This is a genomic window from Aminobacter sp. MET-1 (assembly GCF_026521175.1).
Classification (GTDB): Bacteria; Pseudomonadota; Alphaproteobacteria; order Rhizobiales; family Rhizobiaceae; genus Aminobacter.
The window spans coordinates 1-57,428 of the sequence record NZ_JAMSHL010000029.1 but is presented as its reverse complement, the minus strand read 5'-3'; the positions used below and the strand labels follow the sequence as shown (position 1 = coordinate 57,428).

General features: G+C 63.6%; 49 protein-coding genes (1 of these 49 running past the window's edge). 19 read left to right on the top strand and 30 right to left on the bottom strand.

Annotated features, from left to right (window positions below):
* From NDO48_RS26550 to thrC, 4 genes are all read right to left on the bottom strand, one after another.
* Positions 1–2,430, bottom strand: the 5' portion of a protein-coding gene (locus NDO48_RS26550) for an EAL domain-containing protein (RefSeq protein ID WP_051091945.1). It extends 399 nt beyond the left edge of the window; only the first 2,430 of its 2,829 coding nucleotides appear in the window; its start codon is at positions 2,428–2,430; its stop codon lies beyond the left edge, outside the window.
* Positions 2,431–2,492: 62 nt separating this feature from the next.
* Positions 2,493–3,089, bottom strand: coding sequence for a GNAT family N-acetyltransferase (locus NDO48_RS26545; RefSeq protein ID WP_267322710.1), 597 nt, complete (start codon positions 3,087–3,089; stop codon positions 2,493–2,495).
* 15 nt (positions 3,090–3,104) lie between these two features.
* A complete protein-coding gene (locus NDO48_RS26540) occupies positions 3,105–4,397 on the bottom strand; it encodes a M16 family metallopeptidase (RefSeq protein WP_026226958.1) in 1,293 nt (430 codons plus the stop codon).
* A gap of 15 nt (positions 4,398–4,412) precedes the next feature.
* Complete coding sequence (gene thrC / locus NDO48_RS26535) at positions 4,413–5,810, bottom strand: threonine synthase (protein WP_018426824.1); 1,398 nt, start codon at positions 5,808–5,810, stop codon at positions 4,413–4,415.
* Between the two features lie 128 nt (positions 5,811–5,938).
* Between thrC and NDO48_RS26530 the strand changes: the two genes are divergently transcribed.
* The gene (locus NDO48_RS26530) at positions 5,939–6,535 is read left to right on the top strand and encodes a hypothetical protein (protein ID WP_026226959.1); all 597 of its coding nucleotides are present in this window, start codon (positions 5,939–5,941) and stop codon (positions 6,533–6,535) included.
* Between the two features lie 17 nt (positions 6,536–6,552).
* Here NDO48_RS26530 and NDO48_RS26525 read toward each other — a convergent pair whose 3' ends face one another.
* Complete coding sequence (locus NDO48_RS26525; RefSeq protein ID WP_018426826.1) at positions 6,553–7,134, bottom strand: CGNR zinc finger domain-containing protein; 582 nt, start codon at positions 7,132–7,134, stop codon at positions 6,553–6,555.
* A gap of 83 nt (positions 7,135–7,217) precedes the next feature.
* On the opposite strand from NDO48_RS26525, the gene NDO48_RS26520 reads away from it, so the two are divergent.
* A complete protein-coding gene (locus NDO48_RS26520; RefSeq protein WP_026226960.1) occupies positions 7,218–8,123 on the top strand; it encodes an alpha/beta fold hydrolase in 906 nt (301 codons plus the stop codon).
* Positions 8,124–8,164: 41 nt separating this feature from the next.
* Here the strand turns inward: NDO48_RS26520 and NDO48_RS26515 are convergent, their stop codons facing one another.
* On the bottom strand, positions 8,165–8,854 hold the full coding sequence (locus tag NDO48_RS26515; protein ID WP_018426828.1) for an HAD family hydrolase: 690 nt from the start codon (positions 8,852–8,854) through the stop codon (positions 8,165–8,167).
* A 170-nt stretch (positions 8,855–9,024) separates the two neighbouring features.
* On the opposite strand from NDO48_RS26515, the gene NDO48_RS26510 reads away from it, so the two are divergent.
* Positions 9,025–10,158: a site-specific DNA-methyltransferase gene (locus tag NDO48_RS26510; RefSeq protein WP_018426829.1), complete on the top strand. Its 1,134-nt coding sequence runs from the start codon at positions 9,025–9,027 to the stop codon at positions 10,156–10,158.
* 159 nt (positions 10,159–10,317) lie between these two features.
* Here NDO48_RS26510 and NDO48_RS26505 read toward each other — a convergent pair whose 3' ends face one another.
* Together NDO48_RS26505 and mutY are read right to left on the bottom strand one after the other, a co-directional pair.
* Complete coding sequence (locus NDO48_RS26505) at positions 10,318–10,929, bottom strand: HAD family hydrolase (protein WP_018426830.1); 612 nt, start codon at positions 10,927–10,929, stop codon at positions 10,318–10,320.
* 3 nt (positions 10,930–10,932) lie between these two features.
* A complete protein-coding gene (mutY, locus tag NDO48_RS26500) occupies positions 10,933–12,045 on the bottom strand; it encodes an A/G-specific adenine glycosylase (RefSeq protein WP_018426831.1) in 1,113 nt (370 codons plus the stop codon).
* Positions 12,046–12,103: 58 nt separating this feature from the next.
* Here mutY and NDO48_RS26495 point away from each other — a divergent pair, with 58 nt between their 5' ends.
* The 3 genes from NDO48_RS26495 (at position 12,104) to smc (ending at position 17,003) form a co-directional block, all read left to right on the top strand.
* Positions 12,104–12,601, top strand: a complete 498-nt coding sequence (locus NDO48_RS26495) for a DUF721 domain-containing protein (protein WP_018426832.1) — start codon at positions 12,104–12,106, stop codon at positions 12,599–12,601.
* Between the two features lie 142 nt (positions 12,602–12,743).
* Positions 12,744–13,484 (top strand): DsbA family protein, encoded by a 741-nt coding sequence (locus NDO48_RS26490; RefSeq protein ID WP_018426833.1) that lies wholly within the window; start codon positions 12,744–12,746, stop codon positions 13,482–13,484.
* Between the two features lie 60 nt (positions 13,485–13,544).
* Positions 13,545–17,003, top strand: coding sequence for a chromosome segregation protein SMC (smc, locus tag NDO48_RS26485; RefSeq protein WP_267322709.1), 3,459 nt, complete (start codon positions 13,545–13,547; stop codon positions 17,001–17,003).
* A gap of 39 nt (positions 17,004–17,042) precedes the next feature.
* Here smc and NDO48_RS26480 read toward each other — a convergent pair whose 3' ends face one another.
* Together NDO48_RS26480 and NDO48_RS26475 are read right to left on the bottom strand one after the other, a co-directional pair.
* Positions 17,043–17,822, bottom strand: a complete 780-nt coding sequence (locus NDO48_RS26480) for a glycosyltransferase family 25 protein (protein ID WP_018426835.1) — start codon at positions 17,820–17,822, stop codon at positions 17,043–17,045.
* Between the two features lie 161 nt (positions 17,823–17,983).
* Entirely contained in the window at positions 17,984–18,529 is a 546-nt protein-coding gene (locus NDO48_RS26475; RefSeq protein WP_018426836.1) for a TetR/AcrR family transcriptional regulator, read from the bottom strand.
* 154 nt (positions 18,530–18,683) lie between these two features.
* On the opposite strand from NDO48_RS26475, the gene NDO48_RS26470 reads away from it, so the two are divergent.
* Together NDO48_RS26470 and NDO48_RS26465 are read left to right on the top strand one after the other, a co-directional pair.
* Positions 18,684–19,874, top strand: coding sequence for an efflux RND transporter periplasmic adaptor subunit (locus NDO48_RS26470; RefSeq protein WP_018426837.1), 1,191 nt, complete (start codon positions 18,684–18,686; stop codon positions 19,872–19,874).
* Complete coding sequence (locus NDO48_RS26465; protein ID WP_018426838.1) at positions 19,871–22,954, top strand: efflux RND transporter permease subunit; 3,084 nt, start codon at positions 19,871–19,873, stop codon at positions 22,952–22,954. The genes NDO48_RS26470 and NDO48_RS26465 overlap by 4 nt, the downstream gene beginning before the upstream one ends.
* 76 nt (positions 22,955–23,030) lie before the next feature.
* Here the strand turns inward: NDO48_RS26465 and NDO48_RS26460 are convergent, their stop codons facing one another.
* The 8 genes from NDO48_RS26460 to NDO48_RS26420 all read right to left on the bottom strand — a co-directional run bounded on the left by NDO48_RS26460 (position 23,031) and on the right by NDO48_RS26420 (position 32,189).
* On the bottom strand, positions 23,031–23,729 hold the full coding sequence (locus NDO48_RS26460) for an ABC transporter permease (RefSeq protein WP_018426839.1): 699 nt from the start codon (positions 23,727–23,729) through the stop codon (positions 23,031–23,033).
* Between the two features lie 4 nt (positions 23,730–23,733).
* The gene (locus NDO48_RS26455) at positions 23,734–24,441 is read right to left on the bottom strand and encodes an ABC transporter permease (RefSeq protein ID WP_018426840.1); all 708 of its coding nucleotides are present in this window, start codon (positions 24,439–24,441) and stop codon (positions 23,734–23,736) included.
* A 102-nt stretch (positions 24,442–24,543) separates the two neighbouring features.
* Complete coding sequence (locus NDO48_RS26450) at positions 24,544–25,341, bottom strand: transporter substrate-binding domain-containing protein (RefSeq protein ID WP_267322708.1); 798 nt, start codon at positions 25,339–25,341, stop codon at positions 24,544–24,546.
* A gap of 78 nt (positions 25,342–25,419) precedes the next feature.
* Positions 25,420–27,387 carry a DUF2817 domain-containing protein gene (locus tag NDO48_RS30485; protein WP_323848127.1) on the bottom strand — a complete coding sequence of 656 codons (1,968 nt, stop codon included), beginning with the start codon at positions 27,385–27,387 and terminating at the stop codon, positions 25,420–25,422.
* Positions 27,380–28,852 carry an FAD-binding oxidoreductase gene (locus NDO48_RS26435; protein ID WP_267322707.1) on the bottom strand — a complete coding sequence of 491 codons (1,473 nt, stop codon included), beginning with the start codon at positions 28,850–28,852 and terminating at the stop codon, positions 27,380–27,382. The genes NDO48_RS30485 and NDO48_RS26435 overlap by 8 nt, the downstream gene beginning before the upstream one ends.
* Positions 28,849–29,976 carry a histidinol-phosphate transaminase gene (gene hisC, locus NDO48_RS26430; RefSeq protein ID WP_267322706.1) on the bottom strand — a complete coding sequence of 376 codons (1,128 nt, stop codon included), beginning with the start codon at positions 29,974–29,976 and terminating at the stop codon, positions 28,849–28,851. Before hisC ends, NDO48_RS26435 begins: the two co-directional genes overlap by 4 nt.
* Before the next feature lie 60 nt (positions 29,977–30,036).
* Entirely contained in the window at positions 30,037–31,152 is a 1,116-nt protein-coding gene (locus tag NDO48_RS26425; protein ID WP_267322705.1) for a 2Fe-2S iron-sulfur cluster-binding protein, read from the bottom strand.
* Entirely contained in the window at positions 31,149–32,189 is a 1,041-nt protein-coding gene (locus tag NDO48_RS26420) for an aromatic ring-hydroxylating dioxygenase subunit alpha (protein ID WP_026226962.1), read from the bottom strand. Before NDO48_RS26420 ends, NDO48_RS26425 begins: the two co-directional genes overlap by 4 nt.
* 123 nt (positions 32,190–32,312) lie before the next feature.
* Here NDO48_RS26420 and NDO48_RS26415 point away from each other — a divergent pair, with 123 nt between their 5' ends.
* Positions 32,313–33,242, top strand: a complete 930-nt coding sequence (locus tag NDO48_RS26415; RefSeq protein ID WP_267322704.1) for a LysR substrate-binding domain-containing protein — start codon at positions 32,313–32,315, stop codon at positions 33,240–33,242.
* Positions 33,243–33,308: 66 nt separating this feature from the next.
* On the opposite strand, the gene NDO48_RS26410 is transcribed toward NDO48_RS26415, so the two are convergent.
* Genes NDO48_RS26410 through NDO48_RS26375 form a run of 8 tightly spaced genes read right to left on the bottom strand, consistent with a single transcriptional unit; the run spans position 33,309 to position 39,934 of the window.
* Positions 33,309–36,386 carry a complex I subunit 5 family protein gene (locus tag NDO48_RS26410; RefSeq protein ID WP_267322703.1) on the bottom strand — a complete coding sequence of 1,026 codons (3,078 nt, stop codon included), beginning with the start codon at positions 36,384–36,386 and terminating at the stop codon, positions 33,309–33,311.
* Positions 36,380–36,748, bottom strand: coding sequence for a sodium:proton antiporter (locus tag NDO48_RS26405; RefSeq protein WP_267322702.1), 369 nt, complete (start codon positions 36,746–36,748; stop codon positions 36,380–36,382). Before NDO48_RS26405 ends, NDO48_RS26410 begins: the two co-directional genes overlap by 7 nt.
* A 12-nt stretch (positions 36,749–36,760) precedes the next feature.
* Positions 36,761–37,450, bottom strand: coding sequence for a hydrogen gas-evolving membrane-bound hydrogenase subunit E (mbhE, locus tag NDO48_RS26400; RefSeq protein ID WP_267322701.1), 690 nt, complete (start codon positions 37,448–37,450; stop codon positions 36,761–36,763).
* A complete protein-coding gene (mnhG, locus tag NDO48_RS26395) occupies positions 37,447–37,788 on the bottom strand; it encodes a monovalent cation/H(+) antiporter subunit G (protein ID WP_267322700.1) in 342 nt (113 codons plus the stop codon). Before mnhG ends, mbhE begins: the two co-directional genes overlap by 4 nt.
* A 2-nt stretch (positions 37,789–37,790) precedes the next feature.
* Complete coding sequence (locus tag NDO48_RS26390; protein ID WP_267322699.1) at positions 37,791–38,033, bottom strand: hydrogenase subunit MbhD domain-containing protein; 243 nt, start codon at positions 38,031–38,033, stop codon at positions 37,791–37,793.
* Positions 38,034–38,035: 2 nt separating this feature from the next.
* Positions 38,036–38,296: a monovalent cation/H+ antiporter complex subunit F gene (locus NDO48_RS26385; RefSeq protein ID WP_018426853.1), complete on the bottom strand. Its 261-nt coding sequence runs from the start codon at positions 38,294–38,296 to the stop codon at positions 38,036–38,038.
* Positions 38,289–38,792 carry a Na+/H+ antiporter subunit E gene (locus tag NDO48_RS26380; protein WP_018426854.1) on the bottom strand — a complete coding sequence of 168 codons (504 nt, stop codon included), beginning with the start codon at positions 38,790–38,792 and terminating at the stop codon, positions 38,289–38,291. The genes NDO48_RS26385 and NDO48_RS26380 overlap by 8 nt, the downstream gene beginning before the upstream one ends.
* The gene (locus NDO48_RS26375; RefSeq protein ID WP_267322698.1) at positions 38,789–39,934 is read right to left on the bottom strand and encodes an alpha/beta hydrolase; all 1,146 of its coding nucleotides are present in this window, start codon (positions 39,932–39,934) and stop codon (positions 38,789–38,791) included. The genes NDO48_RS26380 and NDO48_RS26375 overlap by 4 nt, the downstream gene beginning before the upstream one ends.
* A 214-nt stretch (positions 39,935–40,148) precedes the next feature.
* On the opposite strand from NDO48_RS26375, the gene NDO48_RS26370 reads away from it, so the two are divergent.
* The 10 genes from NDO48_RS26370 to NDO48_RS26325 all read left to right on the top strand — a co-directional run bounded on the left by NDO48_RS26370 (position 40,149) and on the right by NDO48_RS26325 (position 53,016).
* The gene (locus NDO48_RS26370) at positions 40,149–41,579 is read left to right on the top strand and encodes a basic amino acid/polyamine antiporter (protein ID WP_026226963.1); all 1,431 of its coding nucleotides are present in this window, start codon (positions 40,149–40,151) and stop codon (positions 41,577–41,579) included.
* 321 nt (positions 41,580–41,900) lie between these two features.
* Complete coding sequence (locus tag NDO48_RS26365; protein ID WP_018426858.1) at positions 41,901–43,334, top strand: basic amino acid/polyamine antiporter; 1,434 nt, start codon at positions 41,901–41,903, stop codon at positions 43,332–43,334.
* A 19-nt stretch (positions 43,335–43,353) separates the two neighbouring features.
* Positions 43,354–44,598 carry an arginine deiminase gene (arcA, locus tag NDO48_RS26360; protein WP_267322697.1) on the top strand — a complete coding sequence of 415 codons (1,245 nt, stop codon included), beginning with the start codon at positions 43,354–43,356 and terminating at the stop codon, positions 44,596–44,598.
* A gap of 76 nt (positions 44,599–44,674) precedes the next feature.
* Positions 44,675–45,778, top strand: a complete 1,104-nt coding sequence (locus NDO48_RS26355) for an efflux RND transporter periplasmic adaptor subunit (protein ID WP_267322696.1) — start codon at positions 44,675–44,677, stop codon at positions 45,776–45,778.
* A complete protein-coding gene (locus tag NDO48_RS26350; protein WP_267322695.1) occupies positions 45,775–48,867 on the top strand; it encodes an efflux RND transporter permease subunit in 3,093 nt (1,030 codons plus the stop codon). The genes NDO48_RS26355 and NDO48_RS26350 overlap by 4 nt, the downstream gene beginning before the upstream one ends.
* 8 nt (positions 48,868–48,875) lie before the next feature.
* A complete protein-coding gene (locus NDO48_RS26345; protein WP_267322694.1) occupies positions 48,876–49,481 on the top strand; it encodes a hypothetical protein in 606 nt (201 codons plus the stop codon).
* Positions 49,482–49,592: 111 nt separating this feature from the next.
* A complete protein-coding gene (locus NDO48_RS26340) occupies positions 49,593–50,096 on the top strand; it encodes a DUF1269 domain-containing protein (RefSeq protein ID WP_267322693.1) in 504 nt (167 codons plus the stop codon).
* Between the two features lie 111 nt (positions 50,097–50,207).
* Entirely contained in the window at positions 50,208–50,579 is a 372-nt protein-coding gene (locus NDO48_RS26335) for a Kazal-type serine protease inhibitor family protein (protein ID WP_267322692.1), read from the top strand.
* Positions 50,580–50,654: 75 nt separating this feature from the next.
* Complete coding sequence (locus NDO48_RS26330; protein WP_267322691.1) at positions 50,655–51,686, top strand: AI-2E family transporter; 1,032 nt, start codon at positions 50,655–50,657, stop codon at positions 51,684–51,686.
* 229 nt (positions 51,687–51,915) lie between these two features.
* A complete protein-coding gene (locus NDO48_RS26325; protein ID WP_267322690.1) occupies positions 51,916–53,016 on the top strand; it encodes a helix-turn-helix domain-containing protein in 1,101 nt (366 codons plus the stop codon).
* A gap of 31 nt (positions 53,017–53,047) precedes the next feature.
* Here the strand turns inward: NDO48_RS26325 and NDO48_RS26320 are convergent, their stop codons facing one another.
* The 4 genes from NDO48_RS26320 to NDO48_RS26305 form a co-directional block, all read right to left on the bottom strand.
* Entirely contained in the window at positions 53,048–54,217 is a 1,170-nt protein-coding gene (locus NDO48_RS26320) for an MFS transporter (RefSeq protein WP_267322689.1), read from the bottom strand.
* Positions 54,218–54,356: 139 nt separating this feature from the next.
* A complete protein-coding gene (locus tag NDO48_RS26315) occupies positions 54,357–54,605 on the bottom strand; it encodes a YMGG-like glycine zipper-containing protein (RefSeq protein ID WP_018426868.1) in 249 nt (82 codons plus the stop codon).
* A gap of 476 nt (positions 54,606–55,081) precedes the next feature.
* Positions 55,082–56,113, bottom strand: coding sequence for a helix-turn-helix domain-containing protein (locus NDO48_RS26310; protein ID WP_267322688.1), 1,032 nt, complete (start codon positions 56,111–56,113; stop codon positions 55,082–55,084).
* Between the two features lie 169 nt (positions 56,114–56,282).
* Positions 56,283–57,233 carry a DUF5996 family protein gene (locus NDO48_RS26305; RefSeq protein WP_267322687.1) on the bottom strand — a complete coding sequence of 317 codons (951 nt, stop codon included), beginning with the start codon at positions 57,231–57,233 and terminating at the stop codon, positions 56,283–56,285.
* Positions 57,234–57,428: the final 195 nt, after the last annotated feature.

Genomic DNA, 57,428 nt, shown 5'->3' with positions numbered 1-57,428 from the left:
CAGCCGGAAGCAGCGCGGCTTGAGGTTGGCACGCGCGATGACCGAACGCACGTCGCTGACGAGGTCGCGGCGGATGAGCTGGCGGCTCGACAGGTTGACCGACACCGACAGCGGCGCATCGCCGATCTGCTTCTGCCAGTCGGCGAGGTCTTCCGCTGCGCGCTGCATGGCGAACAGGCCGAGCTGGACGATCAGGCCGCAGCTTTCGGCGACCGGGATGAAGTCACCTGGCGGGATCATGCCGCGGCGCGGGTGATCCCAGCGCAGCAGTGCTTCGAAGCCGGCGACGCTGCCATCCTCCAGCCGCACGATCGGCTGGTAGGCGAGGGTGAATTCCTTGCGCTCGATGGCGCGGCGCAGATCGGATTCGAGCTGCAGGCGGTCGGTGCCGACGGTGCGGAATGCCGGGCGGAACGGCTCGATGCGGTCGCCGCCGAAGCGTTTGGCCTGGTGCATGGCAAGCTCGGCGTCCTTGACCATGTCCTCGGCCGAACCCTGGGCGGTGTTCCAGGTGACAAGGCCGACCGACGCGGTCAAAACGATCTCGCGCTTGGCAAAGGTGATCGGCGCCTTGATCGCCTGCTTGATGGCGTCTGCAACAGCTGCGATGCGCGACGGATCCTGTTCCGACAGCAGCAGGAGCGCGAACTGGTCGCCGGCAAAACGCGACAGCGAGTCCTTGGGCTTGAGCAGGCGGTGCAGGCGGCGCGCGATGGTCAACAGGATGGTGTCGCCGGCCGAGATACCGAGCCCGTCATTGACCTGCTTGAAGCGGTCGATGTCGATGACGAAGACCGATGGGCGCACTTTCTCTTCGGTGCGGGCGATGGAGATGATCGCCTCGAGCCGGTTCATGAACAGTTCGCGGTTGGGCAGCCCGGTCAGGTTGTCATGCACGGCATCGTGCAGCAGGCGCTCTTCGGACTTCTTCTGCTCCGTCACGTCGACCATGGTGCCGACGCAGCGAATGACCTCACCGTCGGAGCCGATGACCGGCCGCGCCTTGAGCTGGAACCAGTGGTAATGACCATCAGCGCCGCGCAGGCGGAAGCTTTGCGACACGCGGCCGCGGCGATGCTCCAGCACCACGTCTAGCGTCGTGCGGAAGGTGTCGCGGTCGTCGGTATGCAACACCGGCAGCCAGTTACGGGCAGCGCCCCCCAGGCTGTTGGGCGCAAGGCCGAGCTGCAGGCTGACATCGGGGCGGGTGACGACGCGGTCGCGCAGCACGTCCCAGTCCCAGACGATGTCGCCCGAGCCGGAGATCGCCAGCGCCTGGCGCTCCATGTCGCTGAACAGGCCCTGGTGCAGGGCACCGCCGGCAAAGGCGTGCTGCATGACCGTGAAGCCGATGAGCAGGATGATCAGGATCAGGCCGCCACCAAGCGCGGGCTGGACGATGTCGTTGTCCAGAATGCCGGTGATGGCCATCCACGAGCCGGCGAGCCAGATCAGCACCATCGCCCAACTGGGCACCAGCATGATGGCGCGGTCGTATCCGCGGATGCTGAGATAGACGATCAGGCCGAGGCCGGTGATGGCAGTGGCGGCAAACGAGATGCGGGCGATGCCTGCGGCAACGGCCGGGTCGATGATGGCGACGCCGGCGATGAGCACGAGGCCGAATATCCAGACGAAGGCGCCGTAGCTGAAATGGCCGTGCCATCGGTTGAGATTGAGATAGGCGAACAGGAAGACAACGAATGTTGCCGCAAGCGACACCTCCGTTCCCGCTCGCCATATTTGCTCGTTTCCGGGTGAGACCTCGATCACCTTGTTGAGGAAGCCGAAGTCGACGCAGATATAGGCAAGAACGGCCCAGGCAAGTGCTGCGGTGGCGGGGAACATCGAGGTGCCCTTGACCACGAACAGGATGGTCAGGAACAGCGCCAGCAGGCCGGCGATGCCGATGACGATGCCGCGGAACAGCGTGTAGGAATTGACCGTGTCCTTGTAGGACTCAGGGTCCCACAGATAGACTTGCGGCAGCTTTGGCGAGGCGAGCTCGGCAATGAAGGTGACGACTGTGCCGGGGTTGAGCGTGACCAGGAACACGTCGGCGTCGGGGCTCGCCTGGCGGTCGAGCGCGAAGCCTTCCGACGGCGTGATCGCGGCGAGGCGGCTCGAGCCGAGATCGGGCCAGAACAGGCCGGAGCCGACCAGGCGGAAATGCGGCGCAACGATCAGGCGGTCGAGCTGCTGGTCGGTGGTGTTGGCGAGCGCAAACACCGCCCAGTCGCCGCTGGAGCGCTTGTCGTTGGCTTCCACCTCGATGCGGCGAACGATGCCGTCGGCGCCGGGGGCGGTGGAAACCTGGAAATTCTCGCCCTGATTCCGGTAGATCTCGACCGCGCCCGTGAGGTTCAGCGCCACGTCGTCTCGGGAAATCTTGATGGGCTCGACGGCAAATGCCTGCGACACCGCGCACATGCTGGCGATGACCGAAACGATGAGCGCAAACAGGGGCGCCAGCAGGAAATGCTTCGACAAGTTCAGCCCTTCATGGTGACGGCGTGCGGATCGTCCGCAATCAACGCGTAGAGATAGTGGTCGTGCCATTCGCCGTTGATCCTGAGATAGGATCGCAAAAGTCCTTCGCGCCGGAATCCGGCTTTTTCAAGCACGCGCACTGAACGCGTATTGTTGGGGATACAGGCAGCCTCGATCCGGTGCAACCGGAGCGTATCGAAGGCGTGGCGGGCCACCAATCTGACGGCATCGACCATGAAGCCCTGGCCGGCGTAACGCTCGCCGATCCAGTAGCCGATATGGCCTGTCTGGGCGACGCCGTAGCGGATGTTGCCGAGTGTGATTCCACCCACCAGCTTGCGGGTTGCGTTGTCGTAGATGAAGAAAGCGGCGGCCGTGCCCTGGATGAATTCGTCCTGGTAGCGGGCGAGACGTACCCGCCACGCCGAGCGTTGCAGCTCATCTGGCGCCCAACGCGGCTCCCACGGCTCGAGGAACGAGCGGCTGTCGGACCGCAGGGTCGACCATTCGTGGAAATCGCGCCAGTTGGGCAGCCTGAGTGTGACGCGTTCGCCTTTCAGCGCCGGAGGTTCGCGGCGAAAGAGCGAGAGCGAGAACATGGCTGCAATGGCTGCTCAGACGGCAAGCTTGCGGGCGGCCGCCTGTCCGCCCGGCAGCGAATCCAGCAGCGATTCGTAGGGCGCGAGCGTGCCGACTGGGCCAACGGCAGTGATTGTCGGGCGGGTCGAGAACAGCCGCGAGGCCAGGTCCGTCAATCTCTCCGTGGTCAGCGCCTGCAGTCGCTCCATCAGCTCCTCCTTGGCGATCGGGCGGCCGAACAGCAGCAGCTGTCGGGCGATCTGCGAAGCGCGGCTGGAGCTGCTTTCGGCCGACATGATGAGGCCGGCTCGGTACTGCGCCCGGGCACGATCGAGCTCTTCCTGGAGGATGTCTTCGCCGGCCTTCTGCAGCTCACCGATGATGACCGGCAGCAACTCGGCGATGTCGGACTGGCCGGTGGCGGCGTGGATGCCGAAGATGCCGGTGTCGGAGAAGCCCCAATGGAAGGCGTAGACCGAGTAGCACAGGCCGCGCTTCTCGCGCACTTCCTGGAACAGGCGGGACGACATGCCGCCGCCAAGGATCATCGACAGCACCTGCGAGGCGTAGAAGTCGCGCACATGATAGGCGCGGCCTTCGAAGCCGAGCACGATCTGCGCGTCCATAAGGTCGCGATCTTCGCGGAAGTCGCCGCCGACATACTGTGCGTATTGGGGGATGGCGCTTTCTGCCTTGGTGCGGAAACTGCCGAGCCGCTTCTCGACCTCACGGACGAATTCATCGTGCTTCACGTCGCCGGCGGCGACCACGACCATCCGCTCGGCGCCGTACTGGCGCTGCATGAAGTCGTGCAGCTGCGCCGAGGTGAAGGACTTCACCGTCTCGGGCGTACCGAGGATCGAGCGGCCGAGCGTCTGGTGGCGGAAGGCGGTTTCGGTGAAACGGTCGAAGACGATGTCGTCGGGCGTGTCGTGTGCGGCGCCGATTTCCTGCAGGATGACATGCTGCTCGCGCTCGAGCTCATCGGGATCGAACTCGGAATCCTGGAGGATGTCGGACAGGATGTCGACTGCCAGCGGCACGTCGTCGGACAGCACCCGGGCATAAAACGAGGTCGTCTCGACCGACGTGGCGGCGTTGATCTCGCCCCCGACATTTTCGATTTCCGAAGCGATCTGGAAGGCGCTGCGGCTCTTCGTGCCCTTGAACGCCATGTGCTCGAGCAGATGGGCCATGCCGTGCTCGTCGTCGCGCTCGTTGCGCGCTCCCGACTTGACCCATGTCCCTAGAGCTACGGTCTCGACGCTCGGAAGTGTTTCGGTGGCTACTGTCAGGCCGTTCGACAGACGGCTTACCTCAACACTCATATTCCTGCGTACTCCCTAACGCGCCGCCCGTGTGCGGCGGCTAATGTAATCTTCCACCATTTTTATCTCTGATGGAAGTACCGTGAAGTTTTCCTTACGTTCCATCAATCCCGACAGCCAATTCGGCAAAGCCGGCTCGATGCCGGAGGCTGCCTTGACGGCGGCGGGGAATTTGGCCGGGTGGGCGGTGGCAAGCACGACCATCGGCACGTCGCTGGCCGGTTCGCCCGCAGCAACATGCATCGCGGTTGCGGTATGCGGATCAAGCAGATAGCCGCTTGCATCAAGCACCTTGCGGATCGTGGCCGCGGTCTCGTCCATGTCGGCGCGACCGGCGCCGAACTCGGCGCGAATGCTGGCCAGCGCCTTGGCCTCGATAGTGAACGCGCCCGACTGCTTGAGGCCGGCCATGTAGCGCCGCACCACCGCCGGGTCGCGGTCGGAGGCTTCGAACAGCAGGCGTTCGAAGTTGGATGACACCTGGATGTCCATCGAAGGCGAGGTGGTGGCGACCACGCCGGTCTGACGATATTCGCCGCTCTTCAGCGTGCGGGCCAGGATGTCGTTGTCGTTGGTAGCGATGACGAGACGATCGATCGGCAGGCCCATGCGCTTGGCGGCATAGGCAGCGAAGATGTCACCGAAATTGCCTGTCGGCACAGTGAACGATACCGGCCTGTCGGGCGCGCCGAGCGAGATGGCCGAGGAGAAGTAGTAGACGATCTGGGCCATGATGCGGGCCCAGTTGATCGAGTTCACGCCCGACAGCCGCACGCGGTCGCGGAAGCCGTGGTCGTTGAACATGTCCTTCACCAGGCCCTGGCAGTCGTCGAAATTTCCTTCGATCGACAGCGCGTGCACGTTGGCGGCGGTCGAGGTGGTCATCTGGCGCTGCTGCACAGGTGACACGCGCCCATGCGGGAACAGGATGAAGATGTCGGTACGCTCGCGTCCGGCGAAAGCCTCGATGGCCGCGCCGCCCGTGTCGCCCGAGGTGGCGCCGACGATGGTCGCGTGCTGGCCGCGTTCGGCCAGCACATGGTCCATCAGGCGGGCCAGCAACTGCATGGCGACGTCCTTGAAGGCCAGCGTCGGGCCATGGAACAGCTCAAGCACGAAGGTGTTGGCGCCGGTCTGGATCAGGGGGCAGACGGCCTCGTGGCGGAAGCTGCCATAGGCCTCGCGCACCAGGCGCTCGAACACGTCGGGCTTGATCTCACCGCCGAGGAAGGGCGCCAGCAGCCGGATCGCGAGGTCGGCGTAGGGCAGGCCGCGCATGGCGCGAATCTCGGCCGGGCTGACGGTCGGCCATTCCGCCGGGAGATAGAGGCCACCGTCGCGTGCGAGGCCGGCCAGGACTGCATCGGAAAATCCAAGCGTGGGCGCTTCCCCACGGGTACTCACATAGTGCATATCTATCCGTTCCAAGGCGCAAGGACCTGCCGGTAATCGGCGGGACGGGGAAAACTGCGCTCCATCAGTCGCATTTTTGCCGTGCGGTTGATATAGAACGACTGCTTTGCGAGAGGGAAGTGCAGTTCATGTTGTTTCGTAAGATCGACGGTCGCTTTATGGCGGCTATGGCGACCTCCTGCTTTATGCTCGCCGTCACCGGCTGCCAATCTGGCGGCGCGGGCGGCCTGTTCGGCCCCAGCCAGCCCAAGGACCCCAAGGTCGTAGCCGCCGAAGAGGGCAAGATCCTGGCCAGCGAGCTGCTCGCCTATTGCCCGAACGTTGTGCTGCGTGACGGCACGTCCTTCTTCAACAGCTACGCCAAGGGCGGTCAGGACGATCCGTCCAAGCTGGTGCACCAGTCGGCGATCACCGACGTCACCCGCAGTTGCACTCGTGCCGACGGCCAGATGACCATCAAGGTCGGCGTCGCAGGCAAGGTGGTGGTCGGCCCCGCAGGTGGCCCCGGTACAGTCAACATGCCGATCCGCATCGCCGTCGTCCGCAACGGCGAAGTGCTCTATTCGCAGCTTCACAAGAATTCGGTGCAGGTGACCGATCCGTCGACCGCCACCCAGTTCGTCTTCACCGATCCGAACGTGGTGATTCCGGTGCCGACCGCACGCGACGTGCAGGTCTTTGCCGGCTTCGACGAAGGCCCGGCCAAGAAGCCGGCGAAACAGTAAGGCGACGGGGACAGCAGTCAGCTGTCCTTGTGCCTCTGGTAGTAGCGGGCGACGCGCATGCGGTTGCCGCAGCGCGTCGCGGCACACCAGCGCCGGCGGCTGCTCGCCGGCAGAAACAGCTTCGTACAATCCTCGGCCTCGCACTTGCGGATCGTGCCGACAGCCGGGTCGGTGAGCACGCTTGCCACCGCTTCCGCGAGACGCGCTGCGAGGTCGGCGACAACCGACCCGGTGCGCATACGCTGCACCGCCAGCGATGATCCGGTCCACCGAAGTTCGAGATGAACCGGCGCTGCCGCCAGCGCCTGGTTGAGCTCGCGCAGGCTTGGCTCAGGCGGCGTCCTGCCGTGCCTGGCATGGTCGACGAGCTGGCTCGCACATTCGCGCACGGCGTGAATGGCGGCGAGATCGCCTTGTGACACGGCGATCAACGCATCGCCGCCATATTCCTCCAAACGTTCTGCCTGGAGCGCCACCCAGGCCCGCAGGCCATCAGGCGTCGCCAAATGGTCGATGCCCTCAGTGCCGCTGCGGGCGCGTGTGTTGACCAGGTCCAGCCCAAGAGGCTCGCCGGTCAGCGGAAGAATGTCGATGCTCATGCTAATTCCAAAATTGGAGATTGACACATTAGTCAATCAAGCGAATGTTGCTAATGCATAATCTTAGATAGAAAGCATGTGAAATGGCAATCGCAACGTTACCCCGTGTGGTTCATCGTCATCTCGACGTCGACGGCGTGCGCATTTTCTACCGTGAGTCGGTACCCGCCGACGGCAGCGTGCATAAGCCCGTGCTCCTTTTGCTGCATGGCTTTCCCTCGGCTTCGCACCAGTACCGCCGGCTGATCGATGCGGTCGGCAGCCATTACCGCGTGATTGCGCCCGACTATCCCGGCTTTGGCCACAGCGACGTGCCGCAGCCCGCGAGCGCTGGCGGCAGCTTCGTCTACAGTTTCGACCGCCTCGCCGACACGATGGAGGGGTTCATCAAGGGATTGGGACTGGACCGCTTCGTCGCCTATCTCTTCGACTTCGGCGCGCCTGTCGGTTTCCGCCTGGCGGTGCGGCATCCCGAATGGTTCGCAGGCCTGATCGTGCAGAATGGCAATGCCTATGATGAAGGGCTGTCGGACGGTGCGCGCAACTTCATCGCGCTGCGGCCCGATCAACCCGAGGCGGAGAAGGCGATCCTCGATCTGCTGACACTTTCAGGCACGCGCTTTCAGTATGAGAGCGGCGTCGGGCAGCAGGAATTGCTGGCGCCGGATGGCTGGACGCTGGACCAGCATTTTCTCGACCTGCCGGGCCGCAAGCAGCCGCAGGTGGACCTCGCCTTCGACTACCACAGCAACGTCGCGCGCTATTGCGAATGGCAGGCCTGGCTGAGGCAGTATCAGCCGCCGACGCTGATCGTGTGGGGCAAGGACGATCCGTTCTTCCCGGCGCCGGGCGCGCACGCCTATCTGCGCGATCTGCCCGAGGCGGAGCTGCATCTGTTCGAAACCGGGCACTTCGCGCTCGAGGAGAAGTTGCCCGAAATCGTGCCGCTGGTCGCCGATTTTGTCGACCGGACCTGGATCCGGCCCTGACAGTCGAGCCGGCCCTTGCCGGGCCGGCACGGTTACGCGTGTCAGGCGTTTTCAGACCACATGCTGAGTGCTGCGAGCACGCCGCCGAGGTCAGCCCAGCGCCGGATCACGGTTTCAGCACCTGCCTCGGTCAGCGCGTCGGCATGGCCCGGATAGCTGTGCGCGCCGCCGGTGAAGCCGATGACGCGCATGCCGGCGGCAACCGCGCCGGAAATGCCGTGCACCGAATCCTCGATGACGAAGGTGTTGGCCGGGTTGGCGCCGAGCGTCTTGGCGGCGTGCAGGAACACATCAGGCGCAGGCTTTGCCTTGCGGCTCGGAGTCTCAAGGGCCGAGAAGATACGGCCCTTGAACAGCGGCAGGATGCGCGTGCGATCCAGCATCATCTCGATGCGCTCGCTGGTGGAATTGGAGCAGATGCAACGCGGCGCGGTGACGGCGGCGACAGCTTCATGCACGCCTTCGATGGCGCGCACTTCGGTCTTGAGGCGGCGGTCGACCATTTCCTCTGCCTGGCTGATGAGCGAGGCCTGGAAGGGGATGGCCGCCTTCTCCTCGATCTTCAGCATGATGTCCTTGAAAGTCAGGCCGGCATAGCTCTCGGCGATCTCCTCGGCTGAGATCTCGAAGCCTGCCTGAGTGAGCAGTTCGGCCTCGATACGGGCGGCGATGATTTCGGAATCGACGAGCACGCCGTCGCAATCGAAAATGACTAGATCTGGCTGGTTCATGACGGTCCGGGAAAAATGGGCCGGTGCAAAGCGCGGCCGGGCAACTCAAGGCGCCGCGAATACACCATTCCGGTCCGAACCGCAAATTCGGACGCCTGCTTCATCAATTGTTTACGCTGATCGGTAACCATAATGGCGAGTAAACAGTAACGCGTCATCCGGGTATCAGAATGTCAGCAGTGCGTCCTCTTAGCCAGCTTTCCCGCACGCCTCAGCCGTCCGAATGGCTCGACACAATCATCAAGGGTGATTGCATCGCCGCGCTCGACAAGCTACCGTCGGCATCGGTCGACGTCATCTTCGCCGACCCGCCCTACAACCTCCAGCTCGATGGCGAGCTGCACCGTCCCGACCAGTCCAAGGTGGACGCTGTCGACGACCACTGGGACCAGTTCGAGAGCTTCGAGGCATACGATGCCTTCACTCGTGCCTGGCTTCTGGCGGCGCGCCGAGTGCTCAAGCCGAACGGCACGATCTGGGTGATCGGCTCGTACCACAACATCTTCCGTGTCGGCGCCAAGATGCAGGACATCGGCTTCTGGATCCTCAACGACGTGGTGTGGCGCAAGACCAACCCGATGCCGAACTTCCGCGGTCGGCGCTTCCAGAACGCACACGAGACGATGATCTGGGCTTCGCGCGACCAGAAGGGCAAGGGCTACACCTTCAACTACGAAGCCATGAAGGCGTCGAACGACGACGTTCAGATGCGGTCCGACTGGCTGTTCCCGATCTGCACCGGTGGCGAGCGCCTGAAGGACGACAACGGCAACAAGCTGCACCCGACCCAGAAGCCGGAAGCACTGCTGGCCCGCATCATGCTGGCCTCGTCAAAGCCGGGCGACGTCATTCTCGACCCGTTCTTCGGCTCGGGCACGACGGGTGCGGTCGCCAAGCGCCTCGGCCGCCACTTTGTCGGCATCGAGCGCGAGCAGTCCTACATCGATGCCGCCCAGGAGCGCATCGCCTCGGTGCGTACGCTCGACGGTCCTGAACTCACCGTGCTGACCGGCAAGCGCGCCGAGCCGCGGGTCGCCTTTATCAGCCTGATCGACATGGGCCTGCTGGCCCCTGGCGCCAAGCTCTATGATGCCAAGAAACGCCATTCGGCCACGGTTCGCGCCGACGGCACGCTGGTGGCCGGCGACAATGCCGGCTCGATCCATCGCGTCGGCGCCGCAGTCCAGGGGTTCGATGCCTGCAACGGCTGGACCTTCTGGCACTATGAGCGGGCAGGCGGTCTCACCCAGATCGACGAACTGCGCCGCATCGTTCGCGTCGGCATGGAAAAGGCAGGGGCATAACCACCCATGCGATCACCGGTCGCGCCTCATAGTCAGGCGCGACGGATCAGGCTCCATGGCTTGTGCCATCTGGCCCTTCAGGAACTCAAGCGGTCCTGTAAAACAGTTTGAAATTCTTGGCCTCGCGGCTTCGGATTTCGTTGGTCGGTCGGTTTCCAGTCACCGCCCGATCCCGAGACGCTCGAGGTCCGCCTCGAGCGTTTTGGCGTTTGTGAACAGCACTGCCTGCCAGCCGGCGTCGATGGCGGCGTTCACGTTCTTCTGGCTGTCGTCGATGAACAGCGAGGCTTTCGGGTCGAGTCCGAAGGTCTCGACATGCAGGTCGTAGATGCGGCGGTCGGGCTTGATCAGGCCGACGTCACCGGAAACCGTCACGCCGCGCGGCGTCTCCAGGAACGGGAAGCGGCCGCGTGCTTCGCGGAACGTGTCTGACGCCCAATTGGTCAGCATGGTGACGTCGTGGCCGGCAGCGACCAGGCTCTCCATCAGCGCGACGCTGTCTTGGTAGTGATGCGGCACCATTTCGTGCCAGTTTTCGCGGAAGGCACGGATGTTCTTCTCGTGCTCGGGATGTTCGACGATCAGCAGGGCTTCGGCTTCTTCCCAGGTGCGACCGCGGTCCTGCTCGATGTTCCAGTCGCTGGTGCAGACATTGTCGAAGAACCAGCGCCTCTGGACCGGATCGGGGATGATGCGGCTGAAGGGAAGGTCAGGGTCGTAGTGGATCAGCACCTTGCCGATGTCATAGACGATGTGGCGGATCTCGCTCATTCCCTAGCGTCCTCTTTTCGTTGCACCCGGTATGGCAGCTTCGATGACTTTTTTCATGACGGTTGGCAAGGCTTCGCCATTGAGCTCGTGGGCGGACGACCAGAAGTGGCCGTCGAACTCGACGCGCTGGGGCAGATCTGCCCGGAATACGTCGAGGTCGAGCGCAAAATGTGTGAAGACGTGGTTGATGCTGCCGGCGCGCTGCCACCTGGCGGGGAAGGGCGCGCTCTCTGTGCCGGTGGCGCCGTCGATCCGCGCCGTCCAGCCCGTTGTCGGCACCTCGGTCATGCCGCCCAAGAGGCCCTTGCCGGGGCGTTTGCGCAGCAGCACCGAACCATCCGATGTGACGGCGACGAAGGCGGCGCCACGCCGCTGCGGCTTCTCGGCCTTGGGCGGCTTGACCGGATAGAGTTCGGGATCGCCATTGACGATCGCGCTGCAGTCCTCGCGCAGCGGGCAGAGCATGCAACGCGGCCGGCGGGGTGTGCAGATGGTGGCGCCGAGGTCCATCATCGCCTGGGCGAAGTCGCCGGGACGAGATGCTGCGAGCATGCGCTCGACATGGGCGCGGATTACCGGCTTGGCCTCGGGCAGGGGTGTTGCGATCGAAAACAGGCGCGTGACGACGCGCTCGACATTGCCGTCGACCACGGCCGCCGGTCGGTTGAAGGCGATGGAGGCGATGGCTGCAGCCGTGTAGGGACCGATGCCAGGCAATTCGCGCAGGCCGTCTTCGGTGTCGGGAAAGCGGTTGTCGTGTTTGGCGGCGACCGTTTCGGCACAGGCCTTGAGGTTACGGGCCCGCGAATAATAGCCGAGCCCCGCCCAGGCCTTCATCACATCCTCTGCATCCGCCGCGGCGAGTGAGCCGACGTCCGGCCATTTTTCGAGGAAGGTGCGGAAATAGGGTTTGACCGCTTCGACCGTCGTCTGCTGCAGCATGATTTCAGACAGCCAGACGCGGTAAGGATCGGGTCGCAGGCCTTTGGCCAGCTCCCGCGGCGGCATCCGCCACGGCAATTCCCGGTGGTTTGCGTCGTACCAGGCGAGCAGGCCCGAGGCGATCCGGATGTCTGCGTCATCGGCATGCTTGCGGGTCTGTGCTGGGGATGCCATTGGTGGTCGGAACTGCCTTCGGCGTTACATGTCGACAAGGTTATCTCTGGAGCACGACATGGCAGGTAAAAGGTGGACGGGCAATCCCGTCCCGGTCAGCGATCTCGCCAGCGCCATCCTCGATCCCGTGCTGCGCAAGCGCACCGGCATATCGGTGGGGCTCGTCCAGTCCTGGGAGGAGATCGTCGGGCCGCGCTTGGCGCTGAACTCGCGGCCGGAGAAGATCCAGTGGCCGCGCCGGATGCACGAGGACGATCCGTTCGAGCCGGCGGTGCTGGTGGTTGCCTGCTCGGGGTCGGCGGCACTTCATCTGCAGCACGAAACCGGCGAGATCATCGGCCGGGTCAATTCCTTTCTCGGGTTCAACGCGATTGGCCGCATCCGCATCGTCCAGAAGCCGGTTTCGCGGCATGCGGGCCCGGTCCGGCCGCGCCTGCGCAAGCTCACCGATGCCGAGCAGTCGAAGATTGCCGGAACTGTAAGCTTGATCGAAGATGAGGGGCTGAAGGCATCGCTGGAGAAGCTGGGTGCGACGATATTGGCCTCCCGCAAGTAGAAATGCCGGGAATCTCGCGCTTTCGTGATTGAAAGTGCGGAAATTTGCGATTGGTTTGGGGACAGCCATGCCTTAATTCGCGCCAACTCTCGCCTTCACGTAAATCCGCATTGCAAAATCCAACCATCGTCAGGTGATTCGTATGTTCCCTTCCATTTCCCGCAGGACCGCACTTACCGGGCTGGCAGCCGTTTCGGCCGCAGCACTGCTCTCCGCTTGCAGCGACTCCGGCGAGGAAGCCAAGGCGGCGACGCCGAAGCCTGCCGAACCTGCGACGCCTGCAGCCCCGGCCACCCCGGCGACGCCTGTCCAGGCGGTGAAGGCTCCCGACGCGCAGGGCACGGTCGACATGGCCAAGCTGCTCGAGGCCGGCACGCTGCCCGATATGGTGCTCGGCAAGGCCGACGCGCCGGTGACCATCGTCGAATACGCCTCGATGACCTGCCCGCACTGCGCGCATTTCCACGAGACGACGCTGCCGGCGCTCAAGACCAAGTACATCGACACCGGCAAGGCGCGCCTGATCTACCGCGAGTTCCCGTTCGATCCGCTGGCCGAAGCGGGCTTCATGCTTGCGCGCTGCTCGAAGGACAACTACTTCCCGATGGTCGACGTGCTGTTCAAGCAGCAGTCGAACTGGGCCGCTTCGCAGAACCCGAAGGACGCGCTGCTTCAGATTTCCAAGCTGGCCGGCTTTACACAGGAGTCGTTCGAGGCCTGCTTGACTGACCAGAAGCTTCTGGACGATATCAGGGCTGTGCGCGCCCGCGGCGAGAAGGATTTCAAGGTCGACTCGACGCCGACCTTCTTCATCAACGGGAAAGTCTACAAAGGGGCGATGACGATTGACGAAATGTCGGCGATTATCGACGGCATGCTCTGATAGGTTCGCAGCGCCGAAGCGGATGAGCTTCGGCGCTCCCTTTTGCGCGGGTTGGCGCGGATGAAGTTTTCGCGCCTCCGCCTTCTCGGTTTCAAATCCTTCGTCGAGCCCGGCGAGTTCGTCATCGAACGCGGCCTGACCGGCATCGTCGGGCCGAACGGCTGCGGCAAATCCAATCTGGTCGAAGCGTTGCGCTGGGTGATGGGCGAAAGCTCATACAAGAACATGCGCGCCTCGGGCATGGACGACGTCATCTTCTCGGGTTCGGGCACCCGGCCGGCACGTAACACCGCCGAAGTCACGCTTTTCCTCGACAACACCGACCGCACCGCGCCTGCGTCCTTCAATGACGCCGACGAACTCCAGGTGTCGCGCCGCATCGAGCGCGAGGCCGGTTCCGTCTATCGCATCAACGGCAAGGAAGCCCGCGCCAAGGACGTGCAACTTCTGTTCGCTGATCAGTCGACGGGTGCACGTTCGCCCTCGATGGTCGGGCAGGGGCGTATCGGCGAGCTGATCCAGGCCAAGCCGCAGGCGCGCCGCGCCCTGCTCGAAGAGGCGGCAGGTATTTCCGGCTTGCACACGCGCCGCCATGAGGCGGAACTGCGCCTGCGCGCCGCCGAGCAGAACCTGGAGCGCCTTGACGATGTCGTCGGCGAGTTGGAAGGCCAGATCGAGAGCCTGAAGCGCCAGGCGCGCCAGGCGTCGCGTTTCAAGAACCTGTCGGCCGACATCCGCAAGGCGGAAGCGACGCTGCTGCACCTGCGCTGGACGCTTGCCAAGACGCAGGAAGGCGAGGCGCAATCGGCGCTGGCCGTCGCGACTTCGCTCGTTGCCGAACGTGCCGCCTCCCAGATGGCGGCGGCCAAGGATCAGGCGATCGGCGCCCATAAGCTGCCTGAGATGCGTGAGGCCGATGCCTCGGCAGCCGCGACCCTGCAGCGGCTGTCGATTGCCCGCTCGCAGCTCGAGGAAGAGGCTGGCCGCATCAATTCGCGCCAGAGCGAACTTGATCGCCGCCTGCAGCAGCTCGATGCGGACATTGCCCGCGAGCAGCGGATGATCGGCGACAACGCCGCGATCCTGTCGCGGCTTGATGCCGAAGAGCGGTCGCTGCGCGACGAGAACGACGGCGCGGCCGACCGCGAGGCGGAGACCCGCGCGGCACTTGACGAAGCAATGGCGACGCTGACCAAGACCGAGGCCGAGCTTGGCCGGGCGACCGCCGAGCGCGCCGAGGCGGCTGCGGGACGCAGCCAGGCCGAACGCGCCATGCGCGATGCCGCCGAACGCCGCGACCGTTTTGCGCGCCAGCTCGCCGAGCTTGACCGCGAGGCCGGCGAGATCGCTGCCCGGATCGCAGCACTCGCCGATCCGGCTGAAAAGCGCATGCTGGCCGAAGCCGCCCAGGAAGCGCTGGAAGAAGCAGAATATGCCGCGGCCGAGGCTGAACGCGCGGTTGGCGAGGCGCGCCAGGCAGAAGCGGCATCCCGCCAGCCGCTGCAGGAGGCCAAGGCCGAGCTCGCCCGCATCGAGACTGAGGCGCGCACGCTGGCCAAGATCATCGCCGCCGTATCGGGCGATGCCTATCCGGCAGTGCTCGAGCAGATCGGCGTTGACCGCGGCTTTGAGACCGCACTCGGCGCTGCCCTCGGCGATGATCTCGAAGCAGCGCTCGACAGCGCAGCACCGGTGCACTGGAGCGGCGCCAAGCCGGCGCCGACCGATCCGAAACTGCCGGCGGGCGCCAGCAGCCTTGCCGAAATGGTCCGCGCTCCGCAGCAGCTGGCACGCCGCCTTGCCCAGGTCGGCGTGATCGATGCGGCCGACGGCCCGCTGCTGCAGCCATTGTTGGCCCCGGGCCAAAGGCTCGTCAGCAAGGAAGGCGCCCTGTGGCGCTGGGATGGGCTGACGGCAAGCGCCGATGCGCCGACCGCGGCAGCGCTTCGTCTTGCCCAGAAGAACCGCCTGGCCGAACTCGATGCCGAGGCGATTGAGGCTACGCTCATCGTGCGCGCTGCCGAGGAAGCACTGGCGCGCGCCGAAGCTGCCGTGCGCGAAAGCGCTGAGGCCGAACGGCTGGCCAGACAGGCGGGGCGAGACGCGCAGCATCAGGTGAGTGCGGCGCGCGATGCGCTCGCCCAGGCCGAGCGGGCCGCTGGCGAATTGAGCAGCCGTCGCGCAGCACTCGATGAGGCACGCAGCCGCGTTGCCGATTCGCATGAGGACGCGCATGCCGTCTATGTCGAGGCGGAGGACATGCTTGGCGCTGCCGCCGACCTCGGCGATCTTCAGCAGCGTCTCGACCAGCTTTCGGCTTCGGTCGCACGAGAGCGCTCGGCCCTGGCCGATGCGCGCGCCGTCCATGATGGCCTGAACCGCGAGGCGGAAGCGCGGTCGCGCCGGCTGGGTTCGATCGGCGCCGAACGCCAGAGCTGGGTGCTGCGCGCCGAAAGCGCGGCCGAACAGATCGAATCCCTGACCGAGCGCCGCGAGGAAGCCGGAGCCGAGCGCGAGGCGCTTGCGGAGGCGCCGGATGAACTGGACGCGCGCCGTCGCTCGCTGATGTCGCAGCTCAACCAGGCAGAGGCGCAGCGCAAGGAGGTTTCAGACCGCTTGCAGGAAGCCGAGGCCAAGCAGGCTGTGCTCGACAAGGCGGCGACAGCTGCCATCCAGGGGCTTGCGGAGGCCCGCGAGGCACGTGCGCGTTCGGAGGAGCGGCTGACCGCTGCCGACGAGCGCCGTCGCGAGATCGAAGCGCGCATCCAGGAAGTGCTGAACACGGCTCCCCATCTCGTCATCCGCCACACCGGCCTCGAAGCCGACAGCCCGATGCCCGACCCGGTCGAGATCGAAAGGACCCTGGAGCGACTGAAGCTGGAGCGCGAGCGCCTGGGCGCCGTCAATCTGCGCGCCGAGGAAGAGCAGAAGGAACTGTCCGAGCGGCTGGAGGCGATCGTCTCCGAGCGCGAGGACATCATCGAGGCAATCCGCAAGCTTCGCCAGGGCATCCAGGGTTTGAACCGCGAAGGACGCGAACGGTTGCTGGCCGCGTTCGATCTGGTCAACGGGCATTTCAAGCGGCTGTTCACGCATCTCTTCGGCGGCGGCACCGCCGAATTGCAATTGATCGAGTCGGAAGATCCTCTCGAGGCCGGCCTCGAAATCCTTGCCCGCCCGCCCGGCAAGAAGCCGCAGACTATGACGCTTTTGTCCGGCGGCGAGCAGGCGCTGACAGCGATGGCGCTGATCTTTGCGGTGTTTTTGACCAATCCGGCGCCGATCTGCGTGCTCGACGAGGTCGACGCGCCGCTCGACGATCACAATGTCGAGCGCTTCTGCAACCTGATGGACGAAATGGCCGCTTCGACGGAGACGCGTTTCGTCGTCATTACCCATAACCCGATCACCATGGCGCGCATGAACAGGCTGTTCGGCGTCACCATGGCCGAGCAAGGTGTGAGCCAGCTGGTTTCGGTCGACCTGCAGGCGGCCGAGGCCCTGCGCGAGGCCAGCTAGTCAGGAGCGATCTCCGCCGCCTCTGATACAAGGTCAGCCCTATGAGCTGCGTCCGGCCTTTTTCAGCGTGAGGCAGTAGTCTTTGCGGTGACGCCGATAATTGAGTTTGCGCAAACCGGTGTGCGCAAGCCCTTTCAGCGAAATCACCCAGCTTCGCTGCTTCCTGACCTCGAGGCGTTCGGGTTCGATCAGGCTGCCGCCGAGTTCGTGCCCAATGTCGGCGATGAGGTTGGGCTGCACGGACAGCACCCGTAGTTTGAGTTCCCAGAAAAACTTGATGTCCTCGTCGATCTGCCGGAATACCGTCGGACGGCGCAGCATGCGCTGGGCACCGCGGCGTGTGATCAGGTAGCCGACCATGCCGGCAGTTGGGCTGCCATGCGAGACGATTTTGACGTCGCCTACAGGTATCGACTCCACGACAGGTCGTTCCTGGAAGTCGAACAGTTTGAGGATGTCCCACACGACCGGCGCCTTCATCAGCGCCTTGACGCGGCTGGCGAACCTGCCGGGGTCGATCAGATGGAAGTCGTCCTCAAGGATCAGCGCGACCTTGTGATCGGTTGCGAGGAACTCGCCCATCGCCTTGCGGTGGCTGGCATAGGCCGCCACTTCAGCCGGGGCTAGCGGACGCTTCGACTTTCGACGGTTTTGCCTTGCGTCATAGATTGCGGCGACTTCAGGAGACTGTGTGGTGAGCCCGTCGACGAAGGTGAAGGGCCAGGCAAGCGCTTTGAGTTGCGCCCGGGTCGAATTGCGACGGGGGCCGGATTCTGAATCCACGGTCACGACCAGCGTGAGCGGCTCATTAAACTGCATATAGCGTCTCTCTCATGAATGAGGACTACTAGAACTACACGCAGTATTGGGCAGGATAGCCACGTGAATGACGACAACCTCATATACGCTCAGGTTGCATCATGTCAAATGTATACAAACTATTTATTGCATTAGAAAGGGCTTTTTCAACTCGCTCTGATTTATCCCCTGCCTGCCTCGTCGAGCAGGTATGAAATCGCCATGTCGCGTTCGTCCTCATGGAGAATGTCCATGTCGAACAGGTTCATGCTGCGCAGGCCTTCGATGACGAGGAACGCCACGAGCAGCTTGGCCGTATCGGGGTTTTCCGCCTTCAGCCGGTCGAGCAGGTTGCGCTTGAAGTCCCTGACCGGATTGAGGAAGTCAGGGTCTTCGGACAGTGCCGCCAGCACCCCGGCGGCCGAGGGCTGATGGTGCTGGCATTCTTCAGCGGAGAGTTCGATATAAGCGGCAAGGCTGTTGGGGGAGGCCGCACCTTGGTCTGCCGACTTGGCGGCAAGGGCCTGTTCGAAGCTCTTGAGATATTCCTCGACCAGAGCCTGCATCAGCTTCGCCTTGGAGGGGAAGTTGTAGAGGAGGCCGCCCTTCGACACGCCGGCGCGCTGGGCGACAGCGTCGAGCGAGATGTTGCCCGGGCCGACGATATCGGCCAGCTCGGCTGCGGCGGCGAGGATCTTCTCGCGTGAACTCGGTCTGTGACCAGACATGACGGTACCTCCAATGCCGTTCACTTTATCGTGGATTGACAATACCGTCCAGACGGTACAGTAAGCGCGCTGCCCTTGGGTTTTTCCCAAAATGGGTTCATTGTGCACCGCAACCCGTCCGGGTGTGTGCGGTTCCAAACGACTGGGGTCTCCTTTGATCAAGCGCTTCATCATCGCTATCGTGCTGCTCGTCCTCGTTTGCGGCGGTATCGTCGGCTTCAACATCATGCGTGACAACGGCATCAAGCAGTACTTCGCCAATATGCCCGTTGCGTCGGTTACGGTTGCGACCACGAAAGTCGAGCCGGGTCCATGGACACCGGGCATCGAAACGATCGGTACTGTCGGCGCCTCGCAGGGCGTGGACCTGACGGTCGAGGCGACTGGCATCGTCAAGGAGATCAAGTTCGCCGCCAATCAGCGCGTCAACAAGGGTGACGTGCTGATCCAGTTGGACGATGCCGTTCAGCAGGCGGATCTGGCGGCGGCCAAGACCCAGGCCGATCTCGACCAGCAGGCGCTCGACAGGGCAACCGAATTGCGCCGCCGTGGCGTTGGTTCCGACGTGACGCTGGATGCGGCGCGGGCAACGGCCTCTACCTCGGCTTCCCAGGTCCAGAAGCTCCAGGCCGTGCTCGACCAGAAGCAGTTGCGTGCGCCGTTCTCCGGCACCATCGGTATCCCGAAAGTCGATATCGGACAGTATGTCGCTCCCGGCAACGTCATTGCTACGCTGCAGGATCTCGAGACGATGCGCGCGGATTTCGCCGTTCCGGAGCAGCAGCTCGCTCAGCTGAAGATCGGACAGCCGGTCAATTTCGGCGTCTCGTCCGACAGCATGCCGTTCAACGGTTCGGTCATTGGTATCGACCCCAAGGTCGACCCGCAGAGCCGCCTTGTTTCGGTCCGCGCCGAGATCACCAACCCTGAGGGCAAGCTGAGCCCGGGTCAGTTCGTCCGCGTCCGTGTCGAGCTGCCCAAGGAAGATAATGTCGTCGCGGTTCCGCTGACGGCGCTGACCTCGAGCCTCTATGGCGACTTCGTCTATGTCGTGCGCCCCGCTGAGAAGCCCGAAGCGCAGGCGTCGGCAGCGCCGGCAGCGCCGGCTGCTCCGGCCGCGGCAGCAGACGCCAAGCCGGAAGCCGAGCAGGCGCTGGCCGTCAAGCAGATCTTCGTCAAGGTTGGCCGCCGCTCGCAGGGCCGCGTCGAAATCCTCGAAGGCGTCTCGGGCGGCGATGAACTGGTGGTCGCAGGCCAGAACAGGCTTTCGAACGGCACCCCGGTCAAGATCGACAACACGGTTTCGCCCGTACCCTCGACCGATGCGAAGGCGGCCACGAAATGAGTTTCTCTGACATCTTCATCCGGCGCCCCGTCCTCTCGACGGTCCTCGCCTTCATGATCCTGCTCCTGGGTTTCCAGGGCATTTTCAATCTGTCAGTCCGGCAATATCCCGAGGTCGAGGAGACGGTGATCACCATCACCACCGTCTATCCCGGCGCCAGCGCCGACCTTATCCAGGGCTTCATCACCGCACCGATCTCAGCCGCTGTGTCGACGACCGAAAACGTCGACTACGTGACGTCTCAGAGCCGTCCGTCGACCAGCATCGTGACCGTGCAGATGAAGCTCGGCTCCAATCCCGACACCGCGCTGACCGAGGTCATGTCCAAGGTCCAGCAGGTGCGCGGCCAGTTGCCGAGCGACGCCAAGGATCCGACGATCGTCAAGGGCACGGGCATGCAGTTCGCCATCATGTACCTGGCGATGCAGAACCCGAACATGAGCGCCGAGGAGCTGACCGAATACATCCAGCGTGTCATCCGTCCGCGCATGTCGACCATCGAGGGCGTTGCCGAAGTCCAGGTTCTGGGCGCGGCCAACTATTCGATGCGTGTCTGGATCGATCCGGTGAAGCTCGCGGCACGCGGCCTGACCGCAGCCGAAGTGCTGCAAGCCATCAACGCCTCGAACTTCCTGTCGGCCCCCGGCAAGACCAAGAACGAGTATGTCACATACTCGATCACCATGAAGTCGACGCTGCAGACGCCTGAAGCGTTTGCCGAACTGCCGCTCAAATCCGAGAACGGCAATGTCGTGCGTCTGCGTGACGTCGCCAATGTCGAACTCGGCGCCGAAAGCACCGATACGGTCGTCAACTTCAACGGCGAGCCGGGCACCTTCATCGGCATCTTCCCAACACCGTCGGCGAACCCGCTTAACACTGCTGCTGCGGTCATCAAGGAACTGCCCGGCATCAGCGCGAGCCTGCCCGAAGGCATGACCATTACCATGGTCTACGATTCGACCGAGACGATCAGCGCCTCCATCGACGAGGTCTTCAAGACCATCGCCGAAGCCGTCGCCATCGTCATCGTCGTCATCCTGCTCTTCCTCGGCTCGTTCCGTTCGGTGCTGATGCCTGTGGTGACCATCCCGCTGTCCTTGATCGGTGTCTGTTTCATCCTTCTGATGATGGGCTATTCGATCAATCTGCTGTCGCTGCTGGCCATGGTGCTGGCGATCGGCCTCGTCGTCGACGACGCCATCGTGGTGGTGGAGAACATCCACCGTCACATGGAAGAGGGCATGACGCCGATGCAGGCGGCCTTCAAGGGCATGCGCGAAATCTTCGGTCCGGTGGTGGCGATGACCATCACGCTGGCCGCGGTTTTTGCGCCGCTTGCCTTCACCGGCGGCCTGACCGGTTCGCTGTTCCGCGAATTTGCGGTCACGCTTGCTGGTGCGGTCGTGCTGTCGGGTATCATCGCTGTGACCATCACGCCGATGATGTCGGCGCGCATCCTGAAGTCTGGCAGCCACAGCCGCTTCGCCGCCTTGGTCGACCGCACCTTCGAGCGTGTCGCCAATCGCTACGAGCGGCTGGTGGCCGGTTCACTGAACTATCGGCCGGTCACGCTTCTCGTCGTCATCGCGCTGGTTTCTGTCACCGCTTTCATGTTCTTCAAGACGTCGACCGAACTGGCGCCTGAAGAGGATTCAGGCGCGCTGTTCTCGCTGGTCACAGCTCCACGTTATGCCACGAGCGAATACACCAGCCTCTACACCGACCAGATCCGTGACCTGACCAAGGACCTGCCAGAACTCAAGACGAATTTCTCGATCGTCGGCATGGGCGGGGAAACCAATTCGGGCTTCTCTGTCTGGGCGCTGAAGGACTGGGCCGACCGCGACCGTTCGCAAAAGCAGATCCAGCAGGACATCCAGGGCCGGCTCTCGAAGGTCAGCGGTGTCGAGGCTCTGGTTTTTGCGCCGCCGTCGCTGCCCGGCGCGGGTGGCGGCCTGCCGATCTCGCTGGTCGTCCAGTCGACGGGTGATCCGAGCCAGGTCTATGAGGTGGCTGAGCAGATCAAGACGAAGGCGCAGGCCTCCGGCCGTTTCATCGTGGTGCAGAACTCGCTGTCCTTCAACGCGCCGCAGGTGACCGTCACCATCGACCGCGACAGGGCGGCAGCGCTCGACCTGTCGGTGCGCGATATCGGCACGACGCTCAGCCTGCTTGTCGGCGGCGGCTCGATTGCGGAATTCGACCGCGATTCGAACAGCTACGACATCATCATGCAGGTACCCGAGCAATATCGCGAGAACCCCGAGAAGCTGGGCGAGTTCTTCGTCCGCAGCGTCAACGGCAAGATGGTGCCGCTGTCGGCGGTGGTGTCGATCAGCACCAACGCCTCGCCGGCATCGATCGACCAGTTCAACCAGCTGAACTCGGCGACTATTGCGGCACTGCCGGTTCCCGGCGTGACGACGGGCGATGGCCTGAAGACGATCGAAGACATCGCCCGGCCGCTTCTGCCGGCTGGCTTCTTCATCGACTATTCCGGCCAGTCGCGTCTCGAAAGCGAGCAGGGCAACACCATCCTGATTGCCTTCGCGCTCGCCATCGTCGTCATCTACCTGGTTCTGGCGGCGCAGTTCGAGAGCTTCCGCGATCCGCTCATCATCATGATGTCGGTGCCGCTGTCGATCTTCGGCGCCATCGTGCCGTTGAACCTCGGGCTTGGCACGCTGAACATCTACACCCAGGTGGGTCTCATCACACTGATAGGATTGATCACCAAGCACGGCATCCTGCTGGTCGAATTCGCCAACCAGCAACGTGAAGAGCATGGAATGACCGCGCGCGAAGCGATCATCGCCTCGGCCAAGGTCCGCCTGCGCCCGATCCTGATGACCACGGCCGCCATGGCGCTCGGTGTCGTGCCGCTGATCCTGGCGTCGGGCGCGGGCGCTGCCGCCCGCTATTCGATGGGCCTGGTGATCTTCTTCGGCGTGATCGTCGGCACGATCTTCACGCTGTTCGTGGTGCCCATGTTCTACACCTACATCTCCCGCAAGGAGCTGAAGGCCCATGTCGAGTTGCCAGATGCCAAACAGATGGCAGAAGCTGCCCACCACTGAAGGCGACGATGTGAAACCAAAAAGCCCCGGAGCGATCCGGGGCTTTTTTGTATCCGCAGGTGGCCGCTCCAACGCCCTAGGCCGGTTGTCGCGAGCGTTGATGGCGCGTCAGGTAGCGCTCTAGGGTTCGGATGAGAGTGATCAGCATCAGGTTGATCACCAGATAAAGCGCTCCTGCGACGGCGAACACCTCGAACACTGCATAGGTCTGGCTCATCAGCCGCTTGGCGTAGCCGGTGACCTCAAGCACGGTGATGGTCGAGGCGAGGCTGGTGCCCTTGACCGTCAGGATCAGTTCGTTGCCATAGGCCGGCAGGGCCTGGCGTATGGCGAGCGGAAACTCGATGCGGCGGAAGCGCAGCACGCGCGACATGCCGCAGGCTTGTGCCGCCTCGACCAGTCCCGATGGAACCGACATCAGCCCGCCGCGCAGGATCTCGGAAGTGTAGGCGGCTGTGTTCAGCGCCAGCGCCAGCACCGCGCAGCGGGCGCCGTCGCTGACCACCCACCACAGCACGGCATTGTCCTTGACGACGGAAAGCTGGCCGAGCCCGTAATAGAACAGGAATATCTGGACCAGCAGCGGCGTGCCGCGGAACACGGTGCTGTAGCCCTTGGCGAAACCGGCGATGAAGCGGTTCGACGACAGCCGCATGATCGCAAGCCCGAGGCCGAGATTGAAGCCTATCAGCACCGACAGGAAGGTGAGCATCAAGGTGACCCGCAGCCCCTTGAGCAGGACCGGCACCGCTTGCTGGAGAAGTTCGAGATCCATCGGGCTATTTCCTTGCGCGCAGCCGGAACCGGCTTTCGGCCAGGTCGACGCCGGCCTGACTGACCAGGGTGATGACGAGATAGACCACCGCGGCGATGAGGTAGAAGATGAAGGGGTGGCGCGTCGTGTTGGAACCGATAAAGGCAACACGCATCAGTTCCTGCAGTCCGACGACCGAAACCAGCGCCGTGTCCTTGATGGTGACCTGCCAGACATTGTTCATGCCGGGTATGGCGATGCGCAGCATTTGCGGCAGGATGATACGGCGGAATATGCGCAGCCCCGGGATGCCGAGCGCCCGCGCGGCCTCGATGTGGCCCTGCGGGATGGCTGCCAGCGCGCCGCGAACGACCTCAGTCGAATAGGCGCCCGAGATCGCGCCGATGGCGATGACGGCGATAACGAAGGCATACCCGCTGTCTGCCATGCCGGCATAACCGAAGGCGGTCGCAACGCGAGTGACGAACTCGACGGAGCTGAAGAACAGCAGATAGATGATGAGCAGTTCAGGAACGCCGCGCACCAGCGCGGTATAGGCATCGACGACATAGGTCAGCGGCCGGATACGACCCCATTTGATCAGGCCGCAGACGACACCGACGACGAAGCCGCCCACCATGGCGGAAAGCGCTACGGCTATGGTGATCGTCGCGCCACGCAGGATCGCGCCGAACCAGCCGTCTGTCCACACCTGCCAAAGACTGAATTCCATCGAAACCGCCTGAGCTGTCACTGGTGGTTTTCCGCAAGGCCGAGCCGTGCGGCTCGAGCGGCCACCCGCGCCATCAGGCGCGGATAGCCGTCCCGACATTCGTTACTGGCACGGACGGGAAATATCCGTCTGGAACCACTTCTGGCTCGCCTTGCCGATCGAGCCGTCGGCGACCAGCGCGCACAGCGCCTTGTCGATATCGGCCTTGAGCGCGGTGTTTTCCTGCGCGATGCCGACGCCGATGCCTTCGCCGAGCGAAGGATCGAAGGTGCTCTGGATTTTCACGTCGACGAACTGGAAGTTCTTGCCGTCGGGCTTGGCAAGGAAGTCCTGCAGCGCCGAGGCATCGGCAAAGGCCGTGTCGACGCGTCCCGTCGCCAGGTCGATCTGCATCTGGTCGAGCGTGTCGTAGGTCTTGAGGTCTGCGCCGGGCACACGCTTCTCGAGGAAATGCGCATGCGTGGTGCCGGCCTGGACGCCCACCTTTTTGCCGTCGAGCGACTTCAGCAGCGTGTCGATGTCCTTGATGCCGGCAAGGTCGGAATCCTTGGGCGCCACGAACATGTTGGCGAGCTCGGCATAGCCGACGGAGAAGTTGATCTCCTTCTTGCGGTCGGCGGTGATCGACATGCCGGAGATGATGATGTCGAAGCGCTTGGCCTTCAGCGCCGGGATCAGGCCGTCGAAAGCCTGCACGACGAAGTGGCAATTCTTCTCGAGCTTGGCGCAGAGCAGCGCGCCGACATCGGCGTCGAAGCCGGTGACGTTGCCGGCGGCATCCGCCATGCTCCAGGGCGGATAGGCCCCTTCGGTGCCGATCGACAGCTCACCTTCGCTGGCAAACGAGCTGCTCATTCCCGCGGCAAGGCAGGCGAGCAGCGACAGGACTTTCAGTTTCATTTTTCAGTTCCCCATTGTTGAACGTTTTTGGTTTTGCATCGGGCTTGGCGCCCGGTTGCTCCGTGGTTGCGCCAGCGGTCAGAGCGTCCTCGCCAGGAATTGGCGCAGGCGTTCCGAGCGCGGATTGGCGAACAGCTCCGCCGGCGCTCCCTCTTCCTCGACCTTGCCGCGGTGGAGAAAGAGGATTTTGTGCGACACCTCGCGCGCGAACTGCATCTCGTGCGTCACGAGGATCATGGTGTTGCCTTCCTCGGCGAGCTGGCGAATGACGCGCAGCACCTCGCCGACGAGTTCTGGGTCGAGCGCCGAGGTCGGCTCGTCGAGTAGGATCACCTTGGGCCGCATCGCGAGCGTGCGGGCAATTGCTGCGCGCTGCTGCTGGCCGCCGGAGAGCTGACCAGGATATTGGTCGTGCTTTTCGGACAGGCCGACCTTCTTGAGCAGCGCGTGGGCGCGGTCGACTGCCTCGTCGCGACGCTCGTTCAGCACGTGCACCGGCGCCTCGATGATGTTTTCGAGCACCGTCAGGTGAGGCCACAGGTTGAAGCTCTGGAACACCATGCCGACGCGGGCGCGGATACGTTCGACCTGGCGCATGTCGGCTGGATGGGTGCGCCCGTCGGACGTCTTCTTCATCCGGATCTCTTCGCCGTCGACGATGATGCGCCCGCCATTGGGTTGTTCCAGCAGGTTGATGCAGCGCAGGAAGGTGCTCTTGCCCGACCCGGACGAGCCGATCATCGACACCACTTCGCCAGCACTTGCCTGCAGGCTGACGCCGCTCAGCACTTCGAGCTGGCCGAAGCTCTTGTGCAGCTCGACCACCTCGACCGCGGGCGTCTGGCGCAGCATGGCTGCCGCCGGATGCGGCTGCACGATGGTCGTGGCCGCAACTTTCGGACCTGGCCCGGGCTTGCCGCCGGACGAGGCATCCACTGCCCGCAGGTCGGCAAAGGCGCGGTCGAAATAACGCAGGCTGCTGGCGAGGCAATTCCATTGCCAGTCCGGGTCTTCCGGAATGAAGGCGGAGCGCAATGTCGCCTTGATGCGCTGTCCGAGCGGCGAGTCGATCTTGCCGTGGAGATGCAGCCAGTTGTCGGCCTGGACGGCGTCCATGACGGCGGGACCGTCGAGCGTGCCGCATTCGACCACAAGCGGCAGCACCCGCGCATTCGGCATGGCCTTGCGCATGGCGGCCGAGACATAGCCGGTGGCGGTAGCCGCAATGCCGGTATCGGTGGTGGCATCCTGGCCGGTCAACACGACGGACAAGGCGGGACCAAACACCTGCTTGCCCCAGGCGAGCCCGTCATGTTCGATTTCCGCAACCGACAGCAGGGCCGGATAGCCATAGGGACCGGCACCGGTGTGCAGGTCGAAGACCACGGCCTGGCGCGCTTCGGCAGCGAAGGTGGCGAGGATGTCATTGAGCGTGCGGTTCGACCAGACCGGGCCGTCGCCGCCATAGAACAGCCCGTCCGGGAACTGATACTGGCCGGCCTCGACGATGGGGGCGAGCCCGGCATGGCCACCGAGCTGCTGCTTTGCCGCGGCAAGCGCTGCATCGGCCTTGTCGCGGTCCGCCCCCTCCCATTCGTGGCAGGCGAACGCCTCATGCAATTCGGCGTATTTCTCGTTCCTTGGAGCAGATGCCTGCCAGTCGATGAAGTTGCGATTGAGGTCGACATTGTCCTCGTTGACCCGGCGCGACCAGGCCGTGCCCCATGGGTTGATGAGGTGGATGGCCAGGATCGCCGTGTCCTCGGGCAGTCGCCACGGCGCGTTTTCCTCCAGCCATGCCGCCTGGCAGGCCGAGCCGAACTGCCCCTCGACGCCATGGGTGCCCGAGATCATCACCATCAGCTTGGAGGCATTGCGGCGGCCGATCAGGGCCACGTCGGTGGCAAGCACTTCGCCGGCCGGGCCATGCAGCGGATGCACATATTCAGTGAGTTCGGCACCGGCGCGCTGGGCGGCATTGCGGAACCGCTGGCGTAGCTCGGTGAAATCGACCGAGTAGGATCGCTGCGAGGGCACGTCACGCATGGGCTTGGCCTCCGTGCTCGTTGGCAGGTAGTGAAGCAAGTGGCAGCACCTTTCCCGGGTTCATCAGCACGTGGCTGTCGAGTGTGTCCTTGACGCGCATCATCAGGTTCAGCTTGGTGGGGTCGGCTGTGGCGGCGAGCGCATGGATGCGCTTGGACCCGACACCATGCTCGGCGGAGAACGACCCGCCAATCTCGGCGAGACCGGTGTAAAGCACCTGTTCGACGGCAGCCGACATCGCCTCGGGCAGGGGGGCGGCGCGATTGAGTACGATGTGCAGGTTGCCGTCGGCCAGATGCCCGAAGAGGTAAGGATTGAGACCGGCTTCGACTGCTGCGAGGCCGGAGGCGATCCTTGCGACATAACGGTCAATTTCGGACAGGGGCACCGACACGTCGTAGGAAGGGGCGGTCTTGTGCGTGCGATAAAGCACGTCGGTGTCCTCGCGCAGCCGCCACAACGCTTCTTCCTGGCGTTGCGAGCTGGCGACGATGCCGGTGGCTTCGTCGAAGCGCTCCATGATCTCGGCGAAGAGCCGCTCGAACTCTTCGCGCAGCTCGCCCTCCCGTGCTCCGCCCAGCGACATCAGCAAATAGACGGGCAGGTCGAGATCGAAACCCGGCTCCGACCAGTCTTGGGCGGATGCGGTCAGCTGGATGTAGGGCTGCCACAGTGCCTCGGCGGCGCGCAACTGGCCTGCCTCACCGTCGAGCGCCAGGCGGATGAGGTCAAGTGCTGCAGTGACCGAGGGCAGGCCGAAAAGGGCCGTGGCCGTCGCCAGCGGCACAGGCTCGAGCTTCATCACCACCCTGGTGACGATGCCCAGCGTCCCCTCCGCCCCGATGAACAGGTGCTTGAGGTCGTAGCCGGCGGAGTTCTTCACCACGCGCGTCAGGTCCGAATAGATCGTGCCGTCGGCCAATACCGCTTCAAGGCCGAGTACCCTGTGGCGCATGACGCCGTTGCGGAAGGCCATGACGCCGCCGGCATTGGTCGACACCATGCCGCCGATGGTGGCGCTGCCGCGCGCGGCAAGGTCGATGCCGGGTTCGAGCCTATGCTCCAGGGCCGCAGCCTGCAAGGTTTCGAGGGTGACACCGGCTTGCACGACGGCCGTGCGTTCGACCGGGTCGAGCCGTTCAATACGGTTCATCCTGTCGAGCGACAGCACCACTTCGCCGGGCTGCGAGACGCTTCCGCCGACAAGGCCGGTGCGGCCACCCTGGGGCACAAGCGGCACGCCGTGACTGCGGCACAGGCGGACGATGGCCGACACCTCTTCGGTAGAGGCAGGTGATGCGACGATGCCGGCGGCGAGATTGTCGGGATGGGTGCCGGGGTCGATTGCGGCCGCCACGCCTGTGCGCACATGCTGCGCGCCGATGGCGCTGCGCATTGCAAGGACAAGCGCCGCAGGCACCGCCGTCTGTTCCCGTCTTTCCGCTCTGGCCGTGGCGCTGGTCATCGGCGCGCCGCCTTTTCCAGCGCCCGGAGCAAGCGGTCGTTGTCTTCCGCTGTGCCGATCGTCGCGCGCAGGTATCGCTCGTAACCCCTTTCCCGCCACGCCTTGACGATGATCCCTTCCTGGAGAAGGGCAGCCGCGAGCGTGGCGCTGTCGCCGCGGCAGTCGAAGAACAGGAAGTTTGTCTGGGAGGACGCGACCTTGAATCCAAGGGCATCGAGGCTTGCCGCAACACGCTCGCGCTCGCCGCGCAGCCGCGCCACCGAAGCCTGCATCCATGCCTCGTCGCCGAGCGCCGCGATCGCGGCTGCCTGTGCCGCGGCATTGACGTTGAACGGCGTCTTGGCGGCGGTAACCACGCGGGCGAGATCGGCATCGGAGCAGATGGCATAGCCGACGCGCAGGCCAGCAAGCCCATAGGCCTTGGAGAAGGTGCGCAGCACGATATGGGGAATGTTGCTCTGGCGCAGAACCTCCAGCCCATTCGGGCAGGACGCATCGGCAAACTCGAAGTAGGCCTCGTCGAGGACCAGCAGCGTTCCCGGCCTGACTGCCGCGATCAAGCGCTCCAGCGCCGGCCTGTCGAGCGCCGGCCCGACCGGGTTCCACGGTGACGACAGGAAGACCACGCGGGGGCCTTGAGAGATCACCTGTTCGAGGGCGGTAAGGTCGAAGCCCAGGTCTTCCGTCATTGCCACCTTGGCGACGGTCGCGCCCTGCGCCAGCGGTTCGATCTCATGTAGGCCGAAGCTCGGCACCACTGTGAGCACCGAGGCGCCTGCCACAAGTATGGCGCGCGAGATTGCGGCGATCATCTCCTCCGATCCGTTGCCAATGACGATCCTGTCTGCGTCGACGCCAAGCTTGAGGCCGAGTGCACCGCGCAGGGTGGTGCAGGCCGGGTCGGCATAACGCCAAGGCTCCAGGTCGGGCGAGGCAAGTGCCGCCAATACGGCAGGCGAGCAGCCATCAGGGTTTTCGTTGCTGGCGAGACGGGCAATGTCGTTGCGGCCCGAAATCGAGCGGGCGATGGCGACGTTCATGCCGGCATTGTAGGGCGGCAGGGCGGCGACATCAGGATTGAATGCCAGTCCGTTGCTCGAAGCGGTCTTGACCGAGTTGTCCACGCCAATGTTTCCGTTCTCTGGGTTCTGCCTGGAGTTCGTACCTGTTGCGGCGCGCCGCCGTCATAAGTCCAAGACGACCGACCCTTTCGGCCGGGAGCAGCACAACAGCACCTCGCCTGAAGCGAGTTCGTCGAGCGGCTCCTCGAAATAGGCGACCTCGCCGGCGACGAGATGCGACTTGCAGGTGCCGCAAATGCCGGCCCGACAGCTGAATTCAGGCGCCAGCCCCTGGTCTTCGGCGAAGGCCAGCAGCGATTCCGCGTTGGCGTCCCACGCGGCCGTCACGCCTGATTTGCGGAACTCGACAATGGTCGCACCTTCGGCAGCATCTGTCGGCAAGGCTTGCTTTAGCGGGGGCACCGGCTTCTCGGCTGCAGGCTCGAGAAGGGTCGCGGGGCCAAAGAACTCGTAGGCGATGCGCTGCTTTGGGACACCCAGCCCGCGCAACAAGCCGTGCACGGCCTGCATGAAGGGCGAGGGGCCGCACAGGTAGAAGTCGTAGTCGTCGAATGGCAGCAGGCGTTGCAGCAGGTCGCGGGTGATGACGCCTTCGCTGTGGTGGCGGCCGCCGACCTTGTCCGCATCTGTCGGGAAGCGGTAGCAGAAATGGGCGATCATGCCGGGACGGGAGGTTGCCAGTGCCTCGACCTCGTCGCGCAGGGCATGCACCTCGCCATTGTCGCAGGCGTGGATGAAGAAGGCCCGGCGGTCGGTTGTCGCCAGCGCGTGCAGCATCGAGACCAGCGGGGTCAGCCCGACGCCGCCGCTGAGCAGCACCACCGGGCGCTGGCTGGCGCTGTCGAGCACGAAGTCGCCGCGCGGCCCCTCGGCGACAAGCACGTCGCCGACCTCGATCTGGTCATGCAGGTAGCAGGAGCTTAGGCCGTTCGGCACGCCGGCGACCGGTGCTGCCTCTCGCTTGACCGTGATGCGATAGCCGTCCCTGCGCTCGGGCGAGCAGGAGACGCTGTAGTTCCGGAGCACGAATTCCTTGCCCTCAGGTACCGGCATGCGGAAAACCAGAAACTGTCCGGGCTCGAATGCACGCCATCCTCCTGGCTTCACCGGCTCAAGGTGGAACGAAGTGATGACGGCGCTCTCGCGCACTTTGGCAATCACCTTGAGCTCGCGGAAGCCGCTCCGGTGCGCACTGACGGGGGCGGCGAAAGCGTTCATTCGGCCGCCTGCAATTGCTGGTCCTCGGCGGCGATCAGCTTGGCCAGGTTGCGGCGGAAGCGCAGCGGGCCGACATCGATCTTGAGGTCGAGATTGGGTGTGCGCTTGTTGGCCATGCCCTTGTGCACGGCATTGAGGACGACGCGGTCCTCGTCGAAGGCGCCGCGTACCGACGTGGCGAACTGGCGTGAAATCTCGGCGTCGTCGGGCGCGAAATTGCGCATCTGGAACCAGTAATATTTGGTCTGGTTCTCATCGACCGGGGTCATGAAATTGTAGCTGTCCATGAGGAAGACGTCTTCATGGTAGGGCTTGCCCTCGCCACCTGTGCCAGCCGGCAGGAAGATCGCCTTGATGATGGCATTGCTCGGGTAGCGGACTTCGTAGTGCTGCTTGCGGTCGCAATTGCCCGGGAATTTCAGGTAAGGCGCGTAGAAGGGCGCTGGCTCGACATTGATCATCCAGCGCCAGACGGTGACGCCATCCTCGCCGACTGTGGTTTCAAGCGGCGCTTCCTCGGCCGCCGCATTGCCGAATGACGACTGGTGCACCCATGCGACATGCGAGGGATCGAGCAGGTTGTCGGTCATGTAAAGGTAGTTGCAGTCGAGCGTCATTGACTCGCCGCGGTTCACGCCCCAGGCGGGATCGCCCCAGTGATCGACTTCGAAGATCTTGGCCGGGTCGGCTTGGGTTGCATCGCCCATCCACACCCAGAGCAGGCCGTAGCGCTCTGATATCGGGTAGCTGCGCACCTGGGCGACATGCGGGATCTTCTCGGCACCGGGAACACGGGTGCAGGTGCCGGTGCAGTCGAAGGTCAGGCCGTGGTAGCCGCATTCGACATTGTCGCCTTTGATGCGGCCCATCGACAGCGGCAGCTTGCGGTGCGGGCAGGCGTCTTCGAGGGCAGCGACCACGCCGTCGGTCTTGCGGTACAGGACGATGTCCTCGCCCAGAACTTTTGTCGGCTTCAGCTCGCCATGGCCGACCTCATGGTCCCACGCTGCCACGTACCAGCAATTCCTGAGAAACATGGCCGCTTCCTCCGTCGAGACCTCGTTTTGATGGGAGGACGCTAGCGAAGGTGCCGGTACGCAAAAAGGGCTTGCAGCTGTGTTCTATTTTAGAAAAACTAAAACAAGAATCCGCCGGACCAGATGAACGTGAAAAACTCGCCACCCATGCGCGCCATCCAGGCGTTCGAAGCCTTCGGGCGGCTTGGCAGCGTGACCGCCGCGGCCGACGAACTCGGCGTGTCGCCGGGCGCCGTCAGCCAACAAATCCGTAAGGCCGAAGACGAACTCGGTGCCTCGCTGCTTGAACGGCGCGGCCGCACAGTGACGATGACTTCGCTTGGGCGCCGGTATCATGCAGCGATCTCGGACGGCTTCGATCGCATTCGCGAAGCCGGCAACATGCTCGATCGAGCCCGTTCGGAAAGTGCTCTGACCGTGTCCTGTCTGCCTTCGCTTGCAAGCAAATGGCTCGCGCCGCAACTGTTCGACTGGCAGGCCCATAATGTTGGCGCCACCGTGCGGCTGATCGGCGCCGAACCCGAAGTCAGGTTCGGCGAAGACCAGGTCGATTTCCGCGTCTCCTACGGCGCCAAGATGCGTGAATACGACCACTACGCCGCGCTGTTCACCGACTGGGTCGTCCCAGCCTGTTCGCCAGCCTTGCTGGAGCGCCGGCCCTTGCGGCGACCGGCCGATATCCTCGAATGCCCGCTGCTTGGCATCGAATGGGCCAGCGACCATCGTTCGCCGCCCACCTGGGCCGAATGGGCGGCAAGCCTGGGCATCAGTTACCGGCGGACGTCGGGCGAAATGGCGTTTTCGCTGTCGAGCGCTGCCATTGATGCGGCCATCAATGGCCGCGGCTTCGTGCTGGCGCAGATGTCCATGGCTGGCGACGACATAGCCTCCGGCCGCCTCGTGGTGCCGTTCGACGTGCCGCTGCGCCTTCCCGATCCGTATTTCCTGGCATGGGATCGATCCGCACTGCAGAAACCGCATGGCGCAGCACTGCGCGCCTGGATCGTCGCGGTCGCCAATCGTCAGGATGCGAAACATCAGACGATGCGGTAGCGAGCTTTTGCCTGCGGGCTTGCCGGAGATGGCGCGAGGGCGGCTACCGTGTACCTCGTGGACGGGCTAAGAGACTGCCGCTCTCAGAAACAGCACGTAGAACAGCACATAGAGCACGTAGGTCTGGCCGTTGCCGGTGTAGACCCTGCGGACTGTTTCGGCCGATCCCGAGCCCAACTGTGCAACGCCGCTCCAGAATGTCGTTGCCAACGGTCTGGACCATGGCAACGGCAGGCGGATGTAATAGCGATAGAATTCGGCGATGCCCTTGGCGGCTTTGCGGCCGCGATCCAGGCGGTAGGCCGTCCAGGCGATCAGGAACAGCACGCCGGCGCCGGCAATCGAGGTGGCCATGACGGGAACCGGGTTCCAGTAGCCGTAGATCGTTTCCAGCGACATGCCTTGCCACACCAGCGTCGAGGCGAAATACGGGTCGATTGCCGCCGACACCGGATCCATGAACAGCTTGGGCATGAAGGACAGCACGAGGATTGCCGCGACAAGCACGACCTGCGGCAGGAGCAACTGTGCCGGAGCTTCGCGGGCGTTGATGGTCGCCGCCTGCGGTGCGGCGAAGAACAGTGTATGGGCGAGGCGGAACATGTAGAGCAGGCCGATGAGCGTTGCCAGGACGCCTGCTGCTGCGAGCCCGTACCATCCCTTGTCGACCATGGCGCTGAGCAAAAGCCATTTGCCGCCGAAGCCGGCGAGCGGCGGCAGGCCGGACATCGACACGAGGGCGACGCTCGCAACGACAAAGGTCACGGGCATGCGGCGAGCGAGGCCGCCGAGTTTGTCGAGCTGCCGTGTGCCGCAACGTAGGATCACGCCTGCGACAGCGAGGAACAGGATACCCTTCACCATCAGGTGGTTGGCGACGAGATAAAGCGCGGTGACCCAGCCGAGATGGCTCATCAGCGCGATTGCCGTGATGATGTAGCCGAGTTGGCTCATGCTCGAATAGGCGAGCAGCCGCTTGACGTCGTCCTGCCTGAAGGCGAGGCCAGCTCCTATCACCGTCGTCAGCATGCCGATCCAGCCCATGATATGGGCAAGCTCCAGTCCTGCCTGCGAGCGGATGGCAAGATAGGTGACCATGAACAGGCCGAAGATGGCGACCTTGCTCACCACCGATGACAGCATGGCCGAGAGGTCGTCGTCGGCCTCGGCATAGGAGCCGGGCAGCCAGACATGGAAGCCGATCGCACCAGCCTTGATGAGGAAGCCGAGCGCCAGCAGCGCAAAGGCGGACGCAGCATCCGTCCCGCCCGTCCTGAATGCCTGTAGCAGCGAGGTGCCGTTGGCCGCATCGGCGAGCGCAAAGCCGGCGAGCAGGCAGAAGGCTGAAGTCAGCGAGAACAGCAGGAAGGGCAGGGCATGCGGATGGGCGTGCCTGCCCTGCGCGATCATGAAGTAGGACGACAACGTGATAAGTTCCCAGGCGAAGAAGAACTCGAGGCTCGTCTGCGCGCGCATCATCGTGGCAATCGAAAGCAGCAGGACCGCCATCAGCGGATAGTAGCCGGGGCGGGAATCCCGCCGGTAGAGTGCCGCCGACGCCACCACCAGACCGCCGGCCAAAAGCACGGTGGCGAAGAGCCCGGATATGCCTGTTGTGCCGGATATCTGCCAGTTGCCGACGCCGAGCACGGCCAGCAGCATCAGGCCGCATTTGACGCGCCCCGGCAGCCAGTCGAGCGCATAGAACACGATGCCGACGATGAGCGGCGCAAACAGCCAGAGCGAGGCAGCACCTGACAGTTGCGCCCCATGATAGCTGCCGACAGCAAGCAACACTGCACTGCCTGCGGCCGGCAGCAGGCCTCGCGTCGTGATGGATAAAGGCAGGTCTTCGGGCATGGCTCGCGTCGCCTGCTTGAACCAGCCGAACATGTAGGCCGCCTCCAGCAGCGAGCCGAGCAGGATCAGGGCGATCCAGACATAGAGCTGGGACCCGGAAAGCTGCATGATCAGCTCCCACTTGGCCCAGAAACCGGGGAAGGGCGGCAGGCCGGCAATGGCGACAAGCAGAAGCGCGAAGACGAGCAGCACGAGCGGCCGCCCCGCAATCGCCGACCAATCGGCGACCTCCTGGCGTTGTACCGCACCGGCCAGCCAGAACAATCCGGCCTTGGCGAAGAGGTGATTGGCGAATAAGCCGCCGATGACCAGCGGCATGGAGGCTGCTGCTCCCTGCTTCTGCAGCAATGCCAGCGCCAGCATCATCAGCCCCATCTGGGCGATTGAGGAGTAGCCGAGCATGCGCTGCACGTTGGTTTGCTTGAGCCCGGCGAGATTGGAGAACAGGAAGGTTGCCCCACCCGCCACCGCTATAAGCGAGAGGTGGCTTTCGAACAGAGGCAGGAGCTTGAGCAGCGCAAAGAACACGCCCGCCGACACACCGACCGATACCAGCGCGGCGATGCCTGCAGGCGCTGTCTCATAGACGTCGAGCCCCCAGCCATTGGCCGGAAACGGCTTCAGTTCGAGAATCAGGCAGGCGAGGACGAAGACCAGCGCCGTGGTGCCGATAGGCCCGGCGATGAACTCGCGCCGTGCGATCAACTCGTCGATGTTGAGCGTTCCGGTAACATGGTAGAGCAGCACCGATCCGAGCAGCAGGAATGACGAGGCAAGCACCGTCGCCATGATGTATTTGAAGCTTGCCGCCAGCGTTGCCGGGTTGCGCTCGAGACCGAGCAATCCATAGGTCGCGATCGACACGATCTCCAGGAAGACGAACAGGTTGAACAGGTCGCGGGTCATCACCATGCCGTTGATGCCCATGACGAGGATCAGGTAGAGCAGCAGTGCCGCGTAGCTGTCGCGGAGCCGCGGCCATAGCTGCCAGGCGCCCAGCAGTGCTGCGACGTTGACGCAGAAGGTGAAGAAGCCTTCCCAAACCCCAAAGCGCAGATTGATCGAGATGGGTGGCGTGGCGCCGGCCGTATAGACCTCGATGGCCGGCTGGCCGTTGCGCAGCGCCCAGAAATTGATGCCAGAGATCGCGGCGATGCCGCAGAGGGCGGCAATGAAGGCCAGCGCCGGCAGCGGCTTGGCGATACGGTAGAGCAGGGGGATGAGGAAACCGCCGCCGAGGCCGAGCAGGAAGATGTTCAGCGGCTGGAACAGCGCCTCTACCATTTGGACTCCGTCAGCGCGTCGATGGACAGCGTTTTCCTGGCATCATGGATGCGGATGGCGAAGGCCAGCATGATGGCGGTGACCGAGAAGCCGATAACGATCGCGGTGACCACCAGCGCCGAGGGCACAGGGTCGACTGCCCGCGTGGTCGCCTGCTCGATCCCTAGCGCTGCGTCGATGATCGGCGCCGTGCCGGCGGTAATGTAGCCGGTCGCCACCATGACGATGTGCAGTCCGGTGTCGACCAGGCCGAAGCCGATGATGATGCGCAGGATGTTGCGGTGGCGCAGGATGCCCCACATGCCGATCAGCACCAGCAGGAAGCCGGTGGTCATGAGAAGCGTGGAGACAGGCAGGCCCATGATCGTCCCCGTTCAGTTTCGAAAACGGTCGATGATGACGCTGAGTTCGGCGCCGACCTTGACGCCCAGCAGCGCCGAGATGATCGGGATGGCGCCGGCGCTGACAAGTGTGCCGAACTCGCCCAGTGGCAGGATGTGGCTGTCGAGGAAGCCGGCGGCGAAGATCAGCCCGAGGATGCCGATGCCGACATAGACGACACCGGCCAGCGATTCCGTCACGCCGAGAAAGCCGTGGTTGAGCTTGGTTGCCGGCAAGGCGAGCATCAAAAGCATGGTCCCGGAAGCAACCACCGCCCCACCTTGGAAGCCACCGCCGGCAGAGAGGTGGCCGTTCTTGATGACATAGGCGCCGAACAGGAAGATCAGCGGCAGGATGATTTCCGCGCCATTGCCGACCAGTTCGCTCGGACGACGTGGCTCCATCCCGGGATCAGCCGCCGTCGCGCTATCCTTGCCGCCGAGCAGCACGCCGACGCCGGCCGCGACCATGAACAGCACTGCCACTTCGCCGAGCGTGTCGAAGCCGCGATAGGTGATCAGGATGCCGGTCACCACATTGGGCGCGCCGAGGTCGCGCGGCACCATGGTTAGATACTGTTCCGCGAGCGCGGACACGCTCTCGCGTTCCGCATAGCCGCCGACGATGCCGCCGAAGACTGCGCCAAACAGCAGTACGGCAAGTAGGGAGAAGATCGTCTTCATGGTGCGTTCCCGTTGCCTTGCCGGTCGTCCTCCTCGCGCAGCGCGTCGACCATGGTCGACGGCGCCATCGGCGTGCGGACGGCGTGCGCGGCTCGCGACAGCGCATGCGACGAGAGCGGGTTGGTCATCAGCACGAAATAGGCGACGACCAGAAGCTTGAACGCCCAGTCCGGATGATGGAAGCCGAGCCCGGCGAGAACGAGGATGTTACCCAGCGTCGAGGCCTTGGTGCCGGCCTGGATGCGGGTGAAGGTATCGGGCATGCGCAGCAGGCCGAGTCCGGCGGAGAACAGGAAAAAGGCGCCTGCAAGCACAAGGATGCTGCCGATCAACTCCATGGTCACTCCCTCCCGCCGCCGGTACGGCGGATTGCGTAGAGGAAGATGAGGGTCGACAGGCCCGAACCGATTGCTGCCTCGGCCATTGCGACATCGGGGGCGGCGAGAAGCACATAGGAGACGGCGGCGAACAGGCTCGCCAGCCCGGCGCTGACCATCGCCGCCATCAGGTTTTCGAGCCAGACGGCCAGCACGCCGCTGACGAGGATGCTGCCGCAGATCAGGATGACGAGAAGCTCGAGCATCGTCACGGCCCCTTTTCGAGGAAGCGGGCGATGGCGAGCACTGCGAGGAAGCTGAGCAGGCCATAGACGAGGGCGACGTCGATGTAGACGAAGCGGCCCGAGACATGCGCGTAGAGTGCGATCAGTGCAATCGACACGACCGTCAGCATGTCGATGGCGACGACACGGTCGACTGCCGTCCGGCCGATCACCAGCCGTGCTACGCCGAAGACGATGGCAAAGAAGATCAGCACGCCGGCGATCTGAAGCAGCAGGTCAGCCAAAGACCGCCTCCAGGTGCTTTTCGAACGGAGCCACGATCATTTCTGTCGCTTGCTCCGGGTCGGTCGCCCTCACGTCGAGCCAGTGGACGAACATCGTTTCGCCCCTGACATCCATGACCAGTGAACCCGGGGTCAGCGCAATCGAGTTCGACAGCGCCAGTCTGCCGATTGGCGATTTCAGCCGAATGCGGACCTTGACGATGCCGGGGTGGATGTCGATGCGCGGCGCATAGACGTAGCGCAGCATGCTGAGATTGGCCTTCACCAGCTCGGTGAAGAAGACGCCGGTATAGACGAGGAAGTGCCAGGCGCTGCGCGGTGTGACGGCGATGTGCCAGACTTTGCTGCGGCGCGCGAAGATCCAGGCGATGGCAAAGGAAATGATGGCGCCGGTGACGAGGATGGGCGTGGCCAACGAGGCGTTGACGATCAGCCAGAGGATGAAGAGCAGCAGCCAAAGCACCGGTAGGCCACCTATCCTTTGCCCTTCGCTCATCGGCGACCCGCAAGTGCTACGCCGCCGAGGATTCGGCTGGGCAGGTAGACAACGAGTGCTGCGGCACCTTCGATGGCCGAACCGCCATCGGCCAACAGGGTCTCGCCGGCGCTGGCGTCGCCGCCTTCGATCAACCGACGCAGCAGCCCGCTTTGCCCGGCAAAGGCGATCAATGTCGGGGAACTGGCGAAGATGTTGTGCGACCCGCCATCGACCTGGGAGGCGTCGAGCACGGTGATGTTTTTCTGCTGCAACAGCGCGATATCGGAGCCGCTGCCGACGCGTGGGTGGCCGCCGGCGATGCGCCGGGAAATGCTAAGCGCGCGGTCACGGCGCGACACCACGATGGCGAAGGGCATGGGCAATTCGCCGATGTCGCGGACCTGGCTCTGGAAGGCGTCGATGTCGATATCGGGTGCTGCCAGCACCACGCCGCCGAGGCGTTTGAGGGCTTGCCTACGGCCGGTCTGCGCCAGTTCCCGCAGTGCCTCCATGACAACATAGGCGCCCATCGAATGGCCGACGAGGATCACGCGGTTGGCCTTGGTCTGGGCCGCGATCTCGATCGTCTCCGCCAGACCGCCGCGCCCCACCACCGTGCTGTCGCGGTCGTAGACATAGAGCGGCAAGGAACCGCCGGAGGGCCAGGCATAGTGCAGTGTCAATGCGCGGACATTGTAGTCATGGGCGATCTGTGCGGCCCGGAAGACGCTGTCGGCGAAGTTGTTGTTGTAGCCGTGCACGAAGATGAAGATCTCGCGCTCTTGCGGCGGACGCTGGGCCAGGGCGGCATCGAGTTGGGTGACGAATTGCTTGCGGCTGGCGATCTGCTGGTAGCTTTGCGCCACGAAATGCCTGGCCGGATCTGGCGTCCGGCCGGTCTTCTCGACATCGCCGGGCACATGGTTCCTGGGTATGCCGATGTCGAGCTTTGCAAAATTGAGCGTCTGCGAGCGCTCGGCCGAATAGGGCAGCGACAGGTTGTCGGATCGGGCCCGTGTGGTGGCGACATAGACGGGAACAACCGCCGCTGACGCGGCCTTGTCGGTCGTCACGCCTAGGCCAAGCACGGCGCGGGGGCCGCCGCAGCCGGCGAGCAGCACTGCCATCAACAGAACGGAAAACAGACGCTTCGCCGACATGCCTCGATCCAGCAAGCTTACGCGTGATCAGAAGCAGCAAATCCGCGTGGCGGCAACGGGCGAAACGGACCGAGGCCAAGGATTGGGACGCCAAGCATATCCTCGGGATTCCATGCCAATCACATGGCCGCCGGGCTCGGGCTAGATTGCTCTGAGGGCGGAGGGACTTGTTGGGGCTGCCGCCGGCCAAAACAATTGTTGACGACACGATTCGATGAACTCAGCCACTCAGCAGAAATTCTCGGTCTGGACCCTGATGGCGATGGTCGTCGGCTCGATGGTCGGCGCTGGCATCTTCTCGCTGCCGCAGGCCTTCGGTCGCGAGACAGGACCGTTCGGCGCGCTGATCGCCTGGGCCATCGCCGGCGTCGGCATGCTGATGCTGGCCTTCGTCTTCCAGACGCTGTCGCGCCGCAAGCCCGATCTCGATGCCGGCATCTACGCCTATGCCAAGGCCGGTTTCGGCAACTATCTCGGTTTCCTCTCCGCTCTCGGCTATTGGTCGGCCGCACTTCTCGGCAACGTCTCCTATTTCGTGCTGATCAAGTCGACGCTCGGGCTGTTCTTTCCGGTGTTCGGCGACGGCAACACCATCACGGCCATCGTCATTTCGTCGATGCTGCTGTGGACCGTGCACTCGCTGATCCTGCGCGGCGTCAAGGAAGCGGCAGCGATCAACACCATCGTCACTTTCGCCAAGATTATCCCGATCTTCCTGTTCATCGTCTTCGTCGTCTACGGCTTCAGCGCCGACATCTTCGCCGCAAACTTCTGGGGCGGCGAGGACGTTAGTCTGCGCAGCGTTGCGAGCCAGGTCCGGGGGACGATGCTGGTGACGGTGTTCGTCTTCGTCGGCATCGAGGGCGCGAGCGTCTATTCGCGCTACGCCCGTAACCGTCGCGACGTCGGCGTGGCGACGCTGCTCGGTTTTCTCGGCGTTCTCTGCCTGCTCGTGCTGGTGACGATCCTGTCCTATGGTGTCATGCTGCGTCCCGATCTCGCTGCCCTGCGCAACCCGTCCATGGCCGGCGTGTTGGAGGCGGTGGTCGGACCATGGGGTGCCAAGTTCGTCAGCATCGGCCTGCTGATCTCGGTTGCCGGCGCCTATTTGTCCTGGGTGCTGCTGGCGGCGGAAATCCTGTTCACGGCATCCCGCAATGAAACCATGCCGCGCTTCCTCGCGCATGAGAACAAGAACGGCGTGCCGTCGAACGCATTGTGGCTCACCAATGCTGTCGTCCAGACCTTCCTGATCCTCACGCTCTTTGCCCAGTATGCCTTCAGGCTGGCGCTCGAACTGACCAGTTCGATGATCCTCATTCCCTATTTTCTGGTCGCCGCATACGGCTTCAAGCTGGCCTGGACCGGCGAGAGTTATGAAAAAGAACCGGCGGCGCGGCGCGGCGAGTTCGCCGTTGCCGCGATCGCCTTGGCCTATACTGCCTTTCTCATCTATGCGGCAGGCGCCAAGCATTTGCTGCTCTCGGCCGCCATCTACGGACCGGGCACGATCCTCTTCTTCATGGCGCGCATAGAGCAGGGGCGCAGGGTGTTCACGCCGGCCGAGATGGTGATGTTCGCTGTTGCGGCTGTCGGAGCGGTGGCAGCGATCTACGCGATCGCCACTGGCCTCATCGCCGTCTAGGCAAGGCCGGCAGCAGCCTCGGCGCTGCCATCGCTCGGTGGTTGCGATGCCGCAGGCGCAAGACGCTCGGTATGGCCATGGCTGGCAGCGCACTTTCACAAGCAACTGTACGTCATTCGAGCATCTGTTTGATAAGCGCGATCTTTTCCGGATGGCGGTTTTGGTTGCCCGACCCTTTGCGCTGCACAACTTTGGGACGCGGAGCATAGACATGGGATTCCATGCTGATCACAGCCCCACCCCTGCAATCCTATAGTTCTCCTTGAATTTCATTCGCATCTCGATCGCGAACCTGGGTTCGCTGACAGGAGAAAAAGGACCATGGCTTCAAGCGATAATCAGAAGCTGTCGCTGTTTGCACTTACGTCCATGGTCGTGGGATCGATGGTCGGCGCCGGTATCTTCAACCTGCCCGGTCGTTTCGGGGCTGCGACAGGTCCGTTCGGTGCCATCATCGCCTGGGCGATCGCGGGAACGGGCATGTACATGCTGGCGCGGGTGTTCCAGGCGCTGGCCGAGAAAAAGCCAGACATCGACTCCGGCGTCTTTGCCTATGCCAAAGCGGGTTTCGGCAACTACATGGGTTTCCTGTCGGCTTTCGGCTATTGGCTCGGCAGCTGCCTCGGCAACGTCTTCTACTGGGTCCTGATCGGTTCGACCTTGGGGCGGTTCTTTCCCGGCGCCTTCGGCGACGGCAGCAGCGCCACCGCGATCATCGTGTCGCTGATCGGCATCTGGGCCTTCCATTTCATGATCCTGCGCGGCGTCGAGCAGGCCGCCTTCATCAATACCATCGTCACGATTGCCAAGATCGTGCCGATCCTGGTGTTCATCCTCGTGCTGGTCTTCGCCTTCAACTACACCCAGTTCTCCGAGAATTTCTTCGGCGGCGCAGACATGCCGGCCAAGTCGCTGATCGCTCAGGTGCGCGACACCATGCTGATCACCGTCTTCGTCTTCCTCGGCATCGAGGGCGCCAGCGTCTACTCACGCTTCGCCAAGGAACGCTCCGACGTCGGCAGGGCGACGATCCTGGGTTTCGTCGGCGTCACCGGCCTGATGGTGGCGGTGACCTTGCTGCCTTACGCATCGATGCCGCAATCGGCGATCGCAGGCGTCCAGCAGCCTTCGATGGCGAGCGTTCTCGAGGCCGTCGCCGGACATTGGGGTGCCGTCTTCATTTCCATCGGTGTGCTGGTGTCGGTGCTGGGCGCCTACCTCGCCTGGTCGCTGATCTGCGCGGAAGTGCTCTTTGCCGCCGCCAAGTCCAATGACATGCCGAAGCTCTTTGCCGCGCAGAACGGCAATCGGGTGCCGGCCAACGCCCTGTGGCTGACGAACATCGTCGTGTCGCTGTTCGTGATCTCCACCTACTGGTCCCGCGACGCCTTCAATTTCATGCTCGACATGACGAGCGTGACGGCGCTGCTGCCCTATTTGCTGGTCGCAGGCTACGGCATCCTGATCGCGCGCAGTGGAGAAGGCTACGAAACATCTCCGGGCGATCGCGGCCGGGACCAGGTCATCGCCTGGATCGCGGCGATATACACGGTCTTCATGTTCATCGCCGCAGGCCTGAAATACGTGCTGCTCGTTGCCGTCCTCTTCGTACCGGGCACCATTCTCTACTTCTGGGCACGCCGTGAACAGAAACTGCAGCTGTTCACCTCAACCGAACTCGTTGTGTTCGCCGTCACCCTGATTGCCGGACTGGTCGGCGCCTACGGTCTGCTGACCGGCACCATCACACATTGAACAGAAAGGCAGAAACGTCATGACAAACAACACTCCTCTCGGCGTTCATTCCGAAGTCGGCCAGCTTCGCAAGGTCATGGTGTGTGCGCCCGGCCGGGCGCACCAGCGTCTGACGCCCTCCAATTGCGACGATCTCCTCTTCGACGACGTGCTCTGGGTCGACAACGCCAAGCGCGACCATTTCGACTTCATGACCAAGATGCGCGACCGCGGCGTCGAAGTGGTCGAAATGCACAACCTGCTTGCTGAAACGGTTGCCAATCCCGAGGCCAAGAAGTGGATTCTCGACCATCAGGTCTCGCCGAACCAGATCGGCCTTGGCCTGCTCGACGAGGTCCGCTCTTATCTTGAAGGGCTCACCAATCGCGAGCTCGCCGAAACCCTGATCGGTGGCCTCTCGACCCATGAATTCCCCGAGGCCATCGGCGGCGAGCAGCTGGCGCTGATCCGCGACGCTGCCGGCGTCAACGAATACCTCCTGCCGCCGCTGCCCAACACGCTCTACACCCGCGACACCACCTGCTGGATCTATGGCGGCGTGACGCTCAACTCGCTCTACTGGCCGGCGCGTCACGAAGAGACGATCCTCACCACCGCGATCTACAAGTTCCACCCCGACTTTGCAGGCAAGGTCAATGTCTGGTGGGGCGACCCGACCAAGGACTGGGGTCTCGCCACGCTCGAGGGCGGTGACGTCATGCCGATCGGCAAGGGCAACGTGCTCATCGGCATGAGCGAGCGCACCTCGCGCCAGGCGATCAGCCAGGTTGCGGCAGCGCTGTTCGAGAAGGGGGCTGCCGAGCGCGTGATCGTTGCGGCGATGCCCAAGCTGCGCGCGGCGATGCATCTCGACACCGTCTTCACCTTCGCCGACCGCGACTGCGTGCTGCTTTATCCTGACATCGTCAACGGCATCGGTGCCTTCTCATATCGTCCCGACGGCAAGGGCGGCGTCGAATTGCACAAGGACAAGGGCAGCTTCGTCGAGACGGTGCGGGACTCGCTCGGTCTCAAGAAGATGCGCGTCGTCGAGACCGGCGGCAACGACTACATGCGCGAGCGCACCCAGTGGGACAGCGGCGCCAACCTCGTCTGCGCTTCGCCGGGCGTCGTCTTTGCCTATGACCGCAACACCTACACCAACACGCTGCTGCGCAAGGAAGGCATCGAGGTCATCACCATCACCGGTGCCGAGCTTGGCCGTGGCCGTGGCGGCGGTCACTGCATGACCTGCCCGATCATCCGCGACGCAGTCGACTACTGAGCGTCATCGTCTGTGCTTGTCCCTCCAGCGTACGGCGAAAGCCGTGCGCTGGTTTTGGGTCGATGAGGAACCCGAAATGGCATCACGTTCGTCTTCCAACAGCAGGCGCCTCCTTGGGCTGGCCGCCGTAGCCACAACCTCGCTGCTTGTCGCCGGCTGCCAGCGGGCCGAGGACGCTGTCGAGCTGCCGCCGCGTCCGGTCAAGACGGTTGCCGTCTCCTTCAGCCCCGAGGATACGTTCGGTTCACTCGTCGGCGACGTGCAGCCGCGCACCGAAACCAATTTCGGGTTCCGGCAGGGCGGTGAGATCAGGGAGCGCGACGTGGATGTCGGCGACCGTGTCGAGGTAGGCGCCGTGCTGGCGCGGCTGGATACCGAAGACGCGCAGGATGCCGTGCGCAAGGCCGAGGCCAATCTGTTTGCGGCGCAATCAAACTTCGACAATGCCGACCAGACGCGCAGCCGACAGGAACAGCTTTATCCGCGCACCATCAGCCGGGCTGCACTTGATGCGGCGACCGCCCAGGCAAACGCAGCACGGGCGGGTGTCGACGCGGCGCAGGCCGCAGTGCGCGTCGCCCAGAACAATCTCGACAACCGCGTGCTGAAATCCAATGCCGCCGGCGTGGTCACCGCGGTGGGCGCAGATGTCGGCCAGGTCATTGGTGGTGGACAGATGATCGTGCGCGTCGCGCAACTCGTCGAAAAGGACGCCGTCTTCCAGGTGCCGGAGGCGACCATCCAGTCGGCCAGCCGCGATGTCCGCGTCGAGGCACGCCTGCTCAGCAATCCGAACAGCAAGGCAATCGGTGCCGTCCGCGAGATTTCGCCCGTCGCCAATCCGGTGACGCGCAACTTCACGGTCCGGGTCGGGCTTGAGGCCGCGCCTGACGATTTCCGCTTCGGCAGCGCCGTGCGCGGTACCGTGCAGGTTGCCGGAGACCCGGTTGCCAGGCTGCCGATGACGGCCCTGTTCAACCAGGGCAACCAGCCGGCGGTGTGGGTGGTCGACCCCAAGACCAACACCACCAAGCTGGTGTCGGTCGAGGTGCAGCGCTTCGAGACAAGCGATTTCCTCGTCGCCAAGGGCTTGCAGGACGGCGACAATGTCGTGGTGGCCGGCGTTCAGCAGCTTCGCCCCGATATGGCGGTGCGCCTCCTCAACGGTGCCGGCAAATGAACGAGGGCGGCTTCAACCTGTCGGAATGGGCCATCAAGCGGCAAGGGCTCATCGTCTTCCTGATGGTCCTCGGCGCCATCGCCGGGGCATTTTCATTCCTGAACCTCGGTCGCAGCGAAGATCCCGACTTCACCGTCAAGACCATGCTGGTTCACGCGGTCTGGCCGGGCGGCACCATCGAGCAGACGGTCGATCAGGTGACTGACAGGCTGGAGCGCACGCTGCAGGAAGTGCCGCGACTCGACACGCTGCGCAGCCTGACCAGTGCCGGCCAGTCGATCATCTATGTTTCGCTCCAGGATTCGACCGCGCCGGACGAGGTCGCAGACATCTGGTACCAGGTCCGCAAGAAGGTCGGCGACATCCAGGCCACCTTGCCATCAGGCGTGCGCGGCCCCTTCTTCAACGATGAGTTCGGCGACACTTTTGGCATCATCTATGCGCTGCAGTCGACCGACTTCAGCGATCGCGAGCTGCGCGACTGGGCCTATGAGGCGCGCAGCCGGCTGCTGCGCGTCCACAATATCGGCAAGGTCGAGATGCTTGGCACGCAGGACGAGACCATTTACATCGAGTTCTCGACCCAGCGTCTGGCGAGCCTGAGCATCAGCCCTGCAACGGTGATGAGCACCATTCAGGCGCAGAATGCGGTGATGCCGGCCGGCACCATGACGTCGGCGGCCGACCGCACCATCCTCGAAGTGTCGGGCGACCTTCGCGACGAAAACGACATCCGCGAGATCAACATACCGACGGCCTCGGGTTTCGTGCGGCTGGGAGACATCGCCACCGTCACGCGCGGCACCGTCGATCCGCCCCAGCCGATGTTCCGCGTCAAGGGAAAGCCCGCCATCGGCGTTGCCGTTTCCATGGCGTCGGGCGGCGACATTCTCGAACTCGGCCGCAACATCGACCAGGTGATGACCCGCTTCGAGCACGACCTGCCAGTAGGCATCGACCTCGTTCATGTCGCCAGCCAGCCGGAGGTCGTCACCAGCGCCATAAGGGGCTTCACCGTCTCGCTGACGCAGGCCGTCATCATCGTGCTCGGCGTCAGCTTCCTGGCGCTTGGCTTCCGCGCCGGCATCGCCGTCGCGGTCTCGATCCCGCTTGTCCTGTGCATGACCTTCCTGGCCATGGAAATAAGCGGCATCGCCCTGCAACGCGTGTCCCTCGGCGCTCTCATCATCGCGCTGACGCTGATGATCGACGACGCCATGGTGGCGGTCGAAATGATGATGGCCAAGCTCGACGAGGGCTACGACCGCGTGAAGGCTGCCTCCTATGCCTATACGTCGACGGCATTTCCGATGCTTGCCGGAACGCTTGTCACCATCGCCGGCTTCATTCCTGTCGGGCTCGCCCGAAGCGTTTCGGGCGAATATGCGCGCTCGCTGTTCGTGGTCATCGCCGTAGCACTCATCGTCTCCTGGCTTATCGCCGTGCTGTTGACGCCGATCGTCGGTCTGGCCGTTCTGAAGTCGGGCGCAAAGGCCACGGACAAGGGCGAGGGCGGCCTTGCGCGAGGCTTCAAGAAGCTGCTGCATGCCTGCATCCGCATGCGCTACATCGTCGTCGCCGCCACGGTCGCGCTGTTCGTCGTGGCTCTGCTCGCTGCGCCGCTGATGAAGCGGCAGTTCTTCCCTCCGTCCGACCGCCCGGAACTGATGCTGCAACTGGTGCTGCCGCAAAGCGCATCGATGCAGGCGACCTCGGCGGAGGTCGACAAAGTCGAAAAACTGCTGGCTTCCGACAGCGACGTCGTCGACTGGAGCTTCTATGTCGGCTCGGACGCCATCCGCTTCTACCTGCCCATGGACATCCAGGCGCCGGCGCCGTTCCGTGCCCAGGCCGTTGTGATCGCCAAGAGCGTCGAGGCGCGTGACGGGCTGCAGGCAAGGCTGCAGGCCGAACTCGACCAGCAGTTCCCCGACATCATCGCCCGCGTCTCGCCGCTGGAGATGGGGCCGCCCGTGGGCTGGCCCGTCCAGTATCGCGTGATCGGCCCCGACGTCGCCGGTGTCCGCAGCCTCGCCTGGAAGGTCGCCGACGCGGTCGGCAGCGTCAGCGGCGTTATCAGCCCCAATCTCGACTGGAACGAGCCGATCAGGAAGGTAGTCATCGAGGTCGACCAGGATCGGGCACGCCTCGTCGGCCTGAACTCGGCCGCCATCAGTCAGACGCTGTTTGCCACGGCGTCGGGATTGCCGATCACGCAGGTCCGCGACTCTATCTACCTGGTCAACGTGGTGGCCCGTGCTGCGGCCGACGAACGCGCCAATGTCGAAACGTTGCGCTCGCTGCAGATCCCGATAGGGCCGAACCAGACCATCCCGCTGGCAAGCATCGCCAACATTGAGTATCGCACCACCCAGCCGATCATCTGGCGGCGCGACCGCGAAACCACGATCACCGTGCAGGCCGACGTGGCTGAGGGCGTGATGGCCGACAGTGTTGTCGACCAGGCCTCAGCCAAGATCGACCAGTTGCGCCACGACAATCCGAATTACCGGATCGAGGTCGGCGGCTCCGTCGAAGGGGCCGAGACCGGCATGGGGTCCGTTCTGGAGATGATCCCGCTGATGGCGATCGTCATGGTCATCATCCTGATGTTCCAGCTCCAGAGCATCCAGAAGCTTCTGCTGGTGATCAGTGTGGTGCCACTCGGCTTGATCGGCGTCGTGCTCGTGATGCTGATCACCAACATTCCGGTCGGCTTCATCGCCGTGCTCGGCATGATCGCCCTGATCGGCATGATCACGCGAAACTCCGTGGTGCTGATAGACCAGATGGACAGCCGGCTGGAGAGCAGCGGCATGTGCTGGCAGAGCGTCATAGACGTCACTGCCGAACGCGTGCGTCCGGTATTTCTGACTGCAGGGTCGACCATTCTCGGCATGCTGCCGATCATCCGTGATCCGTTCTGGGCGCCGCTGGCCTTCACCGTCATCGGCGGCCTGGTGGTGGCTGCCGTTCTGACGTTGATCTTCCTGCCCGCTCTCTACGTGCTTTGGTTCCGCATTCCGGAGGAACGGCCGGCATCGCCTGCACCGCAGGCAACAGCCCAGCCTGCCGGTGTACCTGCCTGAGCATCCGCATGGAGACCAACGGCTTGCCGAATGACGGGCAGGGCGGCGCCATCGAGATCCGTCTCGAGGACGTGTCGCAACTGTTCGAGACGATGGATCCGTTTCCGTTCCGGGAACGCGACCTGGCGCGGGACGCGGACGAATACATTTGCGGCTGGGCCGGCGAATTGCCCGCCGACCGGCCCCTGGAAATCAGGATCCACCTGCCTGCGGGGGCAGCCGGCAGTGCCGAGGTTCGTGGCCTCGGCGCGTCATTGTCCAACTATTTCGACTACCGCGCCGGCGTCGTGACGCGCGAACTGTCCGACGAGTTCCGCATGGGCCGGCGGGCGCTGCTGATCGGGCTGGCCGTGCTCGGCTTGTGCCTGCTGCTGGGCCAGCTGTTTGTTGCCGTCACATCCTATGGCAGCATCGGGCACTTCGTCGAGGAAGGCCTCATCATCGTCGGCTGGGTGGCGCTATGGCGGCCGCTCGAGATCTTTCTCTACGACTGGTGGCCGATTGCTCAAAAAAAGAAGTTGTATCGGCGCCTGGCCGAAGCCCGCGTGAGCGTCAGTTTCTACGAGACGCCTGATGGCGAAGGCCTTGACCTTAAGTCGAGGCGCTCAAAATGAAACGCAATGCAAAGCGTTGGGACGCACCGCTAATCCCCGGCAATTGTCCGCAGGCTATGCTGCTGCGCAACACGCTTCGCATCATCCGGTTTTGAAGCAAAAGGAGTTACCATGTCCGACCTGATCGTCATCGTGTATCCGACCGAAGCAAAGGCCGAAGAAGTGCGCGAGCGCCTGTTCGAGTTGCAGAAGCAGTACCTCATCACGCTCAGCGATGCTGTCATCGCAACCAAGAACGATGCCGGCAAGATCAAGCTGAACCAGCTCGTCAACACCACGGCCGCCGGTGCTGTCTCCGGCAGCTTCTGGGGCTTGCTCGTCGGCGTGCTGTTCCTCAACCCGCTTCTGGGTGTCGCCGTTGGTGCCGCGTCTGGCGCGCTCGGCGGCGCGATGAGCGATTTCGGCATCAACGACGCCTTCATGAAGGAGCTTTCGGGCAGCCTGCAGCCCGGCAATGGCGCGCTGTTCGTTCTGGTCAAGGAAATGACCGCCGACAAGGTGCTGAAGGAGATCGCCGGCTACGGTGGCGTGGTGCTCAAGACCTCGCTTGACGATAGCAAGGAGCAGGCCTTGCGCGACGCCTTGCAGAAGGCTTCCGCCGCACCTGCCAGCTGATTGCCTTGACCTGGAAGTCGCAATGGGCCGCAGGTCGGCCCGTTGCATCATCCGTTGCCATGCAGCGCGGAACTGGTCGTCTGATTGTTTGATACGGGGGAGTTGGCCATCATGAACCGCCTGCTTGCAAATCCTGTCGCACTGATGCTCATGGCGCTGGGCATGCTGACGGCCTGCGTTCCCCAGTCGCCCGGACCCGGTCCCGGACCGTCGCGTCCGCAGGCATGCACTTTCGAATACGCCCCTGTCTGCGGACAGCGTGGCGACCGTACCCGAACCTTCTCCAATTCCTGCATGGCCCGCGCCGACGGCTTCCGCGTGATCCACAACGGCCAATGCCGCAGGCCCGAGCAGCAGACTGCGTGCCCAGCGATCTACATGCCGGTCTGCGCCGTCAACGGTGCCAGGTGGCGCACATTCTCCAACAGCTGTCTGGCGCGTGCCGACAACTTCCGCGTCGTGCATCAAGGCGGCTGCCGTTGACGGCAGTGCATCAAAATGATCCGATCGAGGCAGTTGAAATTGGGCAATGGGCAGCAGGCACGGGGCGACGGCCGCATGAACGTATATCTTGCTACCGGCATCCTGGTGCTCGCACTGCTGCGGGTTGGGGATTCGATCTTCGTTCCGCTCGTCGTTTCGCTGTTCATCATCGCATTGGTCTGGCCGATCCAGGCAGCGCTTCAGCGGTTCCTGCCACGGCTGCTGGCGCTGTTCATCACCCTCAGCGCGACGATCGCCATCGTGCTTGCTGTCGGCTCGTCGGTGGTCTGGGGCTTCGGCCGGCTCGGCCAATGGCTGTTCGTCAATGCCAGCCGTTTCCAGGCGATCTACGTCGACTGGACCCAGTGGCTGGAGGAGCGCGGCGTCGCCGTTGCCGGTCCGCTCGCCGATCGTTTCGACGTCAACTGGCTGGTTGGCTTCACCCAGGGCGTCGCCGGTCGTCTGAACAGCTTCGCCGGGCTGGCACTGCTGGTCTTCGTGCTGGTGATGCTTGGCCTGCTCGAAGTCGAGGATTTCAACCGGCGCCTGGAATCTTCCGCGGCCCAGCCATATGGCGCCCGCATTCGCGCCGCCAATCGCGAGATCGGCATAAAGCTGCGCCGCTTCATGGCCGTGCGCACCTTCGCCAGCGTGCTGACGGGACTTGTGGTTTGGGGCTTCGCCCTGGTGGCCGGGCTCGAACTCGCGGCGGCATGGGGCGCCATTGCCTTCGCGCTCAACTACATTCCGTTTCTCGGACCATTCTTTGCAACGATGTTCCCGACCCTGTTTGCCATCGCTCAGTTCGAATCGTGGCAGATGGCCTTTGTGGTGTTCGTCGGCCTCAACCTGATCCAGTTCATGATCGGCAGCTATCTCGAGCCGATCCTCACGGGGGCTTCGCTGGCGATCTCGCCCTTCGCGGTCATATTCTCGGTGTTCTTCTGGAGCTTCATGTGGGGCATCTCGGGCGCCTTCATCGGCGTGCCGATCCTGATCGCCTTCATCGTCTATTGCGCCCAGTCGCCGTCGTCGCGCTGGATCGCGGCCCTGTTCGCGTCCGGCAAGACGGAAATGCTGGAAGCGCAGGCCGAACACAAGGATTGAGGCAGTCGGCGCTGCCTGCTGCACCAGCCGGCCAACCATCGGCATTAACTGTCATTTTCCGGCCTCGTTGAACAAACCTTCGCGCGCGCTATGATATGTGAACGCGAAGGATCATGACTGCAGGTGTGTCCGCGCCAGCTTGAGCAGGGACGTAAGTCTCAAGCCAGCCGCAGACAGCACCTGAAAACGCCACCGGGACGTGCGTGCACGTCCCCAAGAGGGGGTTGGCATGGTTGCAGTTGGTACAAGCTTTGCGCAGGAGAACCCGAACGGTTTTCTCGCCTCGGCCGGTCAGCACGACGGGCCCATTCCCCATTTCGAGTTTTCGACCGACGATGTGGCGCGCGCCGATCAGTTCGATGCCTGGCGGCACAATTTTGCGACGATGCTCGACCTCACGCCCACAGGCAATTCGCCAGAAACGATCGACGGCAGGCAGGTGATATGGGACCTCGGCTGTCTCGCCTTCACCTCGATCAGCACCGGAGCGCTGAACTTCGCCGGTCTGCCGGGCCATGTGCGCGGGGATGCCCTCGATCACTGGATGATGACGCTGTTCCTCGATGGGGGAGCGAGCACCATTGCCGGCCAAAGGTCATTCGACGGCGGCGCCGGCACGGTGCAGCTCCATTCGCTGGGACAACCTTTCGACGGGCACGTCACCGACAGCCACATGCTGATGTTGCTGATCCCGAGGGATTTCTTCCAGGAGCATTCCGGCGCGCTGAGCCTGGCGGAGTTCTCGACGCTGAGTGGCGGCATGGGCTCGTTGCTCGCCGACTACATCATTGGCCTTGCCAAGCGCCTGCCGACATTGACGATTGCCGACCTTCCCGGCGTGGCAGCGGCGACGCGAGCCATGATCCTGGCCTGCATCACACCTTCGCCCGATCATCTCGATGAGGCGAGGGCGCCGATATCGAACATGTTGTTGGAGCGGGCGCGGCAATACATCAATGCCAATCTTTACAATCCGAGCCTCGACAACGACATGCTGTGTCGAGCGCTCGGCATTTCGCGCACCAGGCTGTACCGGCTGTTCGAGCCCAGCGGCGGGGTCATGCGCTACATCCTGCACCGCCGTCTTGTCGATGCTCATTCCAAGCTTGCCGACCCGACCGAGACCCGCCGTATCTTCGAGATCGCCGAGCAGCGCGGCTTCAACGACGGAGCGGAATTCAGCCGGGCCTTCCGGCGTGAGTTCGGCTATAGCCCGAGCGAAGTCAGGTCGCGCGGCCTTGGTGCGATCCCGGCAAGGCCGGTCGCCGACCTGGCGTCGCTCGAACCGGTGGAGCGCCTAGGTCATCTTCTGCGGCGCCTCCAGAGCTAGAAAATTCCAGGGAAATGTGTCCGCAGATGCTCTAGGCCTCGAAGGCCTGCACCTGCCGCCGGCTGCTTGCCGAGGAAAGCGCGGCCACTACGATCAGCACCAATCCGGTCGCTGCCACGCCAGCCATGACAAGATAGGTCCGCTCGCCCCAGCTGGCATAGACCTGCCCCGAGAGTGCTGTCAGCAATGCCATCAAGCCCGCCCAAGCGCCGGCAAGCCATCCCTGGACCTGTGCCTGCATGCCGGGTGCTGCCAGTTGCGACAGGACAACGATGCTTCCCACATGCGTGGCGCCGAATGTGAAGCCGTGGGTTAGCTGGAAAACGGCGAGTAACTCGACATTGGGGTCGAATGCCATGAACAGCCATCGACCGGTTGCAACTGCCGCTCCCAGCAGCAGCAGGAACATCGCCGCCTTGGCATTGCCGACGAGGCGTCCGGCGACTGCGAACACTGCGACCTCCGACACGACGCCAAGCGCCCAGAGCATTCCCGTCATGCTCTTGCCAATGCCCGAAGACTGCCAGTGCAACGTTCCGAAGGCGTAGATCAGCCCGTGGCTTGCCTGGACACAGGCTGCACCCACCACGACGAGGACGATAAGCAGGCCGGCTCTGCCGGCTGGTCGGGAGGCGCGGCGCTCGCCATACGGCGTCGACGGCAGCCTTGCGACCGTCAAGGCGGTCAGGGCCGTCAGCAGGGCCGAGGCGGTGAGAAGCCATATGATCATGTCCGGCTCGAACCACATGAGCAGGATGCCACCGGAAATGTTGGCCACGGCAAACGCGATGGATCCCCACAGCCTGACGCGTCCATAGTCGACTGTCGGCACTGTCGCCCGCGTGGCGCGCAACGTGACTGCATCCGAAAGGGCGATAAGTGGTCCCTGGGCGAGGCCGATTGCTGCGACAAGCAACAGGATCGGCAGGAACGTGCTTGTGGTCCCGAGCAGCGGCGTGGCGATCGCAACCGCTGCGGCACATATCAGGAGTGTTCCGCTCAGGCGCTCCTGCCGGTCGGCAACTGCCGTGACCACCGGATTGGCAAGCACGCGCGCCAGAAGCGGCATAGCCAGTATGATACCGATGCGGCCATCGTCGAGATGTTGAGAGCGCAGCCATACCGGAAAGAACGGCAAGTTGATGCCGAGTTCAAAGAACAGCGCCGCATACAGCAGCGAAAAGCGCAGGCGAGCTGGCATTAGCCCCCAGGAATGATGTCATGAGCAGCGGACATCTTTGGTGAGGCTGTCATCCATTTGCGCAATAGTACAGACGTTGAGGTCGCGAACTTGTCGATTGCTGTGTTCAGAAACTGGCCGAGGTCACGTCGCCGGCACCTCAGCACCTCGCCGTGTAGAGATGTCCGGTGCGCGGATTTCGATATTGGCAATAGCCGTTGCGCAGATTTCGAACCAGCAGTCCGGCGGTGGCACCAACGGCTGCGCCGACGACCGCACCTTCTGTAGAGCCGTGGATTGCAGCGCCCGTCGCGGCGCCGAGTGCCGCACCCGTGCCCACATCCCGTTCGGTCGTGGTGCAGCCTGCCAGTGCGACCGTGCAGATCATTGCCAATGCGAGCTTCTTCATCGTGTTTCGTTCCGGCTGAAGTCGACGTCTCGGGCCCAAGCGCCCATTGTCGAAATCTAGCCGATGCCGACATGGCCGTGATGGGCAGGAAATCCCAACTCTAGTCGCTGCGTCCCGGAAATGAGTGTGTAACCGCGATGGCGAAGCCGAGGCCCATGTCGGAGATACCCGTCATGTCGTTGCCGAGGGAACGGCCTATGCTAACGCAAATGGCGGAGCAGATCGCAAGGAAGAAGCGCGGGCGGCAGACCTGGCAGCTGCCGCCCGCTCGCTTGGGACGACTGGTGTGGTCGGGGCAAGATGCCATGCCATCATGCGTCCGAACCGAATGTCCCGCGCAATCGGAATATCTGTCGTCAGTATAGGCGATCGGAGGCCGCTTGTGATCGGCAAGGAATCCCATTGGTACGCATTGCGTCCATCAGATAGCGCTGCACCGAGCTGCTGGAAAAACGGCCCACGGTGCCTCCTGCGCCCTATGTCTGCAGATACTGGAGGATTTCGCCCAGGCTCACCACCTCGTCGAGCACTTTGAGCGGCAGCCGCCTTGGCGACAGGGGCAGGCCTATGGCAGCGGCGGCCCGGACCTCACTCGGTGCGCAGCCCATCTCGCTTCGAAATGCCCGGCTGAACGTAGCGGCATCGGCGAAACAGAGTTTTTCCGCGATCCTGGAGACGCTGGTCAGCGAGTTTGGATCGGACAGTTCCTTGTAGGCCGCCAGTAGCCGCTGCCGCTGGATGTAGCGCGCCACCCCATGCAACGGCTCGAAAAGAACGTATAGCTTGGAGCGTGAAATACCGAGTTGACGGCACAGCTTTGTCGGTCCGAGATCGGGAGCTTGCAACTCCTTGTGGATCATCTGTCGCGCCCGCTCGAGCATGGTGGCCGCGATGTGGTCCTGTGCCTCGGCGACGCGGTCGGCGGTCGGGGCGAGGCAAGCCGAAATCATCGCGCGCATTGCTTCGACGGCATGGGGCACCTCATGCGCCGGTATGTGTGGCAGCCGGCGTTCGAACGAGACCAAGAAGTCGGCGAGCAACCCGCCCAGCCCATCAGGCCCGACGCTGCCGGGATGTTTGTCGAGCACGCCAGCCAGCGGACGCAGCAGGTCACGGGGGATGTAGACGGTCGATACGCTCGAATCCGCCGCAGCGCCGTCATAGGGGCGGCCGAGCGAGCGGAAATGGACCTGACGTGGCGGCGCATTCGGATCCTGCGCAGCGTGCATTGCGCTCTCCGGCAGCACCAAGCACCAATGGTCGAGCGGATCCTTGCCAAAATGGTGCCAATTGCGCGGCACCTTCGGGCCTGGCATGCGCGAAGAGGTGAAGGCAAGCTTGCCTAGGTCCCAGACCTGCTGTTCGAAGATGAAGCCCTGCCGCGCCTCGGGGCTGATGGAAACGTCGATCACCGAGGAGTGGAAAGTGCGCCATGCCTCGAACTGATGCTCGACCGGCAATTCGCGCGTGTCGAATTTGAGCGTGGCAAGCAGGCCTGCTTCGTTCATGCGGCTCCCGAACCTGTGAAATCTGGACTCAACCTCCGATTGATAATGGCTGCGCGAGCGCTTGTCGGCAATAGCTTCCTTCAGGCAGCGAAGCTGTTGTCCCTAGCGCGCCGATCCTCAGCGGGCCTTTGCGTCTATCGCGCCGCCGTGGGCGACAGTGACCCACGGCCTATAGCGGGCGTGGTCGGCAGGGCACACCGATGGTGCATTCTAGGGAGTCACGGTCCCATTTGCCGAGATTGGCCGCCGCCTCATAGGTGCTTTGCAGAAACGCCATGAGCGTCGCGTCCGGGTCTTCCGCATTGCGCACCACATCGTATGGCAGCAGGAATTCACCGAACTCCTTGGAGAAGAACGCCTGTTGCGGCTGGACTGCGGCCGAGGCGTAGCCGTCGGGGGCGGGATAGGCATAGGAATAGAAGGTGGGATAGTCGATCGGCCCGCCGCCCGGCCAGAACCCTGCACTGGACACCTCATGCGAATAGGCCTCGCGGGTGACCGGGTCCGGCAGGCGCGGAATGCCGCCCGGATGCAGCGGGGCTCGCCTGCCCGAAAAACGTGTCACAGCAAGGTCGAAGCCGCCCCAGAAAAAATGCACCGGGCTGACCTTGCCGAGGAAGCCGGTCCGGAAACGCGAAAAGACCTGCTGTGTCGAGAGCAGGATGCGCCAGAGGCGATTGGCATGGTCGCGGTCGTAAGCAGAGTGGACACTGTCTTCTTCGAACGGGACGCCGTCGGCAATCTCGGATGGCTGGGTGAATATCTGCGTTTCGAGACCAAGTTCGACAAGCGCCATCGCCACTTCGCCGTAAAATCCGGCGACGGTCTTGGGGGCGAGCATGACCTGGCGGACATGGCCGTCGCTCGTTCTCAGCCACAGCAGATGGTCGATGAAATCGAAATCGATCTGCAGTGCCCGCCCGCCAACAGGGATAGGCGAAGTCGTCAAGCCGCGGACAGTCACATAGAGCGGCACGTGCCAGGAGTGGTTCAGCCAGGGCTCGTGCGTCAGGCGGATCTTGCCGATGATCTGGGTCCACAGATGGAGCGTTTCATAGGTGTCCTTCCAGGTGGCGTAAGGAAGGTCGGGCCAGCGTTCCAAATCAACGGCAGACGGCAAATTTGCCTCCCTCGTGCAGCTTCAGACCTCGCGGCGCGGCGCAGTGAAGAATACTATACGAAGGTAGCCAGACATTTGGCCAGCGCCCTGGTTCCACCAATCATCCTGCAAGAAAAAAGCCCCGCGTTTGCGGGGCTTTTGGTTGTTGGCCAGAGGTTTGTTTGGCTTAGGACCGCGGGCGTTCCTTCTTGGGGT

Coding starts and splice junctions, on each gene's coding strand:
- NDO48_RS26465 (WP_018426838.1), top strand. CDS start 19,871: ATGAGTTTCTCTGACATCTTCATCCGGCGCCCCGTCCTCTCGACGGTC.
- mutY (WP_018426831.1), bottom strand. CDS start 12,045: ATGGCATCCCCAGCACAGACCCGCAAGCATGCCGATGACGCAGACATC.
- NDO48_RS26455 (WP_018426840.1), bottom strand. CDS start 24,441: ATGGAATTCAGTCTTTGGCAGGTGTGGACAGACGGCTGGTTCGGCGCG.
- NDO48_RS26380 (WP_018426854.1), bottom strand. CDS start 38,792: ATGAGCGAAGGGCAAAGGATAGGTGGCCTACCGGTGCTTTGGCTGCTG.
- NDO48_RS26340 (WP_267322693.1), top strand. CDS start 49,593: ATGTCCGACCTGATCGTCATCGTGTATCCGACCGAAGCAAAGGCCGAA.
- NDO48_RS26510 (WP_018426829.1), top strand. CDS start 9,025: ATGTCAGCAGTGCGTCCTCTTAGCCAGCTTTCCCGCACGCCTCAGCCG.
- NDO48_RS26355 (WP_267322696.1), top strand. CDS start 44,675: ATGGCATCACGTTCGTCTTCCAACAGCAGGCGCCTCCTTGGGCTGGCC.
- smc (WP_267322709.1), top strand. CDS start 13,545: ATGAAGTTTTCGCGCCTCCGCCTTCTCGGTTTCAAATCCTTCGTCGAG.
- NDO48_RS26310 (WP_267322688.1), bottom strand. CDS start 56,113: ATGAACGAAGCAGGCCTGCTTGCCACGCTCAAATTCGACACGCGCGAA.
- NDO48_RS26540 (WP_026226958.1), bottom strand. CDS start 4,397: ATGAGTGTTGAGGTAAGCCGTCTGTCGAACGGCCTGACAGTAGCCACC.
- NDO48_RS26330 (WP_267322691.1), top strand. CDS start 50,655: ATGAACGTATATCTTGCTACCGGCATCCTGGTGCTCGCACTGCTGCGG.
- NDO48_RS26450 (WP_267322708.1), bottom strand. CDS start 25,341: ATGAAACTGAAAGTCCTGTCGCTGCTCGCCTGCCTTGCCGCGGGAATG.
- NDO48_RS26545 (WP_267322710.1), bottom strand. CDS start 3,089: ATGTTCTCGCTCTCGCTCTTTCGCCGCGAACCTCCGGCGCTGAAAGGC.
- NDO48_RS26365 (WP_018426858.1), top strand. CDS start 41,901: ATGGCTTCAAGCGATAATCAGAAGCTGTCGCTGTTTGCACTTACGTCC.
- NDO48_RS26410 (WP_267322703.1), bottom strand. CDS start 36,386: ATGGTAGAGGCGCTGTTCCAGCCGCTGAACATCTTCCTGCTCGGCCTC.
- NDO48_RS26435 (WP_267322707.1), bottom strand. CDS start 28,852: ATGACCAGCGCCACGGCCAGAGCGGAAAGACGGGAACAGACGGCGGTG.
- NDO48_RS26375 (WP_267322698.1), bottom strand. CDS start 39,934: ATGTCGGCGAAGCGTCTGTTTTCCGTTCTGTTGATGGCAGTGCTGCTC.
- NDO48_RS26420 (WP_026226962.1), bottom strand. CDS start 32,189: ATGTTTCTCAGGAATTGCTGGTACGTGGCAGCGTGGGACCATGAGGTC.
- NDO48_RS26520 (WP_026226960.1), top strand. CDS start 7,218: ATGGCAATCGCAACGTTACCCCGTGTGGTTCATCGTCATCTCGACGTC.
- NDO48_RS26315 (WP_018426868.1), bottom strand. CDS start 54,605: ATGAAGAAGCTCGCATTGGCAATGATCTGCACGGTCGCACTGGCAGGC.
- NDO48_RS26320 (WP_267322689.1), bottom strand. CDS start 54,217: ATGCCAGCTCGCCTGCGCTTTTCGCTGCTGTATGCGGCGCTGTTCTTT.
- mnhG (WP_267322700.1), bottom strand. CDS start 37,788: ATGGAGTTGATCGGCAGCATCCTTGTGCTTGCAGGCGCCTTTTTCCTG.
- NDO48_RS26350 (WP_267322695.1), top strand. CDS start 45,775: ATGAACGAGGGCGGCTTCAACCTGTCGGAATGGGCCATCAAGCGGCAA.
- NDO48_RS26480 (WP_018426835.1), bottom strand. CDS start 17,822: ATGCAGTTTAATGAGCCGCTCACGCTGGTCGTGACCGTGGATTCAGAA.
- NDO48_RS26415 (WP_267322704.1), top strand. CDS start 32,313: ATGAACGTGAAAAACTCGCCACCCATGCGCGCCATCCAGGCGTTCGAA.
- arcA (WP_267322697.1), top strand. CDS start 43,354: ATGACAAACAACACTCCTCTCGGCGTTCATTCCGAAGTCGGCCAGCTT.
- thrC (WP_018426824.1), bottom strand. CDS start 5,810: ATGCACTATGTGAGTACCCGTGGGGAAGCGCCCACGCTTGGATTTTCC.
- NDO48_RS26345 (WP_267322694.1), top strand. CDS start 48,876: ATGGAGACCAACGGCTTGCCGAATGACGGGCAGGGCGGCGCCATCGAG.
- NDO48_RS26495 (WP_018426832.1), top strand. CDS start 12,104: ATGGCAGGTAAAAGGTGGACGGGCAATCCCGTCCCGGTCAGCGATCTC.
- NDO48_RS26475 (WP_018426836.1), bottom strand. CDS start 18,529: ATGTCTGGTCACAGACCGAGTTCACGCGAGAAGATCCTCGCCGCCGCA.
- NDO48_RS26390 (WP_267322699.1), bottom strand. CDS start 38,033: ATGCTCGAGCTTCTCGTCATCCTGATCTGCGGCAGCATCCTCGTCAGC.
- mbhE (WP_267322701.1), bottom strand. CDS start 37,450: ATGAAGACGATCTTCTCCCTACTTGCCGTACTGCTGTTTGGCGCAGTC.
- NDO48_RS26525 (WP_018426826.1), bottom strand. CDS start 7,134: ATGAGCATCGACATTCTTCCGCTGACCGGCGAGCCTCTTGGGCTGGAC.
- NDO48_RS26370 (WP_026226963.1), top strand. CDS start 40,149: ATGAACTCAGCCACTCAGCAGAAATTCTCGGTCTGGACCCTGATGGCG.
- NDO48_RS26505 (WP_018426830.1), bottom strand. CDS start 10,929: ATGAGCGAGATCCGCCACATCGTCTATGACATCGGCAAGGTGCTGATC.
- NDO48_RS26325 (WP_267322690.1), top strand. CDS start 51,916: ATGGTTGCAGTTGGTACAAGCTTTGCGCAGGAGAACCCGAACGGTTTT.
- NDO48_RS30485 (WP_323848127.1), bottom strand. CDS start 27,387: ATGCGTGACGTGCCCTCGCAGCGATCCTACTCGGTCGATTTCACCGAG.
- NDO48_RS26460 (WP_018426839.1), bottom strand. CDS start 23,729: ATGGATCTCGAACTTCTCCAGCAAGCGGTGCCGGTCCTGCTCAAGGGG.
- NDO48_RS26405 (WP_267322702.1), bottom strand. CDS start 36,748: ATGGGCCTGCCTGTCTCCACGCTTCTCATGACCACCGGCTTCCTGCTG.
- NDO48_RS26490 (WP_018426833.1), top strand. CDS start 12,744: ATGTTCCCTTCCATTTCCCGCAGGACCGCACTTACCGGGCTGGCAGCC.
- NDO48_RS26515 (WP_018426828.1), bottom strand. CDS start 8,854: ATGAACCAGCCAGATCTAGTCATTTTCGATTGCGACGGCGTGCTCGTC.
- NDO48_RS26335 (WP_267322692.1), top strand. CDS start 50,208: ATGAACCGCCTGCTTGCAAATCCTGTCGCACTGATGCTCATGGCGCTG.
- NDO48_RS26425 (WP_267322705.1), bottom strand. CDS start 31,152: ATGAACGCTTTCGCCGCCCCCGTCAGTGCGCACCGGAGCGGCTTCCGC.
- NDO48_RS26530 (WP_026226959.1), top strand. CDS start 5,939: ATGTTGTTTCGTAAGATCGACGGTCGCTTTATGGCGGCTATGGCGACC.